This window comes from Trichocoleus sp. FACHB-46, from assembly GCF_014695385.1.
Lineage (GTDB): Bacteria > Cyanobacteriota > Cyanobacteriia > FACHB-46 > FACHB-46 > Trichocoleus.
In genome coordinates, this window is the sequence record NZ_JACJOD010000006.1 from 286344 (window position 1) to 344014 (window position 57671).

The 57671-nt window shown below is 49.6% G+C and carries 43 protein-coding genes and 1 pseudogene (2 of these 44 cut by a window edge); 29 read left to right on the plus strand and 15 right to left on the minus strand.

Annotation, left to right across the window (positions count from 1 at the left end; genetic code table 11):
• The 4 genes from H6F72_RS01620 to H6F72_RS01635 all read right to left on the minus strand — a co-directional run.
• Window positions 1-1224, minus strand: partial view of a protein kinase gene (locus H6F72_RS01620; RefSeq protein WP_190431281.1) — the 5' portion only. The gene continues 9 nt to the left of window position 1, outside the view; the window shows 1224 of its 1233 coding nt (coding positions 1-1224); its start codon is at window positions 1222-1224; its stop codon lies beyond the left edge, outside the window.
• A gap of 77 nt (window positions 1225-1301) precedes the next feature.
• Entirely contained in the window at window positions 1302-3410 is a 2109-nt protein-coding gene (locus H6F72_RS01625) for a serine/threonine phosphatase (RefSeq protein ID WP_190431282.1), read from the minus strand.
• A gap of 284 nt (window positions 3411-3694) precedes the next feature.
• Window positions 3695-4381 carry an FHA domain-containing protein gene (locus H6F72_RS01630; protein ID WP_190431283.1) on the minus strand — a complete coding sequence of 229 codons (687 nt, stop codon included), beginning with the start codon at window positions 4379-4381 and terminating at the stop codon, window positions 3695-3697.
• A gap of 444 nt (window positions 4382-4825) precedes the next feature.
• Window positions 4826-6247, minus strand: a complete 1422-nt coding sequence (locus H6F72_RS01635; RefSeq protein ID WP_190431284.1) for an amidohydrolase family protein — start codon at window positions 6245-6247, stop codon at window positions 4826-4828.
• A gap of 214 nt (window positions 6248-6461) precedes the next feature.
• Between H6F72_RS01635 and H6F72_RS01640 the strand changes: the two genes are divergently transcribed.
• From H6F72_RS01640 to H6F72_RS01650, 3 genes are read left to right on the plus strand one after another with little or no spacing between them, the layout of a single operon-like run.
• The gene (locus H6F72_RS01640; protein WP_190431285.1) at window positions 6462-7250 is read left to right on the plus strand and encodes a cysteine hydrolase family protein; all 789 of its coding nucleotides are present in this window, start codon (window positions 6462-6464) and stop codon (window positions 7248-7250) included.
• Window positions 7251-7290: 40 nt separating this feature from the next.
• A complete protein-coding gene (locus H6F72_RS01645; protein WP_190431286.1) occupies window positions 7291-7740 on the plus strand; it encodes a cupin domain-containing protein in 450 nt (149 codons plus the stop codon).
• 7 nt (window positions 7741-7747) lie between these two features.
• On the plus strand, window positions 7748-9376 hold the full coding sequence (locus H6F72_RS01650) for a CocE/NonD family hydrolase (protein WP_190431287.1): 1629 nt from the start codon (window positions 7748-7750) through the stop codon (window positions 9374-9376).
• A gap of 10 nt (window positions 9377-9386) precedes the next feature.
• Here the strand turns inward: H6F72_RS01650 and H6F72_RS01655 are convergent.
• A pseudogene (locus H6F72_RS01655) lies at window positions 9387-9965 on the minus strand (Uma2 family endonuclease).
• 288 nt (window positions 9966-10253) lie between these two features.
• Here H6F72_RS01655 and H6F72_RS01660 point away from each other — a divergent pair.
• The 3 genes from H6F72_RS01660 (at window position 10254) to H6F72_RS01670 (ending at window position 11407) form a co-directional block, all read left to right on the plus strand.
• Window positions 10254-10754, plus strand: a complete 501-nt coding sequence (locus tag H6F72_RS01660; protein WP_190431288.1) for a hypothetical protein — start codon at window positions 10254-10256, stop codon at window positions 10752-10754.
• A gap of 95 nt (window positions 10755-10849) precedes the next feature.
• A complete protein-coding gene (locus H6F72_RS01665; protein WP_190431289.1) occupies window positions 10850-11023 on the plus strand; it encodes a hypothetical protein in 174 nt (57 codons plus the stop codon).
• A gap of 36 nt (window positions 11024-11059) precedes the next feature.
• On the plus strand, window positions 11060-11407 hold the full coding sequence (locus H6F72_RS01670) for a DUF952 domain-containing protein (RefSeq protein WP_190431290.1): 348 nt from the start codon (window positions 11060-11062) through the stop codon (window positions 11405-11407).
• A 69-nt stretch (window positions 11408-11476) separates the two neighbouring features.
• Here the strand turns inward: H6F72_RS01670 and sbcC are convergent, their stop codons facing one another.
• Window positions 11477-14524: an exonuclease subunit SbcC gene (gene sbcC / locus H6F72_RS01675; RefSeq protein WP_190431291.1), complete on the minus strand. Its 3048-nt coding sequence runs from the start codon at window positions 14522-14524 to the stop codon at window positions 11477-11479.
• Between the two features lie 167 nt (window positions 14525-14691).
• Here sbcC and H6F72_RS01680 point away from each other — a divergent pair, with 167 nt between their 5' ends.
• The 3 genes from H6F72_RS01680 (at window position 14692) to H6F72_RS01690 (ending at window position 17705) form a co-directional block, all read left to right on the plus strand.
• A complete protein-coding gene (locus H6F72_RS01680; RefSeq protein ID WP_190431292.1) occupies window positions 14692-15525 on the plus strand; it encodes an MBL fold metallo-hydrolase in 834 nt (277 codons plus the stop codon).
• A 266-nt stretch (window positions 15526-15791) separates the two neighbouring features.
• A complete protein-coding gene (gene tatC, locus H6F72_RS01685) occupies window positions 15792-16631 on the plus strand; it encodes a twin-arginine translocase subunit TatC (protein ID WP_190431293.1) in 840 nt (279 codons plus the stop codon).
• A 117-nt stretch (window positions 16632-16748) separates the two neighbouring features.
• On the plus strand, window positions 16749-17705 hold the full coding sequence (locus H6F72_RS01690; protein WP_190431294.1) for a polysaccharide lyase: 957 nt from the start codon (window positions 16749-16751) through the stop codon (window positions 17703-17705).
• 144 nt (window positions 17706-17849) lie between these two features.
• On the opposite strand, the gene H6F72_RS01695 is transcribed toward H6F72_RS01690, so the two are convergent.
• From H6F72_RS01695 to H6F72_RS01705, 3 genes are all read right to left on the minus strand, one after another.
• Window positions 17850-20060, minus strand: a complete 2211-nt coding sequence (locus tag H6F72_RS01695; protein WP_190431295.1) for a glycosyltransferase — start codon at window positions 20058-20060, stop codon at window positions 17850-17852.
• Between the two features lie 135 nt (window positions 20061-20195).
• Window positions 20196-21500, minus strand: a complete 1305-nt coding sequence (locus H6F72_RS01700; protein ID WP_190431296.1) for an HlyD family secretion protein — start codon at window positions 21498-21500, stop codon at window positions 20196-20198.
• Window positions 21501-22351: 851 nt separating this feature from the next.
• A complete protein-coding gene (locus H6F72_RS01705; protein ID WP_190431297.1) occupies window positions 22352-22669 on the minus strand; it encodes a DUF3067 family protein in 318 nt (105 codons plus the stop codon).
• A 294-nt stretch (window positions 22670-22963) separates the two neighbouring features.
• Between H6F72_RS01705 and petC the strand changes: the two genes are divergently transcribed.
• Together petC and petA are read left to right on the plus strand one after the other, a co-directional pair.
• Window positions 22964-23503, plus strand: a complete 540-nt coding sequence (petC, locus tag H6F72_RS01710; RefSeq protein ID WP_190431298.1) for a cytochrome b6-f complex iron-sulfur subunit — start codon at window positions 22964-22966, stop codon at window positions 23501-23503.
• Window positions 23504-23591: 88 nt separating this feature from the next.
• The gene (petA, locus tag H6F72_RS01715; RefSeq protein WP_190431299.1) at window positions 23592-24572 is read left to right on the plus strand and encodes a cytochrome f; all 981 of its coding nucleotides are present in this window, start codon (window positions 23592-23594) and stop codon (window positions 24570-24572) included.
• 93 nt (window positions 24573-24665) lie between these two features.
• Here the strand turns inward: petA and H6F72_RS01720 are convergent, their stop codons facing one another.
• Window positions 24666-26879 (minus strand): transglycosylase SLT domain-containing protein, encoded by a 2214-nt coding sequence (locus H6F72_RS01720; protein WP_190431300.1) that lies wholly within the window; start codon window positions 26877-26879, stop codon window positions 24666-24668.
• Between the two features lie 275 nt (window positions 26880-27154).
• On the opposite strand from H6F72_RS01720, the gene H6F72_RS01725 reads away from it, so the two are divergent.
• From H6F72_RS01725 to H6F72_RS30675, 5 genes are all read left to right on the plus strand, one after another.
• Entirely contained in the window at window positions 27155-28627 is a 1473-nt protein-coding gene (locus tag H6F72_RS01725) for a leucyl aminopeptidase (RefSeq protein WP_190431301.1), read from the plus strand.
• A gap of 582 nt (window positions 28628-29209) precedes the next feature.
• On the plus strand, window positions 29210-30199 hold the full coding sequence (hpsE, locus tag H6F72_RS01730; RefSeq protein ID WP_190431302.1) for a hormogonium polysaccharide biosynthesis glycosyltransferase HpsE: 990 nt from the start codon (window positions 29210-29212) through the stop codon (window positions 30197-30199).
• Window positions 30200-30466: 267 nt separating this feature from the next.
• Complete coding sequence (locus H6F72_RS01735) at window positions 30467-31669, plus strand: glycosyltransferase (protein ID WP_190431303.1); 1203 nt, start codon at window positions 30467-30469, stop codon at window positions 31667-31669.
• 33 nt (window positions 31670-31702) lie between these two features.
• On the plus strand, window positions 31703-32716 hold the full coding sequence (locus H6F72_RS01740) for a glycosyltransferase family 2 protein (protein ID WP_190431304.1): 1014 nt from the start codon (window positions 31703-31705) through the stop codon (window positions 32714-32716).
• A gap of 13 nt (window positions 32717-32729) precedes the next feature.
• On the plus strand, window positions 32730-33431 hold the full coding sequence (locus H6F72_RS30675) for an acyltransferase (RefSeq protein ID WP_190431305.1): 702 nt from the start codon (window positions 32730-32732) through the stop codon (window positions 33429-33431).
• A gap of 131 nt (window positions 33432-33562) precedes the next feature.
• Here the strand turns inward: H6F72_RS30675 and H6F72_RS30935 are convergent, their stop codons facing one another.
• Window positions 33563-36190 (minus strand): carbohydrate-binding domain-containing protein, encoded by a 2628-nt coding sequence (locus H6F72_RS30935; RefSeq protein WP_190431306.1) that lies wholly within the window; start codon window positions 36188-36190, stop codon window positions 33563-33565.
• Between the two features lie 146 nt (window positions 36191-36336).
• A complete protein-coding gene (locus H6F72_RS01755; protein ID WP_190431307.1) occupies window positions 36337-38871 on the minus strand; it encodes a GDSL-type esterase/lipase family protein in 2535 nt (844 codons plus the stop codon).
• Window positions 38872-39663: 792 nt separating this feature from the next.
• On the opposite strand from H6F72_RS01755, the gene rfbF reads away from it, so the two are divergent.
• From rfbF to H6F72_RS01805, 10 genes are all read left to right on the plus strand, one after another.
• Window positions 39664-40437 (plus strand): glucose-1-phosphate cytidylyltransferase, encoded by a 774-nt coding sequence (gene rfbF / locus H6F72_RS01760; protein WP_190431308.1) that lies wholly within the window; start codon window positions 39664-39666, stop codon window positions 40435-40437.
• A 58-nt stretch (window positions 40438-40495) separates the two neighbouring features.
• Window positions 40496-41710, plus strand: a complete 1215-nt coding sequence (gene lhgO / locus H6F72_RS01765; protein WP_190431309.1) for an L-2-hydroxyglutarate oxidase — start codon at window positions 40496-40498, stop codon at window positions 41708-41710.
• Between the two features lie 13 nt (window positions 41711-41723).
• Window positions 41724-42749 (plus strand): NAD(P)-dependent oxidoreductase, encoded by a 1026-nt coding sequence (locus H6F72_RS01770; RefSeq protein WP_190431310.1) that lies wholly within the window; start codon window positions 41724-41726, stop codon window positions 42747-42749.
• On the plus strand, window positions 42749-43300 hold the full coding sequence (gene rfbC, locus H6F72_RS01775; RefSeq protein WP_190431311.1) for a dTDP-4-dehydrorhamnose 3,5-epimerase: 552 nt from the start codon (window positions 42749-42751) through the stop codon (window positions 43298-43300). The genes H6F72_RS01770 and rfbC overlap by 1 nt, the downstream gene beginning before the upstream one ends.
• On the plus strand, window positions 43297-44613 hold the full coding sequence (locus H6F72_RS01780; protein ID WP_190431312.1) for an NAD(P)H-dependent oxidoreductase: 1317 nt from the start codon (window positions 43297-43299) through the stop codon (window positions 44611-44613). Before rfbC ends, H6F72_RS01780 begins: the two co-directional genes overlap by 4 nt.
• Window positions 44614-44899: 286 nt before the next feature.
• Window positions 44900-45832 carry a glycosyltransferase family 2 protein gene (locus H6F72_RS01785; protein WP_242016727.1) on the plus strand — a complete coding sequence of 311 codons (933 nt, stop codon included), beginning with the start codon at window positions 44900-44902 and terminating at the stop codon, window positions 45830-45832.
• A gap of 292 nt (window positions 45833-46124) precedes the next feature.
• The gene (locus tag H6F72_RS01790; RefSeq protein WP_190431313.1) at window positions 46125-47117 is read left to right on the plus strand and encodes a glycosyltransferase family A protein; all 993 of its coding nucleotides are present in this window, start codon (window positions 46125-46127) and stop codon (window positions 47115-47117) included.
• A gap of 817 nt (window positions 47118-47934) precedes the next feature.
• On the plus strand, window positions 47935-48570 hold the full coding sequence (locus H6F72_RS01795) for a rhomboid family intramembrane serine protease (protein WP_190431314.1): 636 nt from the start codon (window positions 47935-47937) through the stop codon (window positions 48568-48570).
• Window positions 48571-48819: 249 nt separating this feature from the next.
• Window positions 48820-48978 carry a hypothetical protein gene (locus H6F72_RS01800; RefSeq protein ID WP_190431315.1) on the plus strand — a complete coding sequence of 53 codons (159 nt, stop codon included), beginning with the start codon at window positions 48820-48822 and terminating at the stop codon, window positions 48976-48978.
• Window positions 48979-49356: 378 nt separating this feature from the next.
• Window positions 49357-49842, plus strand: coding sequence for a hypothetical protein (locus tag H6F72_RS01805; RefSeq protein ID WP_190431316.1), 486 nt, complete (start codon window positions 49357-49359; stop codon window positions 49840-49842).
• 2 nt (window positions 49843-49844) lie between these two features.
• On the opposite strand, the gene H6F72_RS01810 is transcribed toward H6F72_RS01805, so the two are convergent.
• Complete coding sequence (locus H6F72_RS01810) at window positions 49845-51656, minus strand: ABC transporter ATP-binding protein (protein WP_190431317.1); 1812 nt, start codon at window positions 51654-51656, stop codon at window positions 49845-49847.
• Between the two features lie 98 nt (window positions 51657-51754).
• Window positions 51755-52399, minus strand: coding sequence for an ATP phosphoribosyltransferase (gene hisG, locus H6F72_RS01815; protein ID WP_190431318.1), 645 nt, complete (start codon window positions 52397-52399; stop codon window positions 51755-51757).
• 74 nt (window positions 52400-52473) lie between these two features.
• Here hisG and rppA point away from each other — a divergent pair, with 74 nt between their 5' ends.
• Window positions 52474-53169, plus strand: coding sequence for a two-component system response regulator RppA (gene rppA / locus H6F72_RS01820; RefSeq protein ID WP_190431319.1), 696 nt, complete (start codon window positions 52474-52476; stop codon window positions 53167-53169).
• Between the two features lie 143 nt (window positions 53170-53312).
• Here rppA and H6F72_RS01825 read toward each other — a convergent pair whose 3' ends face one another.
• A complete protein-coding gene (locus H6F72_RS01825; RefSeq protein WP_190431320.1) occupies window positions 53313-53927 on the minus strand; it encodes a GDSL-type esterase/lipase family protein in 615 nt (204 codons plus the stop codon).
• Window positions 53928-54087: 160 nt separating this feature from the next.
• Between H6F72_RS01825 and H6F72_RS01830 the strand changes: the two genes are divergently transcribed.
• On the plus strand, window positions 54088-56910 hold the full coding sequence (locus tag H6F72_RS01830; RefSeq protein ID WP_190431321.1) for a hybrid sensor histidine kinase/response regulator: 2823 nt from the start codon (window positions 54088-54090) through the stop codon (window positions 56908-56910).
• A gap of 74 nt (window positions 56911-56984) precedes the next feature.
• On the plus strand, window positions 56985-57671 hold the 5' portion of the coding sequence (locus H6F72_RS01835; protein WP_190431322.1) for a response regulator. Its footprint extends 642 nt past the window's final position; only the first 687 of its 1329 coding nucleotides appear in the window; its start codon is at window positions 56985-56987; its stop codon lies beyond the right edge, outside the window.

Here is a 57671-nt window from a genome sequence, read left to right on the forward strand (position 1 = left end):
ACTAGCCAACGCTTGGGCTAATTCTTGGGCTGTTCGGTAGCGATCGCCCACTTGCGGATGGGTAACTCGCTCTAGCACCGCTTGTAACCTTGGTGTAATGGTGGGAATTCCTTCTGGGCGAAAGCGATACTCAGCCCCCCGCTTTCGATAGAACTTATAAGGAGTTTCCCCAGTCACGAGAAATACTAAAGTAGGGGCGATCGCATATAAATCAGACTGCGTCACAGGTTGACCTTGCTCTTGCTCAGGAGCGCTGTATCCTTCTGCCCCAATGCGGGTGCCCAAGGGAGTACCAAATTCCTTGACTGCTCCAAAGTCCAATACCACAATTTGCTGATTGCGGTGGCGCACCATCAAGTTTGCAGGTTTAATGTCTCGGTGAATCACCGGAGGGTGTTGTCTGTGCATGTAATCTAGCACCTGACAAGCTTGAACCATCCATTCCAGAGCTAGTTTAAGTTTCACAGGGCCTTGCTGGTAAATCCGCTTTTCCAAGTCCTGACCCTGGATCATTTCCATCACCAGGTACTTCTTGCCGTCCTCAACGAAATAGTCAAAGAACTGAGGAATGCCAGGGTGCTGCAAAGTCTGTAAAATTCGAGCTTCCCGCTCAAATAATTCTTGCGCCTTTGCCACTGTAGCCATATCAGCATTCATTTCTTTCAACACCCGGAGTGGCGACCTTCCTAGCTGCTGCGGAGCGGTTTGTGCTGTTGAGGCGTTGGCCGCATCCCAAGCCAAATAAGTTGTGCCCATGCCACCTTGCCCCAAAGCCCGGAGAATTTGGTACTGACGGATCTGCCGCTCCACTCTTAAGGGTTGACCACAATGAAGGCAAAAGAGATTGTCTGGTGGATTGCCCAGATGTGGGCATCCCGCCACCGGAAGTTGATAACTCTGAACTATGGTGGTTTGAACTTGGAACTTGAGCGTAGGACCACCTTGAGCTAACTGCAACAAGGCTCCGTCCAACAGCAACCCTTGGGTAACCAAGATCCCATTGAGAAACGTACCGTTTCTACCTTGGTTCACCATCTCCCAAGGACTTTCGAGATCGGTCGCATCGGTCTGTCGCAGTTCTACATGGTAGCGAGAGACGAGGGTGCTATTAAGCACTATGTGGTTGTCAGGAGAGCGACCAATGCGAATAATTGGCTCGTTCTCAAAACACCAACGCTGAGGGGGAATCAGGGCTTGAGGGTCTAATAAGGTCAAGGTAACCACATCGGGAAATCCTTGCCACGATAGGTATCAATCTAGCCTCTTATTGTAAGGGAGTGACTGGGCTTTCGGCTTGCCACTTAAGCAGCAGATTGGCGTAGTTGGGCTAAATTGGGCCGTACTCTGACTCGAATTGCGATCGCCGTAATGTTGTCATGCCCGTTGTATTGGTTTGCCAAATCAATCAGTTGATTAACGCCCCGCTCTAAGTTGGATTGAGAACTCAGTAAGGGTTCTAAGTGAGTACGCCAATGGGTTTCTAGCAAGTCATGATCTGATAGGCCATCGGAGCAAAGTAGCAGCAGCGTATCCTCAGTCAAATCGATAAATTGCACGTCGGGATTAATAAAGTTTTCGTCCCGTGGCCCTAGCGCTTGGGTGAGTTGATAAGCATCTGGGCGAGCATAAGCAATTTCGGGTTCAACGCCTCGTTGAATTTCTCGTTGGCCGACTTCATGATCAACCGTCACTTGCTCTAAACCTTGACGACGGCTGAGACGATACAGGCGGCTGTCACCCACATGGGCCACGACAGCAGTGGTGCCTTGAATTAAGACCAAGACTAAGGTGGTTCCCATTCGTCCACTACCAGAACGAGCATCTTCTTGATTGATGTCGTAAATGGCTAGATTGGCTAGACGGACGGCCTCCCGAATCTCTGCTTCTGAAGGGAGAGGCGGTTCGCGCCGCTCTGAGTTGTCTGAGTTCTGCGGTTCTAGCCAACGAGTTTGAAAATAATGCCGTAGCGTATCTACAGCCATCGCACTAGCCACTTCACCGCCTGCATGACCCCCCATGCCATCGCAGAGAATATATAGACCTTTCCCCTGCATCGTTCGTCCCTGAGGGCTTTCAATCTTCTTGAGTTCGGTGTGAATGCCAAAATAGTCTTCGTTGTGCTCGCGTTGTCGTCCAATGTCGGTGCGGCCCGCATCTTCAAGATTGACTAACTGCATTGGTAGGACAACCGTAGGTGCATCGTCGGCACTACTGTCATCTGTATCTGACAGAGTGGATAGCTGGATAAGAGGATTGTTAGAACTCTCTGACGAGCTATTGGTGGCTACAGTTGTAGTCTCGGCTGGGGCGTGACTCACTGGACCCACTTTGCCAGCGTCCATGAAGTTAGGGTCAGAGAATTCAGGATTCATCATAGGGGCTGTGAAAGTGCTTTGAAGTTCCTGGGCGATCGCTTGCAGACGAGAACGGAGCTGATCCGTCGTCTGAATACTACCTTCCTGTAAGTCGCGAATTAGCAGGGCCAGTGCAGCGATCTGGGTCCGTTGTGACTGCTCGAATAACCCTTGCCAGAGTTTGCCTAAATCCTGCAAGGTAGGCAATGAGCCTTCAATGTCTCCATACAAGCGTTGCAAACAAAAGACTTGGTCTTCATCGACCCGTAAGTTGCTTATCTCTAACAAGCTTTGACAGCAGTTCCAAGCAGCTAAGACATCCCAAATCTCGGAGATTTCTCGGAGCCAATACAAAATCTGCAATGGCGAAATTGCACTATCCCGCCATAAATCAGCCAGCAGTGGCAAGTGAGAGCGGTCCTCTAGTAGTAAGACTGATTGGTGGTCTTGTTGCCAAGCATCATGAACTCCTGGCAGCGTATGGTAAAACTCTGCTTGCAAAGCTAAATAAGGCTCCGCGATCGCTGGAATGGCTAGTGCCGTTGTGTCCTCTGAGGGCATCGCATTGCTTGCCGTGCTAGTTGCGATCGCCTCTGGATCTACCATTTCCTCAGGAGTGGTCTCAGAAGTTGCTTCAGAAGTGATTGGAGACGAGGCTGTCGTCTCTGAAGGAGGCTGGGCATCACTGCCGCTATAGACTTGATAGAAGAGAGTCTCCAAAAGCGACATCTGAAACGGCTGGCAATCTAACACTTTAATCGCTACGCCCTGCTGAGCACCGTTTTGGGTTGGCCAAGGCTCTAGCAATTGGTAACGCTGGTTGGAGTCTAAGTAGCCCCAAGTCGAAACGCTATCTACTTTAATCGCTGTTTGCCCACAAACAATCGCTTGCCACACGGTTGCCGTCGTCGCGCCGCAGGTTTGGCATTGCTTAAGCTCAAATGGCACCGAACTACCACAGTCTGGACAAGTTTTCTGGGTCAGAGAAGTGCCACACTTCTGACAAAAATTATTGGTATCTGAATTTTCGAATTGACATTGGGGACAAACAAGCATGATCAAACTGCCTCAAATTCCCGTCATTGCTGCCAAGCCCTAGGATGGCGTGATTGTAATTGCGAACTCAGTGGTCTAAGTCAAGTTTCCGTTGGCTCTATCAATATTCCTATCAATATCCAGACCTGCTATCAGTGATCCTCAAAGGTTGAAGGAAAAAGTTGTTCAGGAACCAAACTTGGAGCTAAGGCGGGTGACGAATTCTTAGCAAGTTGACTTGTGTATAGGGTACCTAAAATTTCTAACCCTTCCTACCTGGGTTACAACCCCTATGGTTAGAAATATTACGCTTGAAAGTGGAAAGTAACTTTATCTCCTTTACCTAGTGAGATGCGATCGCCGGGACGTAACCGATGGCGATCGCCGGGACGCAAGGGCAGATTGTTAACATAAGTACCGTTGGAACTGCCTACATCTTCTATATAGTAGGCACCCGCTTCAGCTCGGATATCCGCATGAATACGGGACACAATATCAGAATCTGCAAAACCTGACACATCCAGATCCGGAGGCACGCGATCATTGGGTTTACCGATATGAATCACATCCAAATGCGGGGGTAGTTCCAGAACCGTATTGCTTTGCACATGCAGTAGGCGAGCCGTAAATTGCTGTAACTGCGTTTTAGCTGCGGTTGGCGATGATGGTAGCGGGGCGGGTGCTACGGTTGCATCAGGCATGACGGCGATCGGTGGCGGTGGCGTTATGGCAGGCCCAATAGGGCTGGACTGCACTTCGGCTTGGAGGTTGGAGGCTGGGGTAGGAGGATTCACGATGGTTTGGGGTACAGGGCTATGGACAGGCTTAACACTTTGCATGGCATAGCCACACTGGCCACAATATTCAGCTCCAGCCGAAACAGCAGCATTACAGTTGGGACAGGCTACGATTTCAGGTAAGGGTGTGTAGCAAGCCTCGCACTGGGTGGCTCCCTCTGGATTAGGATGAGCACAATTTGGACAAGTAAGCATAAGTTGCAGGAGCAAATTAAAAGTAATGATTAATAGGATTTACAGAAAGGTTCGTGGAGGAGCCTGAAATTGAGAGAAGTTACAGCTGGGCTGATCTGTAATTTTGCCAGATTTAGAATGCCTTAGGATACTTTACGAAGACACCTACACGCAGAGAGATTCGATTCCTAAAGTGCCATCGGCATGCTTGTAGTTCCTTGTCTCTAGTGTTTAGCAGTCTTAAGGGGACTCAGCTAAACAGATTTGGTCCCAACTGAATTTCGGTTCCAGCCTAGTTATAGATACACACTTTTAGGGAGTGACTTCCGGAGAGAGCTAACTCGAAACTGTACGCGAAAATACGGAATTAGTTGTACTAAACGACTCTTAGATAACTTAATTGCACGGTTGTTGACACCACCAAAAGGTAGAGTTTGCTGAAAACTTATGAAGTCATTCGTTAAGTTATGAGTAGCCTGAAGACGATTCTGGTAATCCCATGACAGAGCGATAACGAGCTTCAACCTGCCGCAATTCCTGCGATCGCCGTTGAGTAACCCATTCGCTATGCTGGAACAACTGCTGCCGTAGATTGTTCACATCAATGGTGTTGACTTGGCCGGCTGCCACAATGCGATCGCCTCTCACCCAAACGCTATCCACTGCATTGGTGGGTCGTCCCAAAATCAATAAACCGATGGGATCAGTGCGGGGTAGTAAAGACAAACTGGTGAGGTCATACATCACTAAGTCTGCTTGTTTGCCAACAGTCAGAGAACCCAGTTCCTCGCTGACATTCAAGCCTTTGGCACCTCCCAGGGAAGCCATTTCCACTGCTTGACGAGGGGTAGTCCAGTGTTGGTAGTCCAGATCGGTGACGTTGTGTAGAAGTGAACCAATTTTGATTGCTTCTAACAAATCTTGCGAGTCGTTGCTGGCTGCACCGTCGCAACCAAACGTGACGTTGACCCCAGCCTGACGGTATTTCAGCAGGGGCGCAATGCCGCTACCTAAACGTAAGTTGCTCAAAGGGTTGTGCACCACAGTCGATCGCGTCTCAGCCAGAATTTCAATATCGGCATCGTCTAGCCAGACACAGTGGGCCAGAGAAGTGCGATCGCTGAGATAACCAATCTGCTGCAAATGTTCGACCGCACTACAGCCGTATTTTTCTTGGGCTAATAGCTTTTGGGCTTTGGTTTCGAGTAGGTGAGCATGGCGGCAGAGGTTATAGCGATCGCTCAGGTCAATACAGCCCTTAAACAAGGCATCCGAACAAAGCTGGATTCCGGTTGGTGCCACCAAAATATTGATCCCTTCAGCAGGACGGTGAAATTGCTGCACCATCTCCTCAACTAGGTTCAGAGTAGCTGTGGTTGAGCGCAGGTAAGGGTCATGGTCGATGGCTGCACCACCAGAAGGCACCCCAGCGCTGAGAGCTTCATCTTGAATCAGAGGCGCGACAAAGGCGCGAATGCCAATCTCTTGATAGGCTCGCACCGCCGCAGCTACGGTTTCTAGTTCTTGGCCCGGAATTAAAACTAGGTGGTCAACCACACTAGTACCGCCAGAAAGTAGGGTTTCTACCGCAGTGCCCAACGCACTGAGATAAATTTGCTCCGGGTTGAGCGGCGAAAACTCGTACAGTTCAGCAATCCACAGCTCTAAGGGAACGGGCGGAATGATGCCGCGCTGCCACATTTCCGAGGAGTGGGTATGAGCATTGAAAAAACCTGGTAACAGCAGCTTATTCTGACCGTCTACTGCTGTCCCAACCACTTCTAGCTGAGAACCGACCGCTGCAATTTGTCCTGCGTTAATTTGGACATCAACCGTCTCGTAAGCTTGGTCAACTGGGATTAAAACATTCTGAATTGTAAAGCTCACAAACCTGACCCAAGTGATGTTTTGAGGGGGCTCGACTCTGCCTTGATCTTAGGGAATGAGGGGTGGGAATGTATCGTTCTCACTGCTGATTGAGGCTTTGAAGCTGTATTAAAAAGTGCTGTCTCAACTGCAAAAGCCGTTTAAGGTGAAGCTGTAAACACTTGGTTCATCCTAGGTTGCTTAGACTGTTGGCAAACTATTTTGATAGCTTTTTATGAATCATCCCTCGTTGCGATCGCTCGGAGTCCCACCCAATGCTTGGTACGTAGACGCTGCGATCGCCGATCTCACCCGTCCACCCCTTGATCCCCAACTCATTACACTAGCCACCGAAACCAAAACTTTACGGCTAGACCTGGCTAAAGCGGCGATCTTGGTGATCGACATGCAAAATGACTTTTGTCATCCAGACGGTTGGCTGGCCTCCATTGGGGTAGACGTTAGCCCAGCCCGTCAGCCGATCGCACCTTTGCAAGGGTTGTTGCCTGTGCTCCGCAATGCTCAGGTTCCAGTCATTTGGCTCAACTGGGGCAATCGACCTGACTTGATGAACATCAGTCCTGCGACTCGACACGTCTATAACCCTACGGGTGACGGGGTGGGATTGGGCGATCGCCTGCCAAATGGTGCCCCAGTGCTGAGAAAAGATAGTTGGGCGGCAGCAGTCGTTGATGAACTAGAACTCAAGCCAGAAGATATTGCCGTTGATAAGTACCGCATGAGTGGCTTTTGGGATACCCCGCTCGATAGTATCTTGCGAAACTTGAGTCGAACTACTCTATTTTTTACTGGCGTCAATGCTGACCAATGTGTCATGGCAACGCTGCAAGATGCCAACTTCCTCGGCTACGATTGCATCTTGCTGCAAGACTGTACCGCGACTACCTCTCCAGAATTTTGCTGGCAAGCCACACTCTATAACGTCAAGCAGTGCTTTGGTTTTGTCAGTAATTCCCATGCCCTGATTGATGGCATTAAAACCATTAGCCCTACCAGCAACTAGTCAATAGCTACCTTCCCCCTCAACCTTGGAGTCTAATGTCATGAATGCTTGTGTGATTCCGGTTGCTAAAACTCCCAACGATTATCAAGCTTTTCGCATCAGCCCTCAAGATACCAATCGTTTGGCGATCGTATTTGATCCCAATATTGCCAACGCATCGGTCACTATGTGTGTCGAGATTTTTGATATTGGTGGCAAAACCCCACCTAACCGACATCAATTTGCCGTGGAAATGTTTTTTATCTTAAAAGGGGAAGGGCTGGCCCATTGTGATGGCAAAGTTGTAGCGATTCGGACGGGTGATAGTATTTTAGTCCCACCGACAGGCACCCACGCCATTGAAAATATAGGCATGGGTCGTCTGTACGCCCTCTGTGTCATGGTGCCCAACGAAGACTTTGCCGAACTGATCCGTAGCGGTACCTCGGTTGAATTGGACGAGGAGGATTTAGCCGTTTTGCAGCGATCGGATGGGTGGGGGGCACGTTAGGCTTTCTATGTTTTCTGTGCGTCCTAAAGAAACCGTTTCAATGCTGACTCGCGATCGCGTCCGTTTAGATGCGGATGTGTATCGACCCGATGCGGTGGGTGAGTTTCCGGTTTTATTGATGCGGCAACCGTATGGGCGGGCGATCGCTTCGACGGTGGTGTATGCCCATCCCACTTGGTATGCGGCCCACGGGTACATCGTGGTGATTCAGGATGTGCGGGGACGTGGCACTTCTGAAGGCGAGTTTGATTTATTTGCCCACGAAATCGAGGATGGCTTTGACGCCGTCAATTGGGCGGCGGAATTGCCTGCCAGCAACGGCCAAGTCGGGATGTATGGCTTTTCCTATCAAGGGATGACCCAGCTGTATGCCGCGATCGCTCGTCCCCCTGCCCTGAAAGCGTTGTGCCCCAGCATGGTTGGCTACGACCTCTACAGCGATTGGGCCTATGAAAATGGGGCGTTTTGCTTGCAGGCCAATTTGGGCTGGGCAATTCAACTTGCTGCCGAAACTGCCCGATTGCGAGGAGATGAAGTAGCGTTCCAAAAGCTTTATGCGGCGGCTCGCAACTTGCCTTTGCATGATCCCATCCCTGCTCGCCCCCATATTCTGAAAGACTTAGCGCCCGATTCTTTCTACCACGATTGGTTAGAGCACCCCACACCAGACGATTATTGGGCCAAGGTGTCGCCGAAAAACTATATGCAAAATCAGAATATTGATTTGCCGATGTTGCATATCGGTGGCTGGTTTGACCCCTATCTGCGCGGAACCCTCCACCTCTATCAAGATTTAGCGGCTCGCAGTCAATATCCTCAGTATTTGGTCGTGGGGCCGTGGGCACATTTGCCTTGGGGCCGCAAGTTGGGCGCGATCGATTATGGCCTAGAAGCCAATAGCCCGATTGACACACTACAAATTCGCTGGTTCGACCAATTCCTCAAAGGCATCGATACAGGATTACAGGACGAACTACCCGTCCGCCTCTTTGAGATGGGCAGCAACGAATGGAGCTTTTTTGAGCAATGGCCTGAAGGCAAACCCAAAGCCTATTTTCTCGCTAGCAATGGTCTTGCCAGCCTAGATGACCAAACAGGAACTCTGGTAGAAACTTCTCCAGAAGCGATCGCCCCCGATGTCTTTGTGCATGATCCTTGGCGACCTGTCCCAGCATTAGGGGGTCATGCCTCGTTGCCTGCGGGTTCGTGCGATCGCTCTGCTCTTGATTGCCGTACCGATATCGTCACCTACACCTCTGCCCTTCTAACCGAAGATTTGCAGATTGTGGGTGAGGCGATCGCAGAAATCCATTGCACCGCTGACCAACCTAGTTTTGATCTGTGTGTCGTGCTCTCGGAAATCAAACCGAATGGCCGTATCTACAACCTGACTCAAGGCTACATCCGGGTAAATCAGGGCCAAACGACTTCCCCCCTCACAATTCCGCTGCAAGCGACTTGTGTGCAAATCGCTCAAGGCAATGCTCTCCGCCTCAGCATTAGTGCAGCTTGCTTCCCCGCCTATCCGGTCAATCCTGGTACAGGTGCCTTTCCTGCCAAAACCCGTTTGATTGATTCGCAAATTATTACAGTGGCGATCGCATCAGGCAAACTCATCCTCCCTACCACTGAATAAAATCCTGCGCTTAATCGCTATTGCCCATCAACGCCACGTCCTCATAGAGAGTTGCGATCGCACTTTGGAAAGCAACGCTAGCCATTTGAATTTCGGCGCTATTAGTATAAGGAGTTAGCACCCACTGATCGGCTTGGTTGCGACGAAACACATCCACACTCATCCGTTTTTGGCTCACCAAAACATATTCCTGAAGGCTCTCAAGCTGGCGGTAATCGGCAAATTTATCACCTCGATCAAAAGCTTCAGTCGTATCTGATAAAACTTCCACAATCAAGCAAGGGTAGCGGACAAAGTTGCTGAAGCTGCGATCGCGCTCATCGCAAGTAACGATTACATCTGGGTAATGGTACGTGTTGATTGCCTAGATATGCACTTTGGTATCCGAAGCAAAGGTGAGGCAGCCTTTGCCACGCAAATGCGTTCTTAAAGCTGTGGCGAGGTTAATAGCAATCAGGACATGAGCATTACTCGCTCCTGCCATTCTGTAGATTTGACCATCCCTGTACTCGTGTTTCACAGGGCTATTGTCTTCCCCTACCAAATAGGCTTCTGGGGAAACATAGCTACCCCTAGAATTTGTAACCACTTCTCATATTCCATTTCAGTACTTTCAGTTTAAGCAGGTTCACTTTTGAAAGCTGGAGGGCTGACTTTATTCTGCCTTGAGGGGAAGGAAATCAAGCTCTGCCAACGGATTTGCGCAATCGCCGCAGCCTACCGATCTGGTGCAGAAGGCGATCGCTATACTCTGTTTTCGAGCCTGCCTACTCCCTTCTGATAGGGCTAATTTCGTGCGTGCGGTTTGGCTAATTGTTCGCAGAAGAGATAGAACAGAACTAACCAACCTATCGACCTACGAGTGTGGGCCAAAACTATGGTGCAGGAACCACAGCCGATCCCAACTTCTGAGTTTGCTGATGTTGAGTCCGTGGACAGCATCATTAGCGCACTTTACAATTCGATTTCTTTTGGTGCTGGAGAGCAGCCTGACTCGAATCGGCTACGCTCTCTGTTTATGCCTGGAGCCCACCTGATTCACGTCAAAACGGATGCTGCGGACACGATGGATGTGGAAACCTTTATCGATCGCTTGGTTCAGCAGATTCAAGCTGGCATCTTAACTGAGTTTATCGAAGCAGAGCTAGCTCGTCACACTAAAAGCTTTGGCAATATTGCTCAAGTATTCAGTACGTTTGAAACCCGCTTGGTCACCGATTACCGCTCGTCCTCGGCTCGTGGCATCCATAGCATTCAACTAATGCGCTATGGCGATCGCTGGTGGATTACGAACCTGCTTTGGGACGATGAGCAGAGCGACAAACCCATTCCAGCCAAGTATCTACCAGAGCAGCAATTTCCAGAATCATCTGAGTGATTCCCCCATTCAGATGAAGGCGTTAGCACTTACGAATTTCTAGGATCAGAGATAGTTCTCTCTCCAGCATTGTTCGCTGGTATGGAATTCGAGTCATGGTGTATTTCACATTTCTCATGGAACTGGTGGTCCTGTTCGTGCTGACTTGCTTGCTATGTTGGCTGGTGAATGCCTTGTGGATCTTTAATCCCTTGTTCACCCTGGTGTTGTTGCTGGTGGGAGTTTTGGGTTTGGGTTACGGCGCTTTAGTTGTGGTGGATAATATTTAGGCCAATTGTTTAGGAAAGCGTTTAACCGCGATCGCAATGCCATTCATTTTCCACATCACCTCAGCGCCCCAGTGGGAGCAAGACCAACTGGCGGGAATTTACCAAGGCGACACCTTAGCATCAGAAGGATTTATCCACTGCTCTACACTTCAGCAGGTTGAGGGAGTGGCGAATCGTTACTTTACAGGACAAACTGATTTACTACTGCTCTGCATTAATTCTGATCAAGTTCAAGCCGAAATTAAATACAAAGCGCTGGTCGGCGATGAAGAATACCCTCACATTTACGGCCCTCTCAATTTAGATGCCGTCACTGAAGTTGCTCCCTGGGCACCTCAACCAGATGGCACCTTTGCGCTACCCGCCGCGATCGCCAACTCATAGAACCACATTTACTGAGGCTGCCTACGCAGCCTTTGTTGCAATAGCCGCACCCTTGAGGGTGTCGGTTCCTTAGAGCGACAAGTGGAGTTGGGAGCCTGACTCGGTTTTGTGGACTTCAATTCGAGCTTGGAAGGCTTCCTTAAAGTGGGGCATGTGGGTAACGGTCAAGATGCAAGAAAAGTCAGAGGCGATCGCATTAATCGCGGCAATTAAGCGATCGCAACCTTCACTGTCCTGAGTACCAAAGCCTTCATCCACAATCAACATCTGCAAAGCCGTGCCAGAGCGTTGCGCCAGCAGTTTTGCGAGGGCGAGGCGAATCGCAAAGTTAACCCGGAAGGCTTCGCCCCCCGAATAAGTTTCGTAGGGACGCGTACCTCGAATATCAGCAATCAAAATATCCAGGGTATCGATCAGCCTAGAGCTAGCCTTCGTGCCTTTACCGCGTCCTGCCCGCTGGGTGACAAACTGCACGTGTAACTGATTGGCGCTGAGGCGAGCCAGAATTTGGTTGGTTTCTGCTTCCAACTGGGGCAAAACATTCTCAATCATCAACGCCTGAATGCCGTTCTTGCCAAAAGCTTGGGATAGCTCGTGATAGACCCGATATTGCCGTCGCGCGGTTTGAAGCTGCTGCTGTTGCGCTTCTGCCTGAACTTGCAGCGTTTCTAAGTGCTGCTGTTGTTGTTGCAAGCGGCCCAAACGAGCTAATTGACCGTTGAGTTGGGCTTGCTGCTGTTGAATCTGTTGCTCCAAACTACGAATTTGCTCTGCTGGATCAGCCATTTGCTCTAGCTGCTGGATCAGTTGCTCCAGTTGAGTAGTGGCTTGCTGGAGATGTTGCGATCGCACTTCTAGCAATTCGCTCAATTCAGCAATGCGTTGTTGCACTTGGGGATACTGCTGCTGCGCTTGGCACAGAGATTGATAGCGAAACTGCCACGCTTGAGCTTGGCGCACCTGAGTCCGCAAAGCGTTGTGATGATCCAAGTTGTAATCGATTTCCGCGATCGCTTGATCCAGCGCGTTAATTGACTGTTGCAGTGGTGAGTCGGTTTGCTGTTGCTCTAGTTGCTGTTGTATGGCCGCAATTTGGGCTTCTAGCTCTGGTTGGCGAGCCGCTAAGTTAGCCTGTCGTCGTTGGGCTTGTTTAATCTCGGCTTGTTTGATTTCCGCCCAACGCCAGCGTTCTGCCTCTCCCTTGGCTAAAGCATGGTTGCGATCGTCATAGTTAAGCTGCTGTAAGCTCTGCTCCAATGCCGTTAATTCTTCCTGAAGTTCCGTGGCGTAGTAGCCTGTGCTGAGGGCTTGTTGCAGCTTTTCCTGCTCCGCGAGCACCTGTTGCAGCTTTTCCTGCATCTCTAAGCTGACCTGCAATTGCTCTTGCAATTGGCCCCGCCGCTCTAGCAAACCCTTGTGCCCCGCTAATTCTCGGTCTAAGTCGCGATATTCTTGCCGTAGCACGTGAATTTCACGGTCTGAGACGGCGAGCTGCTCCCGCACCACCCAAAGCTGATCAATAATTTCCTGGTGCTCTGCTTCGTTTTTCTGTTGCACCAACTGCCAGTGATGCTTATCCAAAGGGCGATCGCAGAGAGGGCAAGCCGCATTAGGTTGCTGCAACAATTGAACTTTGTTTTCGAGTTCTGCCAGTTGCGCTTCGTAGTCGCGCTGATGCACCTGTAACCGCTCCAAAAAACTGCGCCGTTCCAGTCCCTTTTCCCGCACCCGTTGCTGGTAAACTTGCCGTTTCTCCAGATGCTCAATCTGCTCTGCTACTTCCAGCGCTGCCTGTTGTAACTTGGGTTGACGAGCTTGCTGCGCTTGCAATTGTCGCACTGTGGTTCGCAACTCTTCCAAGCGAGCGGTGAGGCGATCTTGGGCCCGCTCAATTTGGCTTTGTAGCTGGTGTTGGCGCTGAAGTAGCGGTGCCACTTGAGTTTGCAGCTGATCCAGTTCTGTCAACCGAGCACGAGCTTGCTGTAAGCGCTCCATCGCAGTTTCCACCTCAGCCGCCTTATTCAAGGTATGCTGCACATCTTGCTCTTGTTGCCGCAACGCCTCTAGCTGAGCTTCCAGGTGGCGCAATTGGTCTTTAATTTCACCAATCTGCTGCGCTTGCTGTTGCTGCAACCGTTGCCGTTGAGTCTGAGCCGACTGGTGCGCTTGGAACTTAGCCGATTGCTCCTCCTCTTGCACCTGCAAACTTTGGAATTGGGCGTAACCTGCTGCGATCGCCTCTTCTTGCCCTAGAAGCGCCGCCAACTCCTGCTCCTGATGCTGAGCACTGGCGAGGTCTTGTTGGAGCCGCCGATAATCCTGGTTGAGGCTGCGCTGTTGCTGCTGCTGCCAAGTCAGTTGTTGCTCCCACGTGCGACGCTGGTGTTGCATCGCCTGCAATTGCTGCAACTGCTCCTGGTTCGCCGTTTGTGTCGCTTGCATCGCCACTAAATCTGTTTCCAGAACCGCTTGTTCCTGAGCGATCGCCTCTCGTTGCTGCAACTGCTCCTGAATGGACTCCAAACTGCGCTCTAGCAGGTCAATTTGCCCTTTCGCCTGCCGCGATAAATCCTTTGATTGCTCCGCTAACTCATCATACTGATCCAGCTTCAGCAAGTCCGCCAAAATCTGCTTGCGTTCACTGGGCCGTTTCAGCATAAATTCATCAGCTCGACCCTGACGTAAATAAGCCGAATTCACAAACGTCTCATAGTCCAGCTTCAGATGATCCAAAATCAACTGTTGCGTCGCCCGCATCCCCCGCTCCGTCAGAGGCCGAAACGTCGGTGTGACACTGCCAGCATTCAACCCCGCGATCGCCACCTGAAACTCCAGAGAACTCGCCTGTCCCCGCGATCGCGTCCGAATCACCCGATAGATCTGCTGATGACTCTGAAACGTAAAGTCCACCTGAGCTTCCTTCGCGCCCAAGTGAATAATGTCATCCTCCGAGCTAGCACGACTCTGCCCCCACAGCGACCAAGCGATTGCCTCCAATAGCGACGATTTCCCCGACCCATTCGGGCCGCAGACACAAGCCGTATGCAGACCCCGAAAATCCAGAGTCGCTTCGCGGTAACTGAGAAAGTTTTTGAGGCTAAGTTGTAGCGGAATCATTCAAACGGCAGTGCAACACTCATTTACTGGAGAGTCAGAGTACATTTGCACTGTCTCATAGTCTAGCGGTTGCCCAAGCCATTCTGTCTACTCAACACCAGAATCGTGACTACCCGCCATCCTTATAAACCTGAACCGACCTATCAACAAAACGCTAGGTTAAAAGTATGAAAATCCATCACCTCAACTGTGCCACGCAGTGCATCCTAGGTGGAAGATTAGTCGGTGGCAAAGGCGGTTTATTCCACCGAGTTCCTATTGTGAGCCACTGCCTCTTGATTGAAACCGAAGCTGGCTTAGTTTTAGTCGATACTGGCTTGGGCTTACAAGACATTGCCCAACCTCAACAGCGACTGAGCAGTGGTTTCCTTTTTCTAGCGTGCCCACAGCTCATCCCAGAAGAAACAGCAGTCCATCAAGTAGAGCAACTAGGTTTCTCCCGCCATGACGTGCGGCATATTATCCTCACCCATTTAGACCTCGACCATGCAGGTGGCATCGCAGACTTTCCTCAAGCCAAAGTGCATTTATTGGATGCCGAATATTGCGCCGCCACCCAACCCAAAACCAGACGCGATCGCTATCGTTACCGCCCCTTGCAATGGCAACATGAGCCAGACTGGGTGCGTTATCAAATCCAAGGCGATCGCTGGTTCGGCTTCGAGTGCATCCAACAACTCACCGGATTACCCCCAGAAATTCTCCTTGTGCCTCTCCTCGGCCACACCCACGGCCATACAGGAGTAGCCATCCAAACCCCCACAGGTTGGCTATTACATGCAGGCGACGCTTACTACTTCCACCAAGAAATGCACCCCACCCATCCTCATTGCCCATTCGGCCTAGCCGTAGTGCAGCGAGTCGGTGCAGTCGATAACCCAACCCGCCTCCACAACCAAGAGCGCCTACGACAACTGAAACAGCAACAAGCAGGAACAGTAGAAATTATTTGTGCTCACGATCCAATGGAGTTGAGGGGAAGGAGGAAAGATGAGCGATGAAAAGGGAGGAATCAGAGAGTGAGGGGAGAGGAGTGAAGAGTGAGAAGCCAAAAGCTAATAGCCAACTACCCACCCCAAAACTTGAAACACCCACACTTAAACTCGTTTGGAGGGGGTCTGGGGGACGCAACCGTCCCTCAGCGGGGGTTTGGGGGCGAGTGCCCCCAAGGCTCGGATTTCAGCAAATTCAACACCTAGCACGCCAAAGTTCCACCCTGCAAATCCCCAGATACAATAGTCAACAAACCCTGAACTGACGCAAACCCATGACGGCTCCCTCAGAACTAGAGACTGCATCCGAGCAGCGTTTGGACCTTAATTCAGACCCCGCAGCCTCACAGGATCTGAGCGTTGCACCCAAAACTCCTATTAGTGAAGACGAAACCGAATATTTCGACGAGTTACCCGATGAAGTCGAAATGTCCTTGTTCGATCATTTAGAAGAGTTGCGGCAACGGATCTTTTACTCCTTAATTGCAGCAGTTATCGGGATTATTGGTTGCTTCGTCTTCGTTAAACCCATCGTCCAGCTACTAGAAGTCCCCGCCCAAGGCGTTAAATTTTTGCAACTGGCCCCAGGTGAATACTTTTTTGTCTCCATCAAAGTCGCGGGTTATAGCGGGCTACTGGTTGCGAGTCCCTTCATCCTCTACCAAATCATCCAGTTTGTTCTGCCCGGTCTAACGCGGCGTGAACGACGGTTCATTGGGCCAATCGTCTTGGGTTCCAGTGTCCTATTTGCTGCGGGTTTGGCTTTTGCGTATGTTGCTCTCATCCCTGCTGCTCTCAACTTCTTCATTACCTACGGCGAAGATGTAGTCGAGCAGCTTTGGTCCATCGATCGCTACTTCGAGTTTGTCCTGCTGCTTCTGTTTAGCACTGGCCTAGCCTTTCAGATTCCCGTAATTCAATTGCTGCTGGGTCTAATCGGCATCGTCTCCTCAGCTCAAATGCTCTCCGGTTGGCGATATGTCATTCTAGGCGCTGCCATTCTAGGTGCAGTGCTGACCCCCTCCACCGATCCTTTGACTCAAAGCCTCTTAGGAGGAGCAGTTGTGGGGCTTTACTTTGGTGGCATCGGTTGCGTAAAACTGCTTGGTCGTTAGGGATGGATTTGTGAAGCTTGAGTAAGTGCGATCGCCCCTAAAGCAGCGGCATTACCCTTGACTAACCTGGAATTGATGAGTTAGCACTGTGCCGTCGATTCTATTGGTGCGATCGTTTTGAATTCAAAATTATCTCAGCTTCATAAATTAGAGCAGCTAGCTCAGCGACTACACCGACAATTGACATTTCTGTGCCTTTCCCAACGACCCATTACCCTCGGTACAGTCTTAGCCATTTCCGTACTGAGCGGTTGTGCCATCCTCGACCCCATCCAAGTAGACTCCTCACCCGTACCAACCGATATTGCTCAAACCAGACCAGAGCAGGTTGCCACAAACTCTAGCAATCTTCTTTGGTCTAGTAGCTTTGACGAAGCTGACTGGCAGCAGCATTGGGGCACCAGCAAGCGCAAAGATTGGGGACTTGAAAACGTCGAAATTATTCCAGACCCAACCGGAAAGTTTAGCAAAGTGCTGCGCGTGAACTATCCTGCTCGTTCTGCCAGCCCCACCGTCGCCCGCAAATACAAAGCTCCGTTGGGTGGTTGCCAGTTTCTCGCCGACCTCAACTTGCAACCTAGAGACACCTTGCGGCTCAGCTACTACGTCCGCTTCTCAGAAAATTTCGATTACATTCGGGGAGGCAAACTTCCCGGCTTATTTGGGGGTGACAGCAACAGCGGTGGCGATACTCCCAATGGTACTGATGGCTTTTCCACCCGCTTCATGTGGCGCAAAAACGGAGCGGGAGAACTGTACGCCTACCTCCCAACCAGCGACGAATATGGCACCTCCATCGGGCGCGGCCAATGGCGCTTTAAGCCAGGAGTTTGGTATCGCCTAGAGCAAGAAGTGGTGCTCAATCAACCTGGTCAACAAGATGGGCGAGTCCGGGTGTGGCTCGATGGTCAACAAGTGCTTGACCAGGAAGGGCTTACCTTCCGCTCCACCGACAAACTCAAAATTGACGGCATCTTCTTCTCCACCTTCTTCGGCGGCAACGATCCCTCCTGGGCTACCCGCAAAGACGTATACGTAGACTTCGCCGACTTTGCAGTCGCAGCCGTCAACTAACCTTCGCTCTTGAAGCAGTGGGCGAAGCGATCGCTAACCTACTGGACTAAACCTACTTTTGGAGGAAGTCTGAGGGACGCAACCGTCCCTCAGCGGGGGTTTGGGGGCAAGCGCCCTCAAGGACTTGGTTTTAGCAAATGAAATCTAAGCCCCCTGAGATAACGAAGTCGGCAAAGTCACCCCTTTCGTTTGGGTATTGACCGCATCCTCCATCACAATCTCACCCCGATTCAAACTGCCATCTACCGCCACATATTCCACCGTTACATCTTGCGTTGAGTTCAGCACTAGGGGATTGCGACCACTCCGCTCCAGATGCAGATTCTTCACAGTGGCTTGCTCAACTTGGCGTAAGTAAATACTATCGATCGCATATTCGGCAACAACCGCAGACTTGGGCAAAATCTGCCGCATCGTAAAGCCACTTAACTCCACATTTCTTAGCTTGTCTACAACGGCCTTAGCGGTGTGAGAGACGGGCTGAGCTGTAGATTTCGTGACGCGATCGCCCTCTCCCTTAGGTTGAATAGAAAGCACCGCTTCTCCAGCTTCGCGAGCGAAATGAGCCTGCAAAATCGTCCGTGACATGCCTTGTCCCTTGAGCTTGATGTCGCTGCGATTAATTTCTACAGGTTGAAATAAATCAATTTCACCAATGGGCAAATTAATCTGTACCTGACTGGATTGCGGCAAGCGAGCAATTAATGCCTGTAAAGCAGCAGAATCATCTCGATTATCGTTAGGAATCACCCCGCGATCGATCGCCTCGACAATTTCCAACGGCATTTGCTGCGCTACCACTTGGCGGTTGAGCCACCAGCCCTCCAAATCCCAAATGGGGCTAAGGGAGCCAGATAGCCATAAGAGGAAAATCACGAAACTAAAGGCTTGAGCCCCCAACAAAAATCGAGAAGTGCCCAGCTTGGCGGCTCTTTCCAAACCAGAGCCTTCTGCCGAAATGCTCTGATTGCCCCGGTTAGACCAATTCTGCTTGGCCAAATTCATCAGTGTCCACACCTTGACTAAAGCCGATGCCCACTGCGACAGCAGCAAAATGGGGAAGTGAATTGGGCGCAGCTCAGAACTCCGACCCCAGAAAATCAGCAGCAACATCAGTGGACGGCTAAAGCAAATCCAGGACGAAATGATCCCAACCGCAACCCAATTGCCTTGCAGAAACGAAATGACTAGTAGACCAGGCGTAATCAGAGAAGTCCAAATACTAATGCGTTGGTCGAGCAAGCTGTACCAAGCAGTCCAACCGATGCGATGAGGGCCAAGCGCGATCGCGCGGTTGTTGTTCCGCAGCATGTTGCCGTACCAGCGCCGCATGTTCTGGTAAGCGCGATCGACAAAGGAACCCGAAATTGTCTCAATCGAGTAGACAACTACATCGGGGATGTAGAGCATTTCATAGCCACGTTGCAGCAGCCAAAACCAAGTACTCTTATCATCTCCAGACAGAAACTTGAATTGTCCCCAGAGCCAATCATCCAGTGTGTCGTTTTCCAGCTGCATGGCAAAGGTAGGATGTAACGCTGCCTCTGCCCGAAACAGAGAGAAGCGGCCTGTCAAGCACATCACCTTGCGCGAGAGCGAGTCCGAGCACATTTGGCTGTGGCGTTGGGCAAACCGCAGGTGAAACCATTCAGAAAACAGATAAGAACCTTGAACCACTGGTAACTCGTCAGTGGTTAAAGCTCCCATTTTGGGGAACATGAGGAAAAAGGGTAGACACTGGCGCAGCGTGCCGGGAGCTAGTTCTGAGTCACCATCCATCAACGCCACAATCGTATCCGCAGGCAAATTCAGTTGTGCGAGTTCTCTCAGACCATCGGCCATCGCTTTGCGCTTACCGTCTTTCTGCGTCATTAAAACCAGACGAACGGTTTTGAGTTCTGGATCTTCGGCTTTGAGGATCTCTACAATCGAGGCATTTTCTTCGTCACTGCTGCTACTGACTAGAACAGTAATCGGGTGCACTAAATCTCTAGCTTCTCGCGCGATCGCCCGAAAGACTCGCTCGGTAATCCAGGGTTTCTCTTTATAAGTTGGGACGAGCAAACAAACGTGAGGCAGATGCTCAACCGGAACTTTATTGGCCCAGCGCCGCCACTTAGGAAAGACCCAGTGCAGGTAAATCCGCGATCGCAACAGGCGTAAGAGAAACCAAGCCCAGCGCCATACACCCACTACGCCCAAGCTAATCAGGCCAAACACATCCCAAATGGCTAGGTTGCCAGGGTTTTGTAAGACGTAGAGACCTGTCAAGCCCAAGACTGGAAAAAACAGGAATGCCAACAAGTTAAGTTGGGCGCTCAGGGGTTTAGAAGAGGCTGATGCAGTAGATTTCATAATGACTCAAATAATTCCTGAGTAAGCAGCACAAAGCATGAGAGAGACTGGCTCGTTGCACCCTGATGCCTGGACGGAAGGAATTGAAAGTTGCGACAGCAGGCGATCGCCATTGCAACCCGAAGCAACCCAAAACTATTTACCTGCCAACAGTTTGGTGCCAAAGGTCATGCGAGCTGATTGGCCGACGCCACAAAACTGGTTGGTCTGAGACTGCTGAGGCGCAGGAGGAATGCGTACAGTCACCTTGGCTAAGGGTTGGCCAACTAAATTAGAGGCGACCGCAGGCACTAAAGCCTGGGCCTGGTCTTTTGCCAATTCAGCGCGGTTCACTGCCTCAATCAGCTCCACTTCGCCGACGAAGGTGTCTTCAGCTCCAGCAAGTTGCACTCGCACTGGCTTAGTACTATCAATTTGGTTTGCTTGTTGGGTAGAGACCAAAGTTTCTACCCAGAGGTCATTACAGTCCAACAAGGTAATCAGGGTGTCGGGGCGGTTCACTTGCTCGCCTTGGTCGTGCTCGGTACTGTAGACCACGCCTGTAAAGGGAGCTGAAATTTCAATGTCTTGGCGATCGCTAAACTCTGCCTGGGCTTTTTTCAATTGTTTTTGGCTGCTGTCTAGCTCAGCTTCGAGGGTCTCAATTTGAGCCGCTTGGCCTTGAACGCTCCGCATCAAGTTCATGCGTTGGTCGGCCAAGGTTGCACCAGGAGTCAGCGCCACACCGTCTTGTAAAGCACCTAAGGAAGCTTGAGCTGAAGACAACTCGGCTTGGGCTTGCTTGACTTCTGCTTCAGCTGATTTCCAGATGAACTCTAGTTGGTCCACCTTCTGACGAGAAATCGCACCTTCCTGCAATAACTGCTGGTAGCGCTGGTAATCCAGTCGAGCCGCTTTTTCCTTAGCCATTGCTGCCTCAACGGCTGCTTGCTGGTGCGTAACCTCCTTCGCAGAGAGACCTGTATTGACTCTTTGTAAGGTCTTATCTTGAATTTCTAAGCTGCTTAGCTGTTGCTGCAGAAAGACTAGGGATTGTTTGGCTGCGACCAACTGTGCCGTCTTGGTTTGCACTTCACCCTGCAACTGCAACAAGTTTTGCTCTACCTGGGCTGTGCTTTCCAGCCGAGCCAGAATCTGGCCTGATTTAACTGGGGCACCGGGACGGGCGTAAAAAGCTTTCAGTTTGCCATCAATGGGAGCGCGTAACCGCACAGTTCGACCACTGATTAGCCCACCATCTACAGTGGCATGGGTCAGTCGATAGGTAACGGAGGACAGGCCAAAGGCGATCGCCGCCCCTCCTAACCCCAGACAAGTCATCCCGACAAGTAATCTTTGCCAAATCTGCTTTTTCTTAAAATCGGGCAACCGATAGTCAGCTTCAGGGGGAACTGCAACAAACTCTTGGAAGCCGAGGGGCTTAGTTGGGGTCTTTACCATGGAGGCTATTTGAGTGACGAAAGGGCAGGACTGGGTGAGCAAACGGCTACCAAGGGGTCCTGAGTGTAAGGATTCAGGTTGTCCATAAGTAGCTCGAAATACAAATCAACAGGAGCTTTTGTTGGTTCTGAAGTGAGCTAGATAGCACCATTGGGCAGCAGAAACAGGCAGCTAAACCTGAAGAGGTTTGCTGAAATTGGGTCAAGTTTTGATCTCAGAAAGATGGTGGCTGATTAGCCTGGATTGCTTAGTTTTGAAAATCTAGACTTTAGGGTTATTTGCTGAAGAGAAGATTTACTATTTACAAACTCTAATGGCAATGCCTGTAAATTTTCGTATAGAGCCGATAAAGTGTAGAGCCTAATCTTTAAAGGAAGTGTGAATTTACGAATATGAAATCGAGCCTGAAGTGATTGTGATGCAAATAGAACCATTCCCTGAAATGACTGCTGACAAGCAGTTTCAGAGTGCCTCCAAGTCTTTTACGCGAATTAAAATAATACAGCTATGTAAGAATTGGTACTCTACTAATACCGAGGTTCTTATTAGCACTAGTTGTAATTTAAATAACTATAAGAACGGCTAAAAAGAAGTTGTGTTTTACTGAAACCAACTGAAATGTTTGGCAGCCTAAAGCTTTAAGTTCCAAGCCCAGAACCTGCCTCGATACCTAGAATGTTGGTTTTAGAAAAACTCTAGAAACTTCCAACACTTAGCCCTTAGTAATTGAGAATACAAACCAATATTCATCAACTACTATTTGCTTATAGTGTTTCGCGATCGCCTAAATCAGCCATCTGTCCAGAGAGCGATCGAATATCACCCAAAAGAGGGAGATTAAACCAGTAACCTTAAAACTCTTCTAGCAACCACTCGGAAGCGCGATCGCCCAGATCCAGCGGGATGCTCACAGCCTTACCCAAGCGAGGCCGTTCCTTAGTCTGCTCAACAAACTGCTGCACTTGGCTGAAGCCACCCCAAGCCTCTAAGTAGCTGCTGATGGTTTCTAGATGGGCGAAATATTCGGCTTCCGTGAGGGGAAAAGAAGCCTGCTCCAAATACTTCCACATGACCTGAACAAAGATTTTGCCCTGGGTCCGTCGCACTTGAACATCGTAGGAACGGCCCCATTTGCGGAGAATGAGTTGATGTAAGTCTCGTCCTGTCATGACTCACTCTGGATCAACCGATTTAGAATCAAGCATTTTGTTTACATTTCGTATAGCTATCAGGCTCCCCGACTCAGATATGATGCTAGCGTCAAGAAATGTAATAATACCCATGAGGCGCTAAAAACCGCTTCTTTCAAGGGACTGTAACGCCCTGCCTGTTGCATTAGACTCACTTTAGCTATGGTTGCTGTCTAGGCGTACAGACTTAAATATGCGGGGTTAACAGGGTTCTAAGATTAGCCCAAACTGTTGGCTAAGACACATAACTTAACACATACGTAAGCATAGGTCATGGCTCAAGTCTCTGGATCTGCAGACGTACCTAGCATGGGTCGTCGCCAATTTATGAATTTCCTCACGTTTGGTGCGGTCACAGGCACAGCCTTGGGCGCACTATATCCTGTGGTCAAATACTTTATCCCGCCGTCTAGTGGAAGCGGTAGCGGTGGGGTTACTGCGAAGGATGCGCTCGGTAATGACATCCTCGTGAGTGACTTCCTTGCCAGTCACAAAACTGGCGAGCGCTCTTTGGCTCAGGGGCTCAAAGGCGACCCCACCTACATCGTGGTAGAAGGCGAGCAAGCCCTTGCCAGCTACGGCATTAATGCGGTCTGCACCCACTTGGGCTGTGTCGTGCCCTGGAATAGTGGCGAGAATAAGTTCATCTGTCCCTGTCATGGTTCGCAGTATGACAACACTGGCAAGGTAGTCCGGGGTCCAGCACCGCTGTCCCTCGCCCTAGTTCACGCAACTGTCCAAGAGGACAAAGTCTCCTTTACACCTTGGACTGAAACTGACTTCCGCACAGGTGATGACCCTTGGTGGTCCTAGGAATTGATCATTTTTACCAATCGTGAGACGTTGCATCCTGTCTTGTGTATTGACTGCCTGATCCTTTGCTATTGAAGACTCATTACAGATGAAGAAAACTTTTTTGTCAGCGATATTCGCTCCGCGATACCTCTGGCGCGTTACGCTTGCCGCTATCAGCGCGATCGCCATTTTGCTCGGTAGCGATCTAATGCTGCCTCACTCTGCTGCTGCTTATCCGGTCTATGCTCAGCAAGCTTACGAGAATCCTCGTGAGGCCACAGGTCGGATTGTTTGCGCCAACTGTCACTTAGGCGCTAAGCGGACTGAAGTAGAAGTACCTCAAGCCGTTCTTCCAGATACGGTGTTTGAAGCAGTCGTCAAGATTCCTTACGACACCAACGTACAGCAGGTGTTGGGCAATGGTGAAAAAGGTCCTCTGAACGTTGGTGCGGTCCTGATCCTGCCTAAGGGCTTTAAGATCGCTCCTGAGGACAGAATTCCTGAAGAAATGAAGGAAAAAATTGGCGGTCTGTATTTCCAACCCTACAGTGCCGACAAGGACAATATCGTGGTAGTGGGTCCGTTACCTGGAGAGCAGTATCAAGAGCTGACCTTCCCAGTCCTCTCCCCCGACCCTAACGCCGATAAGTCTGTGAAATTTGGTAAATACCCAATCAACGTGGGTGGTAATCGTGGTCGTGGCCAGGTTTATCCTACTGGTGACAAGAGCAACAACACGATTTACAACGCTTCTGCTGCTGGGAAAATTACCCAAATTACTAAAGCCGAAAGTGGTGGTTATGCTGTCACCATTCAATCTGCTGACGGTGGCACCGCTGTAGACAACATTCCAGCGGGTCCTGAGCTAGTAGTCGCGGAAGGCCAAGAAGTGAAAGCGGGTGAAGCGCTCACGACTGATCCTAACGTGGGTGGCTTCGGTCAGGTTGATACAGAAATCGTGCTGCAAAGCCCTGCTCGCATCCAAGGCTTGGTTGCCTTCTTCGCTGCAATCACTCTCTCTCAAATTATGCTTGTCCTGAAGAAGAAGCAGGTTGAGAAAGTGCAAGCTGCTGAAATGAACTTCTAAAACAGCCCTCGTCCATCATGGCTGTAAGACACCTTTGTTGAGTATTTCAACAGAGGTGTCTTTTTTATGTTAGGTATCCCAATTAGAACTTAATTAAAACTTGAAGGCGGATTGGTAACTGTCGGAAGCTTGGGCGACCTGTTCGACCTGTTGGGAAACTTCTGGATTGTAGAGGCGTAGATAGTTCCAGTAGTTTTCAAACACCGACTTCACGTAGCCTTTGGTTTCGCCGTAGGGGATTGCTTCCACAAATTGATCAAGATCGCTGAAAGTGTTTTTATCTACCCAACCCGCTACAGCCCCGGGACCCGCATTGTAACTGGCAACCGCGAAGAGAGAGTTATTGTCGTACTCGCGGTGGGTGTAGGCTAAATACCAGGTACCTAGTTTGATGTTGTCTTCCGGTTTGTCCAGTTTGTACTGCTTCAGCTTAATTTGCGAGGCGATCCAAGAAGCTGTCTCGGGCATGACTTGCATCAGTCCAGTTGCTCCCACAACAGAGCGAATTTGCGGCTGAAACCGGGATTCCTGGCGGATTAAGGCTGTGACAAGCAGGGGATTGAGTTGCCGTTCTTGCGACCAAGCCTCGATGGGTTGCAGAAAGGGAAAAGGATACAGTGCTTGCCAGAAAGCAGGCTGTTGCTTAAGGGTTTGGTATTGCGATCGCTCCTCAGTTTTTTCGCGCCAAGCCAAGCTCGACAACATAAAAATGCCATCGAGATGATCGCCCACTCCTACTCGCAACACCCCATCGGTAAACTGCTCCGCTACCGTTGGCTTAGTGGGATTTTTGAATTCTACTTGCCAGAGCGCCCAAGCATCTTGGCTTTGCCCCAACTGATACAGCTCTTGCAAGGTGGCAGAACCCGTGGGTAATGGGCTGGAGTGACCAGAGCGCACAACTTGAGGCTGGAGTTGACGGACGCTATCAAAATCGCCTACGTTCCAGCCTAGCTGTACAGCCGATCGCCAAGCATAATAAGACTCTGGATATTTCGCCAAGACATACTCAAAGGCACTTGTGGCATCTTGCTCACGCCCAATTTGGTTCGCCCACTTACCCACCCAATAAGCGGCTTCTGGGGCGAATTCACTCTCAGAGTTTTGCTTGGTAATCGGTTCAGCCCACTGCCAAGCAGCCAAAAAGTTTCCGGTGTTGGCTTGGCGCTGGGCTTGTTTCCAGCGAATTTCGGCGGCAGCATCTGATTTTGGATACTGGCTCAAAACCGATTGGCGAGATTGCGCGGCTGATTTGCCACTACCTAAGCCTTCTAGAATGTCAGCCTTGACCATCAGGGCTTCTGCTGCCTGGTCGGGGAATTGGCTAATGACTCGATCTAGATAGGGAATGCCATTAATCGGTTTAGGCGTAAGCTGAGCCATGCGAATTAGAGCTGTGGCCGTTTCCTCAGCTTGGGGGAAAGCGGTGGCTAACAGTTGGTAAGCTCGGTAGGCTTGAGAGTTTAAGCCGCTGAGTTGCAACCCGCGCCCAATCCGATATGTGTTGAGGGAATTACGAGGGGCACGGGCATAAGCTTCTGCGGCTTTGCCATATTCCTGGTGCTCCCAGTAGTTAAAGGCGATCGCTTCCCAATCTTCGGGCTGGAGTGTAGCGGTAAAGCTGGCGTTTTCGGTTAGCCGATTCAGCACCGGGACAATGCCTGGAGCATTAATGCCATACTTAGCCAAAATTAAGAGCAATTTTGGCTGATTTGGGTTCTGGCGCAGGCGTTGCCGAATGATGTCTTGAGTGCGAGGATAAGTTGGAAACTTGGCAATCGCTTGGTCCCAATACTGCCGATCTTGGCGGCCTAGCACGAATAAAGCTTCGGCAGCGACGGGGTGATCCGGATATTGTCGCAGCAGACTTTTCCAAGCGGCGGCTGCCTCGGCTGTTTTGCCACTAACCGTATAAGCTTGGGCCTGCTTAAAAGCAACGTAGGCAGCAAGCTCCGGGTAATCTGACTCTAAACCCTTGAGCCACTGGAGCGCTTTTTCTCCTTGGCGTTGCCGAATTGCATCACTTGCTAGCAAATAGCGAGCGCGGTTGCGGTCTGCTCCTTGTTTGCCTTGGGCGATCGCTGCTAGTTTGGCGGCTCGTTGCTCGGGAGATAGGTCGGCTAAAGCCGCAACGGCAGAGTCAGCAGCTTGGCTTTGGCTGGGCAGAGATGACGGCTGTGGTTGAATCCAGCTTTGCCATTTGCGAGTGAAACCGCTGGTTGTAACCGACAACGTTGCCCCTAAGAGTAAGGCGCACAGCCCTGCTCCAATGGCCAAAGAAACTTGCGTGCCTCGTCGCTTCAGCATGCGTCCTCGCTCGAAGATTTGGACCGAATCCCATGAGACTCTAGCATTTTTAATTCCGTTTCCGCCCTAGGTCTTGCTCCTTTAAACAGGGAATTCTACCTAGATCCGACAATAGTTGAAAAGTGATCAGGCTGGTACTTCCATTTGGTGCGCTAGTTCGTAGGAGAGAATCAGGGAAAAATCGTCACTTTTTTGGAGTTAATCCGAAAAATTTTCTCTTGCAACTAGTAGCCTGAAGAAATAGAGAAGTCTTTGATTTAGAAGGACAAGAAGGGATGGATGTTCGCGCGACAGATACCTCATGCCTAAACTGGGCGGGAGACATTTTAGCTCTAGGGTTGTTTGAAGATGGGGTGGAACTGACGGGTGATCTAGCGACCTTGGATGAGAAACTCGCAGGCACCTTAAAAGAGTTAATGGCTGAGGCTGATTTTAAGGGGAAAGAAGGCAGCAGTGCTCTTGCCCGTGTAGGCGGTGGCAGTGCCATTCGCAAAGTGCTTTTAGTTGGTTTAGGCAAACCCGACTCGCTAAAACTAGAAAGTTTAAGACGGGCCGCAGCTTTGAGTATGCGACAAGCGAAAAAAGAAAAAGGCAAGACCTTGGCTATTCAGTTCCCGGTATGGAATAGTCAGACTGAAGCTACTGTGCAAGCGATCGCCGAAGGGGCAGAGTTAGCCGCCTATCAGGACACCCGCTTCAAGTCAGAATCGGAAGACAAAAACTCCCAGATAGAACAAATTGAGATTTTAGGTGTCGGTGACCAAAGCGCTGCCATTCAGCGGGCGCGGCAGATTTGTTCGGGAGTAATTTTGGCGCGAGAACTGGTTGCTGCTCCTCCCAACGTGGTCACTTCACTGACGATGGCAGAAACGGCTGAAGCGATCGCCCAAGAACACGGCTTAGAAATTGAGATTCTGGAGCAAGAAGACTGCGAAAAGCTGGGCATGGGAGCTTTCTTGGGCGTGGCTAGAGCTTCTGATATTCCGCCTAAGTTTATTCACATCACTTACAAGCCCAACGGCACTCCTCGACGCAAAGTTGCGATCGTGGGGAAAGGACTCACCTTTGACTCTGGTGGCCTCAACATCAAAGGGGCAGGCAGCGGCATCGAGATGATGAAAACCGACATGGGGGGTGCCGCTGCAACCTTGGGTGCTGCTAAGGCGATCGCGCAAATTAAACCCGATGTAGAAGTGCATTTCATCAGCGCCGCAACTGAGAACATGATCAGCGGTCGAGCCTTGCGTCCTGGCGATGTACTGACTGCTTCCAACGGCAAAACCATCGAAGTGAATAACACCGACGCAGAAGGCCGTCTTACCTTGGCCGACGCCCTGGTGTTTACCGAAAAACTCGGTGTCGATGCAATCGTAGATTTAGCCACCCTCACTGGAGCCTGTGTCGTTGCCTTAGGTGATGATATTGCGGGTCTCTGGAGTAGTGACGATACCTTGGCTGCGGAGTTACTAAATGCGGCTGAATCCGCAGGTGAAAAGCTCTGGCAAATGCCAATGGAAGAAAAATACTTTGACGGTCTGAAATCGATGATCGCAGACATGAAAAATACTGGTCCTCGTCCTGGTGGCTCCATTACTGCGGCTCTCTTCTTAAAACAGTTTGTGAAAGAAACGCCGTGGGCTCATCTCGATGTCGCTGGCCCAGTTTGGGCAGACAAGGAAAATGGCTATAACAGTGCTGGAGCCACGGGCTACGGGGTCCGCACCTTGGTCAACTGGGTCGTTGCTTAACCTGGCTACCTTAGTCGCAGTCTGGAATGCCGAGTGCTATTCAAACCCCCGCTAAACTCCAGTTAATCTCAGTAGTCCTGATGAGAGTTTTTTAGATCACGTCTAAAGAACTCTCACCCACTCGGGGTAGGCTCTGTACGGCTAGCAACCTGCCTCAGAGGAGCATTCATCAACCATATTCACGAACGGAAATTTGCTGGAAACTGGTTATTATAAGAACCAATAATGCGCGTCAAGCTAAGGAATTTTACTTAAGCTTTATATGGGTGCTGGAACCCTGCACCTAGTTTAAAGTTGGCATGAAGATGCCAGCCTAGGAATAGCAGCGCTTAAGACATCCGGAATATAGTGCAGTTATGCTCCGCAAATTTACATAAGCTCGACTTTACTTTTAGAGGAACCTTGAGTAATTTAAACAGATCTAGAATCTGTTTAGCCGAATGGACCATCCAACTGTAAACCTTAGCTTCGTGTTTCCCGCAAATTGGTATTTAATTACACAAGCTTAATTCACTCTTACTTCGGCTCGCGGTTTTGGGGAGCAACGTCCAAGACAGGAATACTGAGAGCGATCGCAAACATATGATTGACTTTACTGTCGCCATACGTACTTATAACGGGGAAAAGCGTCTACCTGCTGTTTTGGATCGGTTGCGATCGCAGGTGGGAACGGAGGGGTTCTCTTGGGAAGTGCTGATTGTCGATAACAAAAGCACTGATAACACCAAAAAGGTCGTTGAAGCTTACCAAACCAACTGGCCCCAAGCTTATCCCATCCGATACACCTTTGAAGGGGAGCAAGGGGCAGCGTTTGCCAGACAGCGGGCGATTCGCGAGGCCCAAGGTACCTTCATTGGGTTTTTAGATGACGATAATTTGCCCACCCCAGATTGGGTTGCGAAAGCCTGTGCCTTTGGCCAACAGCATCCCGAAGCAGGGGCTTATGGTAGTCAGATTCGGGGAAACTTTGAAGTTGCACCCCCTCAGAACTTTGAGCGAATTGCTGCATTCCTAGCAATTATTGATCGCGGTCAGCAGGTATTCCGGTATGACACCAAGGTACTGCCTCCTGGTGCAGGCCTGGTGGTCCGTAAGCAAGCTTGGTTGGAGAATGTGCCTTCTCGCCTTCTGTTACGGGGTCCTGTCGGAACGTCCCTATCTGCCAAAAGCGAAGATATTGAAGCTTTGGCTTACCTCAAGCGTGGAGGCTGGGAAATTTGGCATAACCCAGCCATGTGTATTTATCACGAAATTCCCAAGTCCCGTCTAGAAAAAGCTTATTTGCTCAACTTGTGTCGAGGCGCGGGGCTAGGTCGTCACCACATTCGGATGATTGGCTTCAAGCCGTGGCAAAGACCCTTCGCCTTTCCAATCTACCTAGCCAATGATGTTCGCAAGGTGCTGCTGCACTTCATCAAGTACTACTCAGTGATTAAAACTGATGTGGTTGCCGCTTGCGAAATGGAGCTACTGCTAGGAATTCTGATTAGTCCTTTCTTCCTTTGGCGGGAAAAGTACTTAGAGGTGAAAGCAGCAAGTAGATACCCTAACTCTCTTTCTACCTCGGTCTAACTGAAGCCACACTTCAAAGTGAAGGGGGTTAATCTGCTTCAACGGAGTTCTGTGAAGCGGTAAAGTGGTGCTGCTTAGCCTAAGCTAACAACTTGGCGATCGCTTTAGGCAGATTTGAAGTGGCGATCGCTAACTCGCTTCACACAAACCTGACAGAGAAGAGCTGTTTTGTTAAAAATTGTCAGGTTGACGGGTCGAGTCATAGCTACTTGCTCAAGGTTGCCGATTTAATTGCAGAGGAGGAGTCTGCGACTTGGAGCCCACGTAATGCAGAGAAGAGTAATCATCTATCGGGATCTGTTACTTCCCTACTCGGAAACCTTTATTCCTGCTCAAGTGGAAAGTTTGACTGCTTATACAGGGTTATACGTAGGCACCTCGCGTACCGCTAATGCCACATCTTTAATTCCCGCTGATAGAAGTCTCACCTTGAGCGACTTTGTTCAATCAGCGGGTGTCTGGAAAATGGCCTTTAAGCTAGGCGGTGTAGTTCACCCTCAATGGTTACAGAGCCTACAAGCGTTATCGCCCAACTTGATCCATGCTCATTTTGGACTAGATGGAATCTGGGGAATGCGGTTGGCGCGGCGGCTACAGTTGCCCCTAGTTGTGACATTTCGCGGCAATGACATCACAGGCATGGATCTGAAGCCGGGACAAAGGGCACCGTCAGTCCTTGATTTTTGGCATCGCCGTGGACAGTTCTTCCGAGACTATTACGTACAGCGACGGCCCGAACTCTTTCAAACGGCTCGTTATTGCATTGGTGTGTCCGATTTTATTCGCCACAAGGTGGTAGAAAAGGGTTGCCCACCTGAGAAGGCGGTGGTCATCTATAACGGCGTGAATCTCGACAAGTTCAGCTTTGACCCAACTTTAACCCGTGAGCCAGTAGTCTTGTTTGTCGGGCGGTTGGTTGAGAAAAAAGGCTGTGAATACTTGATCCGGGCAATGGCTGCGGTACAAGCAGCCCGACCTGACGTAGAACTGGTGTTGATTGGGGATGGACCGCAAAGAGCTGAGTTAGAGAGCTTAGCTCGGAGTGTCTTGAAGCAATATCGTTTTTTGGGGCCCCAGCCTCATCCCACCGTGAAAGAGTGGATGAATCGGGCCAATGTGCTTTGTGCCCCTAGCATCACTGCGGCCACGGGCGATTCTGAAGGCTTACCAAATGTGGTCACAGAAGCACTGGCTATGCAACTACCTGTGATAGGGTCAATTCATGCGGGAATTCCCGAAGCGGTGGTTCATGGAGAGACAGGTTTCTTGACGGCAGAACGAGATTGGGAGGCGATCGCAGAGCATTTGCTGGTTATTTTCAACAATCCTGAAATGCGAAATCAAATGGCGATCGCGGGCCGTCAGAGGATTGAGCAACAGTTTGATCAAAAACACAGTATCGCCAAGCTTGAAGCGCTGTATAGCGAGATTTTGGCTGAACCTAGTGTAGTCACGAAACATCCCCTTTAAGCGCCCGCTTGAGATTAATGCAGGAATGAGGACATGACGGATTGGCAACTCAAAACCCCAGTCGCTCTATTGATTTTTAGGCGACCCGATACAACCGAGAAAGTCTTTGAAGCGATTCGTCAGGCTAAACCTCCCAAGCTCTTAGTAGTTTCGAATATGGGTCGCCCCACCCACCCAGAAGAAGTTGCGAAATGCAAGGCTGCCCGCTCCATCATTGAGCGAGTTGACTGGGATTGTGAGGTTTTAACGAACTACGCAGATACTTATTTGGGTTGCAAGGAGCGGATTTACAGCGGCTTGGATTGGGTGTTCCAAAATGTTGAAGAGGCAATAATTTTTGAGGACGACTGTGTGCCTCATCCCAGCTTTTTTCGCTTCTGTGAAGAAATGCTCGAGCGCTATCGGCAAGATGACCGAATCATGGCTGTGACGGGAGATAACTTCCAAACTGATCACCAACGCAATGACGCGAGTTATTACTTTTCTCGCTACACTCATTTTTGGGGTTGGGCGACTTGGCGACGGGCTTGGCAGCACTACGATGTGAATATGAAGGTGTGGCCTGAAATTCGTGACAATGGCTGGCTGCTAGATTGGCTAGGTGACCCCAAAATGGTTGATTGGTGGGCAGCCCGGTTTGAAGAGGTGTACAGCGATCGCAAAGATACTTGGGACTACCAGTGGATTTTTTCTTGCTGGGTGCAAAGTGGTCTGTGCATTGTGCCTAAAGTCAATATGGTTTCAAACCTTGGTTTTGGCTCCGAATCAACCCATACCCGTGATAGCTACGATTGGCGGGCAGGGCTACCTGTGAACGAGTTGTCATTTCCTCTCATTCATCCTCGATTTATCTTGCAAGATGAGCAAGCCGATGCCTTCACTCAAGATAGATACTATTACTTCATCACTAACCAACGTACTTTGACTCAACGGGCCAAACGTAAGATTTATCGCGCCAAAAAGCTGTTGCAAGAGTTTCAGTCGGGCGATCGCAGTGGCAGTGTTTGGAGCCTAGTCAATCAAATCCTGAAGGAAAAAAATAATTGAAGCAGAGATCACAATGAGTTCTGAAACTGTCACGCCGTCCAGCCGCTCCTCTCAGCGTCTAGAAGCGCTACTGTTAGTTTTGGCAGGTTGGGTTCCTCTCTCGCCCGGTTTTGCCCTCCGCAGAATTCTGTATCGCTTTGTATTTCAGCAACTGGGCTCATCAGTTCAGCTTCAGCCAGGGGTAGAATTTTTAGGCGCTCATCAGATTGAACTCGGAAATCAGGTGACGATCAATCGAGGTGCTCGCCTGAACGCCAGTGGGTCTCATAGCAAAATCACTCTAGGCGATCGCGTGCAAATTGATATTGGCGTTGATATTCGCGTTAGTCGAGGTGATTGCCTGATTGAGATTGGCCCACGCACCTCGATTGGCCCCTACACCTGTATTGCTGGTCCCGGAAACATTAAAATTGGTCAGGATTGCCTAATTGCAGCGCATGTTGGCATTTTTGCTAATAATCATGAATTTGCTGAGCGCGATCGTAAAATTCGTGAGCAGGGTGTCAGCCGCAAAGGAATTACGATCGGAGATGACTGCTGGCTTGGTAGTGGCGTGAAGGTGCTAGATGGCGTCACTATTGGCGAAGGCAGCGTCATTGGTGCTGGAGCAGTAGTCACCAAAGATATCCCACCCTATTCTGTCGCGGTGGGTGTTCCTGCCCGGATTGTGGCTCAGCGGGGCACTGTTGAACTCGCCAAAGATCTAATCTCTTAGAAGTTCAAGCACCCGAGATTGAGGAAAGTAAATCTAGGGTCAACAAGACAATTCATAAACTAAATTTACATCAGGCAGTTGGCCACACGTACGAGGTATACTGCCTGATGGTGAAAAGAGAATGATTCGAGCTAGGCCGTAATCATAAACTGATTCGCCGATAGAGAGGGGAGTGTGTTGAACGTGGCGATCGCGACAGCCGTACCGCTTCCTACGCCGTCTTGGTCAAAGCTCAGAACCCCATTCGTTGCGTTGTAGAGGAAGTTAGCACTGCTACCGATCGCAGTTGGATTACTTCCACTGACAAAGACACCAGTTGCAGCCTCCGCCGCACTCAAAGCTACACCTGCCACTAACCCGCCGCCAAAGCCCGCCGCAGAAACTTGTAGTAGATCATTCGCTGCAAAGTCAGTAATTATGTCCCCAGCCTCCAAAAGGTTTCGGTAGGCAAAGGTATCCGCACCACTCATACCTGTGAGCTGATCTTTGCCACTGCTACCTTCCAGAACATTGGCCTCATTGTTGCCGACAAGGATATCGTCAAAGTCACTGCCAGTCAGATTTTCGATGCTGTTGAAGGAATCGCGATCGATCGTGACATTCTTGAAGATGGCGTCATACCAGGTGTTGGCAATCTTGTTATAGCCGCTCTCATTGGGATGTAAGCCGTCTGAGACCAAATCGCTCACCACTAAGTCGTCAGCCGTTCCACTCTGCCCATCATTGCCCTTAATTGTGTCCACCAGCGCTACCTTCTTGCCCGCAGCCGCTTTGGTGCTGATGATTGTCGGCAAACTGTTGTTAAAGGCGATCGCTTTTTGAGCTGCGGTAGAACTGCGACTTGGGTTAATCGGGGGAATAGTAGAAACCAACAACTGCACATCAGGACGCTGGCTTGTAATTTGGTCAATGAGCTTGCCCAGATCGCTCTTCATCTGATCAACCGAACGTGTAGACATGGCGTCATTCGTTCCGATCGTCAGCAAAATTACATTTGGCTTCAGCTCTTGTAAGCGTGGATTCAGATTGACCTGGGTGGACGTGGCAATCTCACTAATTTTCTTTCCAGGGTATCCTTCATGGTCTTGGTCAAAGCCATCAGGACTATCAGGGTTTTCGCTCAGACTGCCATTGCGCTGAGACCCAACGAAATCCAGAGGAATCGAGTCTGTCTTGAATCGCTCCCATAAAGGAATTCGGTAAGCCCCTGGATAAGCGAGTGGGTTAGAAGGAGGCATCCCGTGAGTAATGGAGTCGCCTAGAGGCATAATCCGCAGAATGGCACTAGCCAGCCCGGTCGCCAAATTGGCGCTAACACCGCTACTGGATTGAGCATAACTGGCTGTGTCGTTTCCCAAACCGCCATCTAGCGCATCACTACCGAAACCACCATTCAGCAGATCGTTGCCCTCACCGCCATTGAGAATGTCATTGCCCCCAAAAGCACTGATGATATTGTCAAGAGCATCCCCATTGAGGGTTTCTGCCGAGTTAGTACCATTGATGCGTCCCACGGGAACTGGGGTAAAGTCGATGTAATTGAGGTTAAGGCTATCGGTTAGCATCTCAACCCGCAATTGGTGACGACCAGCCGTCAAATTGACATTTGCTTTAGTAATGTTCTGCCAAGACTGCCACCCAGACGCATCTGTAAGACTCAGTGTCCCCATATCCTGCCCATCAATTTTGATGCGAAGAGATTTGGTCCCTACAGCCGCAGAAGCGACACGAGCAGTGAGGTCATAAAATCCAGTTTGAGCCACATTAATGTCGTAGGTCAGCCACTCTCCAGCCTTGACCCAGCCAATGTTATAACCACCACCGATATCTACCGTTGCTTCAATGTCTACGTTGTCGTTGCGGTAAACTGCCCCTGAGTTACCAGTTGTGGTATCAGAAGAGCTGATATAGTCTTCGGCTTGGACTCGACCTGGTAGCGCAATCCCACCGGTCTGAGCGGCTACAGTCGCTTGAAAGCTGCCTAAGTTGCTGGCAATTACAGCGTTGCCGCTGGTATCGCGGACCTGATTACTTTGAATCGCGATCGCGTAGGTGCCATTGTCAGCGTCATCCCAGGAACCGCCTGGAGCAGTAATTCGATAGGTGGCAGTGCGGGGACTCCCATTCCCTGTGGTATTGACGCTGACGAGAGTCGATGCTTGCTGAAATCCGTTGGGTCCCGTAACAATGACATCGCCATCACTCAAGCTAGCCAGGTCGATCGCTTGGTTATCTTGATAAGTAACCGTAAAGGTGTAATCAGCAGCTCCCGCCGTAGTGACGTTGGTTGCAGTCAAACTGGCAGTTGGAGCGATCGCATCGGTAACACTAACAGCAGGGGTAAGTTCGATGTAGTTGAAATTAAGATTACCAGTCACCATTTCAACTCGCATTTCGTGCTGACCAGCACTCAAGTTCAGCCCCTGCTTGGTGAGGTCACGCCAAGATTGCCAGCCAGAGGCATCTGTAAAACTGAGGCTGCCAGTTACGTCTACACCGTCAATGAGAATTCGTAATGTTTTGGTGCCGCTTGTACCAGAGGCAACCCGAGTCGTCAGATCATAGAACCCAGCTTCTGTTAGCTCAAAGTTATAGGTCAGCCATTCGCCAGATTTAGTCCAACCAACGTTGTAACCACCTCCCACATCAGTGGTAGCTTGAATATCAACATTGTCAGTGCGATAGACACTACCGGAGTTGCCAGTTGTGGTGTCGTAATAACCCGTGTAGTTTTCAGCTTCAATTCGAATGGGTGGCATGTGGAAATCTCCGAAATAATGGTTGTCAGTTAGCCTAAGTCTCAGTATTTTTAGTGGCTCTCAGGTCAGCGATCGCCTTTGATATCTGAGACTGCAAGCAGAGACTAAAAGAGGGATGAGTTGGCTCTCTTAGCCTTGATTCGTCTTTATGCGGTTGTGAAGTCAGTAGTCGTAATATTGGTAGCCTGCACACCCATTAAGGAAGCTAACAATTGGCCGTTTGAAGTCAGGCTAATCAGGGTGTGATTAGCGTTATCCCCTAGGCCCTGCGCGATCGTGAGTTGACTGAACTGGAGGCCATTTGTTAAGCCCAGCAAGTCTTGATCATTCTGGAAATCGAGAATGGTCGGTTTGCCATCTATCCCAACACCATATACATCGCTCCCTGCACCGCCGATAAAGGTGTCATCACCACCCCCGCCCAGAATCTTGTCGTTGCCCGCTCCTCCGTTGAGCACATTGGTACCAGAACTGCCGACCAAGACATCATCAAAGTCACTACCGAGGAGATTCTCGACACTTTTGAAGGTGTCGCGATCGATCGTGATGTTGTCGGAAAGTGCTTCATACCAAGTATTGGCGGTTTTGTTGTAGCCTCCCTCATTAGGATGGAGGCCATCCGCGACAATGTCAGAGAGTTTCAAGTCATCTGAGGTGCCACTGCGACCATCGACACCCTTAACGGTGTCTACAAAAAGGACATTTTTGCCAGCAGCAGCTTTAGCACTGATTAAACTCGGAAGATCTCTGTTAAAGGCGATCGCTTTTTCTGCCGCAGTTGGGCTGCGCTCCGGATTGATAGGCGGAATCGTTGCGACAAACAACTGAGCATTGGGCTGCTGGGTGGTAATCTGATCAATCAAATTACTCAAGTCACTTTTCATTTGATTGACGCTGCGATTAGACATGGCGTCATTCGTTCCGATCGTCAGCAAGATTACATTTGGCTTCAGCTCTTGTAAGCGTGGATTCAGATTGACCTGGGTGGACGTGGCAATCTCATTAATTTTCTTTCCAGGGTAGCCTTCGTGGTCTTGGTCAAAGCCTGTGGGACTATCTGAGTTCTCACTCTTGCCCCCATTCTTTTGAGAGCCCACAAAATCTATCAAGATGGAGTCTGCTTGAAACTTTCTCCAGAGCGGAATTCGGTAAGCCCCTGGGTAAGCCAAAGGGTTAGAAGTCGGCATCCCGTGAGTGATGGAATCACCCAACGGCATAATCCGCAGAATCGTAGTGGCAGTTCCCTGCCGCAGGTTGGCACTAATGCCGCTGGTTGATAGGGCATAGCTGACGGTATCAATGCCGTCGCCACCGTCGAATGTGTCACTACCAGCGCCGCCATCGAGCAAATCATCGCCCTTATTCCCATTAAGGATGTCGTCCCCTGCCAAACCATTGATGATGTTGTTGAAAATATTTCCGTTGAGCGTGTTGTTGGCTGGGGTGCCATTGATCGGGCCATTATCAATCGCGATCGCTGCTAGCCCAGCAGGTTGAACAAAATTACCGTTGATATCAGCAACTTGACCGGGTTGAACGCTAAAGCTGTAGATACCACTATCAGCAGCATCCCAGATGCCTCCGGGGGTCATAAATTGATAAGTAGCCCTCGCAGAACTATCATTATCCGCAGCATCAACACTTACCAGCGTTGCCAATTGTTCGAAACCGTTGGGGCCAACAACTCGAATGTCACTTCCATCAATGCTGGCTACATCGATTGCGACATTATCGGTATAGGTGACTGTAAAAGTATTAGTAAGATTAATGGTGATATCGTCAGATGATAGATTGGCCGTCGGAGCAGTGACCTCAATAGGGTTCCTTGGTTGAGTACCCAGTCGATTCTCTTCAAAACCGAATATGACAAAGTGATCTAAGGCACTACCAATCTCGCCGTTTTCAACTGCTGCCTTAACATCAGGGTTTTGTTCTAAATAGAAGGTGGGGTCAAACAAGGTGCTGGGAGCCCGCTCCTCGTACTGGCCGAACGAGACGAAGTGGTGCCAGGCGCTTGTGAATATGTTGTTTTCAACTGCTGCCTTAACATCAAGGTTTTGTTCTAGATAGAAGGTGGGGTCAAACAAGGTGCTGGGAGCCCGCTCCTCGTACTGGCCGAACGAGACGAAGTGGTGCCAGGCGCTTGTGAATATGTTGTTTTCAACTGCTGCCTTAACATCAAGGTTTTGTTCTAGATAGAAGGTGGGGTCAAACAAGGTGCTGGGAGCCCGCTCCTCGTACTGGCCGAACGAGACGAAGTGGTGCCAGGCGCTTGTGAATATGTTGTTTTCAACTGCTGCCTTAACATCAAGGTTTTGTTCTAGATAGAAGGTGGGGTCAAATAAGGCGCTGGCATTGCGGTTTTCATACTGACCAAAATTCACAAAATGGTCCCAAGCGCTTTTTATAGCACCGCTGGCAATGGCTGCCTTAACATCAAGGTTTTGTTCTAGATAGAAGGTGGGGTCAAATAAGGCGCTGGCATTGCGGTTTTCATACTGACCAAAATTCACAAAATGGTCCCAAGCGCTTTTTATAGCACCGCTGGCAATGGCTGCTCTAACATCTGCATTTTGCTTAAGGTAAAAAAACGAATCGAATAAGAGGTTAGAAAGGGGCGGTTCACCCTGACTTGCTTGAGTCGTTTCCTCGTTCGTAATGTTCCAAGAATCAGATGCCATAAGTTCGGAATTCCCCCTGTTAACCCACCACAGATGGACACGTTTAAACGTGTTTAACTGACTGCATTAAAGATGTCTCAATCACGTGTAAGAGCAGTGCAACGTTGCGCTTCTAGGTTTTAGTAGCGCTAGCTCTATAAATGTGAAGCTGTGTTTATATGTGTACGGACTAGCACCCAGACTTATAGCCAAGTTCATAAAATTCATATGGATGCTTCAGTAGATTTTTGAAGCATTCCGCTCATCCAATCTCTAGACTTATGCCGCTTCTGAAATATATGTCTTCGTCCTTGGGTTTGCTCGCTGTGCGGTTTACCTGCTATATGCTAGTTTTATCTACGCGATTATAACTAGTGCAAATCGTATAAATTTATTCTTTCTTTGCGATCGCCTAATACTTTTTACTGAGCCTTCATACTTTTAGCGTAAGGTTACGCAAAACTGGCAAGGCTAACTGGCTAATCTGAAAAATACAAATTGCCCTTCTCTATTGGATTCTTTGAGGAGAGGTGTGATCAACCACCTGCAATCCTCGCCTGGGAACAGAGTTGCAAGGTTGGCCAACCTATAGGTTCTCTAACAGGGCGAACCTGTGTAAATGGTTTCTTTGAGTTTTCACACAAAACCCTAATGAATTCACCAGATTTTTACAGTAGATCGCTTCACCTTTGGCTAGTATTACTACGCAGAGGTATAGTGCTTCGGTTTGTGTTCCCGTCTCAACGCTTATCGGTCTACGTGAAAGCACAAAAACGCACCAACTGGTCTTCTTGAAAACTACGGGGTTACCCTATGAAAGCCGTGATCTTGGCTGGCGGACTCGGAACTCGTCTCAGCGAGGAAACGACCATTAAGCCTAAACCAATGGTGGAAATTGGCGGTCGGCCGATCCTTTGGCACATTATGAAGACTTACTCGGCTCATGGCATCACCGACTTCATTATTTGCTGCGGTTACAAAGGCTACGTCATTAAAGAATATTTTGCTAACTACTTTTTGCACATGTCTGATGTCACGTTTGACATGCGCTTTAACCAAATGAACGTGCATTGTGGTTATGCCGAGCCTTGGCGGGTGACCCTAGTAGATACCGGAGAAGACACCCTTACGGGCGGTCGGCTGAAACGGGTGAGAGAGCATATTGGCAACGAAACCTTTTGCTTTACCTATGGCGACGGCGTTAGTAATGTTAATGTTCAGGAGTTAGTAGAGTTTCATAAATCTCAGAAAACTCTGGCGACTCTAACCGCAACCCAACCACCTGGACGTTTTGGTGCTATTTGCTTGGGCTCAGAGCAAAACAAAATCGAAAATTTTCAAGAAAAGCCGGAAGGGGATGGCGCTTGGATCAACGGTGGCTACTTTGTTTTGGAGCCGGAAGTGATTGACTACATCGCAGGCGACTCGACAATTTGGGAAAAAGAGCCGCTTCAGAAGTTAGCTTCCGATGGCGAGCTTTCGGCCTATAGACACAATGGCTTTTGGCAGCCGATGGATACGTTGCGAGACAAGCAATATCTAGAAGAGCTGTGGAAGAGTGGTAAGGCTCCTTGGAAAGTGTGGTAGCCACTCCTTACCTTACAGATGCAAACGTTAAAGGCTCAGCTCAGGGGCAAATAGCTTTATGTATGATTTCGCGATAATTGGCGGCGGTATTGCTGGCCTTTCCACTGGGATGGCGTTAGGCCGCAAATATCCAGATGCCAAGATTTTGGTCCTAGAGAAGGAAAGTAATTGGGCCTTTCACCAAACGGGCAATAACAGTGGTGTGATCCACTCCGGGATTTATTACAAACCAGGCAGCTTCAAGGCGAAGTTCTGTCGCGATGGCAGTCGCTCAATGGTGGAATTTTGCCAAGAGCACGGCATCGCTCACGAAGTCTGTGGCAAGGTCATTGTTGCAACAGACGAGAGCGAACTATCCCGCCTGGAAAATCTTTATCAGCGCGGTTTAGAGAACGGCTTGAACGTTACCAAAATCAGCGCTGAAGAAGTCCGGGAAGTTGAGCCTCACGTGAGCTGCATCGCTGGGATTCGCGTTTCCACGACGGGGATTGTCAACTACAAACAGGTTTGCCTCAAGTATGTCGATCTAATTCGGCTTCAGGGCGGTGACTTGCGGCTGAATACGAAAGTCACCAAGATTGTCCAGAAAGGCGATCGCCAGGTGCTCGAAACCAATCAAGGCGAATTTGAAACGCGGTTTGTAGTGAATTGTGCGGGGTTGCACAGCGATCGCGTGGCTAAAATGGGCCAAGCCGACCCCAAAGCTAAGATTGTGCCCTTCCGGGGTGAATACTACGAACTGGTGCCCGAAAAGCGCTACTTGGTTAAAACGCTGATCTATCCTGTGCCCAACCCTGCCTTTCCCTTCTTGGGCGTTCACTTCACCAAGATGATCGACGGTACGGTGCATGCGGGTCCTAACGCGGTTCTCAGCCTCAAGCGCGAAGGATACAAGAAAACCGATTTTGACTTGCGAGACTTTGCCGAAGTCATGACTTATCCTGCTTTCTGGAAGCTCGCCGCTAAACATGCGGACGAAGGCATCCAGGAGATTATTCGCTCCTTTAGTAAAGCTGCCTTTGTTCGCAGTTTGCAAAAGCTAATTCCGGAAGTGCGCTCTGAGGATTTGATTCCTACCCATGCAGGCGTGCGGGCACAAGCTTTAATGAATGACGGAAAACTAGTGGATGATTTTCTGATTGTCCCTGGCCCCAATTCCATCCATGTTTGCAATGCTCCCTCTCCAGCGGCCACCTCTTCTTTAGAGATTGGTAAGGCGATCGCCGCTCAAATTCCCCAACCGCAACATCTTCAGGCAGCTTTAAGCGTATAGGATTTTGACACCCATGAAAGTATTGGTTACTGGCACAGAAGGATATCTCGGCTCTCTGTTTGCGCCGCTGTTAATGAAGCACGGTCACGAGGTGATTGGGGTAGACACTGGATATTACAAAGTTGGCTGGCTCTACAATGCCACCGACCTTACCGCTAAAACCCTCAACAAAGATATTCGTCACATCACCGCTGAAGATTTGCAAGGCGTCGATGCGATCGTTCACATGGCGGAACTGTCTAACGACCCCACCGGACAGCTCTCCCCCAACATCACCTACGACATCAACCACAAAGGCTCCGTCCGCTTAGCAGAATTGGCGAAAGCTGCTGGCGTGCGCCGCTTTGTCTATATGTCTTCTTGCAGCGTCTACGGCGTAGCGACGGGACAAGATGTCACGGAGGAGTCAGAAGTCAATCCTCAGACCGCTTATGCCATCTGTAAAACCTTGGTAGAGCGCGACTTGCAGCCAATGGCGGACGACAATTTTTCCCCCACCTTCATGCGGAACGCTACCGCTTTTGGGGCTTCGCCTCGGATGCGCTTCGACATCGTGCTGAACAACCTAGCGGGTCTGGCTTGGACAACCAAAGAAATCAAGATGATCAGCGATGGGACTCCTTGGCGGCCTTTGGTTCACGCCTTGGACATTGCTAAAGCTCTTCTCTGCGTCCTGGAAGCTCCCCGCGATATTATCCACAACCAAATCTTCAACGTTGGGGATACGGCGCATAACTATCGCGTCAAAGAGATTGCGGAAATCGTCGCGGATATCTTCACCGGATGTCAGCTCAGCTTTGGTGCCAATGTTGCGGATAATCGCAGCTATCGCGTTTCTTTCGAGAAGATCAACACCATCCTGCCTGGCTTTAAGTGTGAGTGGGATGCCCGACGCGGTGCTCAACAATTGTTTGATTTGTTTAACCAAATCGACATGGATGAAGCCACCTTCCTATCTAGAGGCTTCACCCGCCTAAAACAGTTGGAATATCTCCTGCGGACGCAGCAAATTGACCAAGATTTCTTCTGGAGACAGTAATGCTATTCACCGAAACGCCACTCAAGGGTGCCTTTGTCATTGACCTAGAACACCGCAACGACCATCGCGGTTTCTTTGCTCGTACCTTCTGTGCCAAAGAGTTTGAAGACCACGGTCTCAAGCCCACTGTGGCACAGTGCAATCTCTCCTACAACCATAAGCAGGGGACGTTGCGCGGGATGCATTATCAAACTCCTCCCGCTGCTGAAACCAAACTGATTCGCTGCACCCAGGGGGGAATCTATGACGTGATCATTGATATGCGTCCAGACTCTCCCACCTATTTAGTACACTTTGGCATTGAGCTGACCGCAGAAAACCGTCGGGCGCTGTATGTGCCTGAAATGTTTGCTCACGGCTATCAAGCGCTGACCGATGGAGCAGAAGTGATTTACCAAGTAGGGGAATTCTACACCCCTGGCTACGAGCGGGGTTTGCGGTATAACGACCCATTTTTCAAAATTGAATGGCCTTTGCCCGTCACAGAAATTTCGGAAAAAGACCAATCTTGGCCCTTGTTTGAAACGGTAATGGTAGGAGCACAGGCATGATTATTGTCGATCGCGCGTTACAAGCCCGCGCTGAAGCAGGCAACCCCGTCCGAGTCGGCATGATCGGTGCTGGATTCATGGGCCGAGGCATTGCCAACCAAATTGCTAACTCGGTGCCAGGGATGGAGTTAGTCGCCATCTTCAACCGCAACCTGGACGGAGCCAAACGCGCTTATACCGAAGCAGGTATCACCGATGTTCGCGTGGTGAATACGGTCACTGATCTAGAATCTGCGATCGCCCAAGGTCAGTATGCGGTTACCGATGACGCGATGCTGTTGTGCCAAGCCGAAGGCATTGACGCACTCATCGAAGTTACAGGCACGATCGAATTTGGCGCTCAAGTGGTGCTGGAAGCGATCGCCCACCACAAGCATGTGATCTTGATGAATGCCGAGCTTGACGGCACCATCGGCCCCATCCTCAAAGTCTATGCTGACCGAGAAGGTGTGATTCTCTCCGCCTGTGATGGCGACCAACCAGGTGTGCAGATGAACCTGTACCGCTTCGTCAAGAGCATTGGCTTAACTCCCCTGCTGTGCGGCAACATCAAAGGTTTGCAAGACCCCTACCGCAACCCCACCACTCAAGAAGGCTTTGCCAAACGCTGGGGCCAAAAAGCCCACATGGTCACCAGTTTTGCCGATGGTAGCAAGATCTCCTTTGAGCAGGCGATCGTGGCAAACGCAACGGGTATGAAAGTTGCTAAGCGCGGCATGTTGGGCTACGACTACACAGGTCATGTAGACGAAATGACCAACATGTACGATGTAGATCAACTCAAAGAATTGGGTGGCATTGTGGACTATGTGGTTGGTACTAAACCAGGTCCAGGGGTGTTTGTCTTCGGCACCCACGATGACCCCAAACAGCAGCACTACCTCAACCTGTACAAGTTGGGTGAAGGCCCTCTCTACAGTTTTTACACGCCCTACCACCTCTGCCACTTTGAAGTTCCTCTCTCAGTAGCTCGCGCCGTGCTGTTCCAAGATCCCGTCATGGCTCCTTTGGGTAGTCCTGTCGTGGATGTAGTCACCACTGCCAAAATTGACCTGAAAGCAGGAGAAACCCTGGATGGCATCGGCTTCTACATGACCTACGGCCAGTGCGAAAATTCTGATGTCACTCAGGCTCAAAACCTGCTGCCAATGGGCTTGGCCGAAGGCTGCCGTTTGAAGCGGGATGTGCTCAAAGACCAAGTGCTCACCTACGATGACGTAGAACTGCCCGAAGGTCGCCTCTCTGACAAGCTCCGAGCCGAACAGAATGCTTACTTTGGGGTTGCTGCAAAGGTACCTGCAACAGTTTCGTAAACCAAATCGGCAAAACCCTGCATGCCTCAAGACCTGAAATCTAGAGGCATGCGCTCAAAAATAGGTGTACTTGCGGGCGATCGCGATTCACTAACTTCTCCAACAACTACACCACCGATAGTCTTTGCCTAGACACTAATCCTACTGATGCTTGTAGGATGTGATTTGCAACAGCAACTACATAAGCCCAGTTCACCTTGAGCTAAAGCGATAGTAAAATAACTCAAATCCCCAGAAAAATTTGGTGTTGTAATTTAGCATTAAAGGTCTGTGGAAGCCGCTGAGTATGAGTTGTGAAAGTTGCTACATTGCTTTAGCAGCTCATCTTCTGATTATTTCCTTAAAAGATTTTTCTATGAAGCTGAGTGTAATTGTTCCTTGCTTCAATGCGGCTGACACGATCGGAGTGCAATTAGAGGCACTGGCAAAGCAGGAGTGGTCCGAACAGTGGGAAGTAATTGTTGTAGATAACGGTTCAACCGATAACTCACTAGCGATCGCCAAACAATTCAAAGATCGTGTTCCAAATCTGCGAATTGTTGATGCATCTGATCAACCTGGTGCTGCTCATGCTCGCAACACAGGAGCCAAAGTGGCTCAAGGAGAGTTTCTTGCCTTCTGTGATGCGGATGACGAAGTTGCCGAAAGTTGGGTGGCGGCAATGGGGCAGGCCTTGGCTGAGCACGACTTTGTTGCCGGTCGCCATGAATTTGACAAGCTTAATGAACCTTGGCTTCTCAAATCTCGTACTCTTTTGCAGCAAAAAGGCTTGCAGGACTATAAGTATCCTCCGTTCTTACCTCATGCTGCTAGCAGCAATTTGGGCATTAAACGTGCCATTCACGAAGCTGTTGGTGGGTATGACGAAACAATGCTACGCCTGCAAGACACTGATTACTGCTGGCGAGTCCAACTAGCAGGAACTGAGCTGAAGTTTGTGGATACGGTGGTGATTCAGTACCGTCTCCGTGATTCTTTAGCCAAACGGTTTCAGCAAGCTCGGCTCTGGGGAGTCTACAACGTCTTGCTCTACAAGAAATACCGACCTTTGGGTATGCCTGCGTTACCTTGGCAATCTGGTCTTTTAGAATGGGTCCGTTTGTTGAAACGCTCTCGTCAGCTTTCTCAAAAAGGTTCACGAGTGCGCTGGTTGGGTGATCTAGCTAGGTGCATTGGTAGAATTGAAGGCTCGATTAAATATCGGGTTTGGGCTTTATAAAACGATGTATCTAAGTCAGTAAGGATTTTGTAAAATATCTGAGCTTTCATAGCCTGGTGTTTGAGAAGTACTGTATAAGGAACACAAGGCTCTAGATTAAACGTGGTCTATTGAGTCCTTAGACCACTGTTAAGTGAAGCCTATACTTAGCAGCTTTTCGATTGGAAACTCTAGAGTTTTGCAAAAACTCTATGGGGATATTTCAACGTTCTAATCGGAGGCCAAATTAGTCGTAGTTACAATCCCTAATTAAGTCTTTTACTTACCTACCTCAAGCTTTAAAGTTTGTTCAATGTCTCAATCAGTAGCCAAATTAGTTACGGTTGCAATCCCTGTTTATAAGTCTCTTGCATATTTGTCTGAAGCCTTAAAGTCAGTCAATTTACAAGACTATCCTTATATCGAATTAATTGTTTCTGACAATGGCATGAATGGTTCAAAGGTTCGTGACCTGGTCTGTCAGCACTACTTCAAGCCTTATAAATTTCGGCAGAATCCTACCAGCGTGCCTGTTGTAGAACACTTTAACCAATTAATACAAGCCGCTTCTGGAGAGTATTTTGTTTTGCTCTGTGATGATGATGAAATTAGCCCGAATTATGTCTCAGAGTTGGTCAGTGCTTTAGAAGCTCATCCTAGTGCATCGGTAGCCATTTCCCACCAAGAGGTGATCGATCGCGCTAGCCAAGTGATTTCAACATCCACCAATAAACTGCTGGGATTAATGACAGGGCAAGATTTTATCCGTCGCTGGAACTTAGGCCAGCATGGCTTTAAGTGCTTCGTCACTAATTTGGCCCGAACCAGTGAAATTCGCACCCTCGGTGGTTATCCTGACTTCCCTCGGGGATTTCATAGCGACAGTGGTTTGTTGATGAAATTGTGTTTAGGGCGTGATGTGATTGTGAGCAAGGCATGTACGTTTCGCTGGCGAGTGCATGGAACGAGTAATGGAGACACTACCAATGTGCAGGATTTAACTGTAGCCACTCAGCAATTTATGCGCTTTTTGTTAGAAGACCACCATTTTCAATCCTTTGCCAAAGCTCATGCTCAAAAATGGTGCTTCTTACAAGATGACTTAGTATCTCTAGAGTGGAACATTTACGTTCGCAAGTGGCAGTCTGCTCTGGGACGTGAACTATCTGTTCAAGAAAAACTCAAAGCAGCTCTGTCTATGCCATTGGTTTTACGATATTACAGACGCCATCCCCGCCTGTGGATTAAAGAATTTCTGCCGATGTTTCACAAAATGTATCGTCAAGCTAGGTATAGAGGGGCATAGCAAGCATAGAGACTAGCCTAATTTCAACAGATGAGGCAAACCCTATTTTACAGAGTTGATTTTAGACGATGAGCTTCCAAGCGATCGCCTTTCCCTTAATTTTTCCTTAACTAAAGAAGTTTTAGGTTAAGAGTATCCATAGCTATAGCGTCCTTCACCTTAGCCGGTTAAGCATCAACAGTTTCAATGGTAAAAAAGCCCCCAGACCTGTAGGCTGAACCGGGGGTCAATAAATTCTTCATCTTCCTTATGAAGATTCGATTTGTAGGTGGGCTAATCCGGATGAAGTTAGCACAAAAAGACAATCAAGCTTTACTAAGCCGAGCTTCCAATCTGCCTATTTCTGATGCTAGAGCCATTACCCTAAAACTAGAGAAATCTTCCAGGAATTGGCCAACCTGAGCTTGTATCAATGAATAAAGTATTTAACATTTCGGATTTTTCTCCTCTCTAAAACCTCGGCAGGGACCGGGGTTTTTCTTTTGATGCAGTCGGGCCGTTGCAAAAGAAATGGGCAAAAAATAACCTCTAGATTGGCGTCTAGAGGCTAATAAGTTTTGTATTGGAGAAATCTGGCTAACTGAGTATCTAGTAAGAGGAGGACTGGGCTCGCTTCCCGTTCCCTTGTTGAATACACTGTAGCTTGGCTGGTTTCTGTTTTCTTCCACCTAAGGAAATTGGTCGATAGGCGGAGTTCCCTAGCCCTGAACCAGATTAAGTTTGCAGGGCTACATTGCGCACAGCAGCCCTAGCAACGAAATTAGCGTGGCGGGATATTAAGTAGAAGCTATGGAAAGGTAGAGTGGCAGCGGATGGCATGGAATTAAAACTGAATTTAAGCACTACTAGTAGCAGTCTCCCAGCCTGGACGCAGGAGATTAATCGAATCTCAGAACAACTGCCTGACTTAGAACAGAACTTTGAAACTCAAGCCACCATTCTAGGAGGGCTACTGCTGTCAATTTGGGCCTTGGAAATCATTGACTTTTTGATTTTTCAAGGAGCCTTGAATCGGTTTGGCATTCGACCTCGCAGCCTCAGAGGACTAAGTGGCATTATTCTAGCTCCGTTCCTGCATGGCAGTTTTAAGCACTTAGCGGCTAACAGCATGCCCCTTGTGACTCTAGGTTGGCTGGTGATGCTCCAAGATATTCACTACTTCTTTGTGGTGAGTGCCGTAACCGTTCTCGTCAGTGGGTTGGGAGTTTGGCTGTTTGGTGCCCCCCGCTCGGTGCATCTAGGAGCGAGTGGCTTAATCTTTGGTTACTTGGGGTTTTTACTTTTATACGGCTACTTTGAGCGCAGTCTTTGGACTGGCATGATTTCGCTCTTTGTGGGCCTGTTTTATGGTGGCTTGATTTGGGGCATTTTGCCCTCACGCCGTGGTGTGTCTTGGCTGGGGCATTTGTTTGGTTTTGTGGGCGGAATTCTGGCAGCCCGTTTGTTGTCTTAATTAAGGGCTTCGCTATCCAAGGTATTTCAGTAATAGCGATCGCCTTTGGTATTTTTCTTGAGTGAAGGCTGCGGAGAATACGGCTCGTGATTTTACTGGAGCTAATTTGGGGGAGACCAAGATTTCAGTAAAGGCTCGCATTTAACCCAGAGCTGGAATTTTTACTATGAACCCAACTTGATGCAGATAACAATCTTCTCAAGCCTGCTCTCCTCCCACCCACTCTAACCCCCAGAAGGTAGGTAGGCCATGGAATTGCAACGTAAGCATTGGAAACGGCTATTTGTGGAGTTAATCCTAGAAGCAGTCATGCTAGTTGCACCCGTCAGCCTAGACTTTTTGGGTGTTGCAGGCGAATACCTGTTAGAGGCAGGTCGAGAAAAGACTGAGGCAGTTAACTTTGCTTAACGATGAGTAGCAGGCTTACAGACATTACTGCAATGAGCGATCATTCTCTCCGAAACTTAAACTCTAGGAAAATCTTATGGACTTCGCATTTAATTCGACCAACTGGCTCTTGTTGATTACCTTCTTTGCTACCACTTCCTATGGTTACTGGCTCATCGGTGAAGCAGAAAAGCAGAGCCGGAAACACCGAGGTTAGATGACTGCTGACCTTTGCTCCGTCAGGGTTTGGGTTATCCCTCGGCGAGTGAAAAAACATTGTAACGCAGGCGCGATCGCTAGACTGGCAAAAACTTTACAAAATTAAGGCGTTTGAATACAGAATTCTCGGATCGGGTGTTGTATCTACAATAGATATCAACCTGCGATTGGGAAGTCAGAATGAACATGAAATTGGAGCAGTGGTTAACAGTCGGAGCTTGTCTCGGCTGCACCGTTTCAATCACTGCCATGCTCGCGATCGCTCTCCAATCTGATATTGCCCCTCAGCGTATTTCGCTTTCGTTGGGGTTGCCTGTAGTAGACGTAGGGGCAGTCACTCAGCTTGAGACCGCTACGGTAGCGCTAGAACCTTTGCAAATTGACGATTTGGTTGATGTGGATTGGCTTCAGTCCTTAGAGCCGACCGCAGTTAGCCAAAGCTCAACTGGCCTAGAAGACCTATCTCTGCCAGAAAAGACCTGGGAAGCGGAACTGGTAGCCTGTTCTAGCACTTATAACTCCAGGCTGATGCTTTTTGCGGCCTGTGAGTTGGAGTTTCTCGCTCCCCCAGCGCGATCGATCGCCGCCGCATCGGCCGACTTCCCTACACCGTCTCAACTTTTAGGGAACACATTACTCAGACAAAATCTTCAAGAGTATCAATAGTGTTAGGACTCCAGCATTTGGAGTCGGTAGAGACTAGCGTATAAACCGCTGAGTTCGAGTAATTCGTCATGACTACCGGATTCTACTAGCTGACCGCGTTTGAGTACAAAGATGCGATCGACGTTGCGAATGGTGGAGAGTCGGTGAGCGATGATAATGGCGGTACGGCCTACGAGCAAACGGTCTAGTGCTTCTTGAATCAAAGCTTCGGTACTGACATCTAAACTAGCAGTCGCTTCGTCTAGCACCAAGATTTGAGGGCTCCGAATAGCCACGCGGGCAAAGGCTAGGAGCTGTTTCTGGCCTCCCGATAAGTTGGTGCCCCGTTCTCTCAAAATGGTGTCGTAGCCTTGAGGCAATTGCTCAATTAGTTTGGCGACATTGGTTCGCTCGGCGGCATCTTGGATATCTGCAAAAGGATAATCTTCGCCCAGAGAAATGTTGCCTTTGACATCTCCGGCGAAGAGGAAGCCGTCTTGCAGAATCACGCCAATGTGCTGACGCAACTCGTGTTGAGGCAAATTCCGAACGTCAATGCCATCGACCAAAATGCGGCCTTGAGTGGGTTCGTACAAGCGGCACAGCAGCCGAATAATCGAGCTTTTTCCGGCTCCAGTTGGGCCGACTAGAGCAATTTTCTCTCCAGGACGAATCGTGAAGTCCAGGTCTTTGAGCACGTACTCATCGTTTTTGTAAGCAAACCAGACGTGCTCGAAACGAATTTCCCCTCTAGTGGCAGCATCGGGGAGTTTGGGTGTGACTCCGACAGGATCACGAATCTCGATGGGTTCGTTCAAGATGTCGCTAATCCGTTCAACTGCGGTAAAACCCGATTGAATCGCTGTGAATTTTTCGGCAAATTGTCGCAGTGGATCAAAGAGGCGCTGGGCAAAGATCACGAAAGCCGAAAGTGTACCTAGGGCTAAATTGCCTTGGAGAATCAAGGTGCCACCCAACCAAAGCACTGCCGCGATCGCCACGAGTGAGACCCATTCCAAGGTGGCCGAAACTGCCGAGTCGTAAAAAATGGTGCGATCTACTTCTTTGACATATCGCTGGTTAATATTTCGGAACAATTCCGAGTTGAATTTTTCCCGGCGAAACAGTTGCACCACGCCGATGCCGACAATATTTTCTTGCAGCGTGGAGTTGAGGGCTGAGAGTTCTTCTCGTGCTTTGTAGTTGGCTTGGCGATACTCTTTCTGGAAGTAAATAATTAGCCCGGTGACAGGCAACAGCATCACCACCAAAATTGCTGCTAGTTGCCATTGCAAACTGAACATGGCGATCGCGATCGCGACCATATTGAACAGATCGCTGACAATGCCGACGGCTCCAGTGGCAAACACGTCACCCAAGGCTTCCACGTCGCTAGTAAGACGGGTGATTAAGCGACCTACGGGAGTGCGATCAAAGAAGCGCACCGCTAACGATGTGACATGATCGAACAGGTCATTCCGGATATCAGCCGTAATCTGCTGGCCCAAGTTCTGCACTAAATAGCCTTGGATCGAGTCCAAAACCAGGCGCACCACAATCGTCAGGAGCAGCAAACCCGCCAGGATATTGATGCCATCCAGAAGTGGCTGGTTTTGCAGAAAATCAAAAGTTGCTGGTTCTTGCTTAATAAAGGAAATCGCCTGCCCAATAATGATGGGTTGAATGGCTCCCGCGATCGCCAGCGGCACCAAAAGCACCGTAGAGGTGGCAAGCAAGCGACCACTGCGCCGAGCATAAGGCACTAATCTGAGAAACAGCCGCCAGTCATTTTCGCGCGATCGCCGCTGTTCCGTTCGAGGCAATGAACCAGCCATGCTAAGACCTAAACGTTAAGTTCCAGAAAAGGGCAAGTCCCTCCAATGTAGCGCGGTCGAGCCTGCCACAAATTTAGCTGAGGCAATGAACTCAAAGGCTAAGCGCTAACTAAGCTGGCAGCCCGCAACTTCTCAATCCAATCGTGGAGGTTGCCTGTATTGGTGCGGTAGCTGAGAGGATGGGCGATCAGCCGGGCGGTACTCTCAAACAAAATATCAGTTTCAATTAAGCCGTTTTCGCGCAGCGTCTTGCCACTAGAAACCAAATCTACGATCGCCTCAGACATGCCTGTAATCGGTCCTAGCTCTACCGAACCGTAGAGCGGAATGATTTCTACGGGCAAATCTAAACTTTGGAAATAATCGTGGGCGCAGTGGACAAACTTAGACGCAACCCGGCTGTTAGGTGACAATTCCAAAGCCGAACGGTAAGGACTCGATGCTTTCACCGCTACCGAGAGGCGGCAATAGCCAAACTTCAAGTCAATTAGTTGAGCCACCTGCGGCTTTTTCTCACGTAGCACGTCATAACCCACAATGCCTAAGTGTGCCTGCCCATACTCCACATACACCGGAACATCCTGCGCCCGGACCAATAATGCTTTGGCGGTGTTTGTTGGGTCTGAAATTTGCAATTGGCGATTGGCCGAGTCCAGAAAAGCACTAAAGTCGAGTCCAACCGATTGCAGCAGACGGATAGCATCCTTGAGCAGGGCACCTTTGGGTAATGCGACGGTAATCATAGAAACGTTCAGCGTGCAGCGGTCAGCAGGATAATAATAGCTGAAAGCTGATCGCGAATTGCTGTTGGTTGCTCATGCGAATTCTATTAGTAGATGATGAAGTAGAACTTACCGATCCGCTGAGCCATGTTTTGCGACGAGAAGGATACGGTGTTGATGTAGCCTATGACGGAGCCGCAGGGGGAAATTTGGCAACGCAGGGGCACTACGATTTGCTGATTCTGGACTGGATGTTGCCACAGCAAACGGGCTTAGAGATTTGCCAGAAGTTGCGATCGCAAGGCGACACCACCCCAGTTTTGTTTCTCACCGCCAAAGACACCCTAGACGATCGCGTCCAAGGCTTAGATGCAGGAGCCGATGACTATCTCATCAAACCCTTTGAACTGCGAGAACTGCTAGCTCGCGTACGGGCTCTACTCCGTCGCCCCGCCACCCTAGAACCCACCACCGCACCCTCCCGCCTGCGAGTCGAAGATTTAGAACTCGATCGCGAAAACCAGTTAGCGTACCGCCAAGGTCGCTCGATCGATCTCTCCGAAAAGGAAAGCCAATTGTTGGAATACCTGATGCGGCATCCAGGCCAATTGCTCACCCACCAACAAATCCACGAATATCTCTGGGGTGACACCGACCAAAAACCAGGCAGCAACGTCCTAGCCGCTCAGATTCGCCTCCTCCGCCGCAAAATCGAAGCCGAAAACGAACCCCCCCTCATCCACACCGTCTACGGTCGAGGCTACCGCTTCGGCTCAAGCTCAGAGAACTAAGTCTAGCTTGAGACAGCCTTGCACTCTGGAGGGGGTTTGGGGGACGCAGCTGTCCCTCAATTGGGGGTTTGGGGGAGAATCTCCCAAGGGTCGGTTTCAGAGATCCTGAGCGTGTCACAGAGAATCGTGTCATAAACCAATGTTTAGCCCCGATCAGGAAACCAACCCCGCCAAGCCGACCAACTCTGCACCAACTCCGCCAACTCCGCATAACCCGCCGCTCTCGGATGTGCCCCATCATTGACGATCGCCTCTGAAATCCAAACCTCAGAATTTCGCAGTGGACCCGCAATTTCCAAAAACGGCACCTCAAGCCCCTGACAAAGCGCACCTAACTGCCCTGACAGATCAATAATTCTTTGATTTTGCTCAGCATCAGCTATCGGGGGTGGCCCTACCATCAACACAGGCAACGATCGCCGTGCTTCAGTCAAAATCTGACGCGCATTTTTGATCGAGTCACTGGGATCAACGCGCGGCTTACCATTTTCGATCGTGGTATCGTTCACCCCAAACGAAAAGACCACTCGGCGATCGCAACTTGCTGGAAGACGACGCTCTACTTCTTGCTGCCAGCGATCGCGAATATCCGCACTAGTCTCACGCCGAATGCCTAGGTTGTAGTAAGTGACGTTGTAGTTATTATGACTAGCCGCAGCGCAGATTCTACCCGTCCAACCTAGGCATTCTGGGTCGCCAGTGCCATTGACGAAGGAGTCTCCGACAAAACAAATTCGGATATCAGCTTGATCGGCCATGGTTATGAAAGGAAGTCTAAGCTTTGGGTAAAACGGTCAGGCCACAGGTTTTCTCAAAACTAGAAAGTAACAATAAATACAGATTTTCTTAATTGTGAGGATGTTTTTTGACAGGGTGGGAACCATAGAAACACATCCTGACTTCAGTGGTCGCTGAGCTATGTTGTCTGATTCTATACCGAACGCCGTAGTTAAGGCCTCTGGAAAAGTTCCGCTCAGGACAGTTCTGGTAGTTCCATTCATCCTGCAGATTTTTGTAGCGGTGGGGCTGACAGGGTACTTATCACTGCGAAACGGACAAAAAGCGGTGAATGAGTTGGCAACCCGATTAGAAACAGAGGTGAGTAATCGCGTCAATCAGCACCTCGATAATTATGCGGCCACCACTCGGTATCTGACTCAAATCGATGGCGAACAAATTGATTTAGGTCTACTGAATCCAGCAGACGCTGACCGCTTGGCGCAATTTTTCTCTAAACAGGTAAAAATTTATAACGTTGGCTACATTCTGTACGGTTCTAAAACAGGAGAATTCATCGCCTCTGGGTACTATCGCGAGTCTTCAATTCCGAAGCATGGCAACCCCGATATCAGTCTAGTATTGCCAAAGCGCTACGGCAGCACAGACCTGTATAACTATGCGACGAATGACCAAGGTCAACCAGTCCAATCCTTTCCAGGCACCAAAGATTACCAATATCAAAAAGAAGGCTGGTATGCCAAAGGCGTTGAAACGGGTAAGCCAGGATGGAGTGAAATTTACCAATGGGAAACTAACTCGTATCCCCTGTCGATCGCGACCAGTCGTCCGATTTATGACAAAACGGGCCAGCTGATTGGTAGTGTTGGCGTAGAGCAGCGGTTATCTCAAATTGGAGATTTCCTACGACAAATCCAAGTCAGCCAGTCCAGCAAAATTTTCATTTTGGAAACTAATGGTTTCTTGGTCGCAAGCTCCAGCGATCGCCCTGTCTTCTCCGTGGTAAATGAGAAGCCGCAAAGACTGCGAGGTGTAGAAAGCCCAGACACTCTCATCCAAGCCACCTCTAAATATTTAGGCGATCGCTTTGGTGACCTGAAAACAATTCAAAATCAGCATCAGCTAGACTTCCGACTAAACGGCCAGCGTCAGTTTGTCCAGGTGAACCGTTGGCAGGATGAGTGGGGCTTAGATTGGCTCGTCGTAGTTGCCATGCCCGAATCAGATTTCATGGGCCAAATCAATGCCAATACTATCAACACGATTTGGCTTTGCCTTGGTGCGTTGGGGTTGGCTACGCTCCTGGGGATCTACACCTCTCGGTGGATCACCCGACCGATTTTGCGACTCAGTCAAGCTTCAGAGGCGATCGCCCAGGGTGAACTTGACCAAAAAATCGAGGTTTCTGGAGTCAAAGAACTTACTGTTCTGGCTCAATCTTTCAATCGCATGGCCCAACAACTACGAGACTCCTTTAAAGCGCTAGAAAATACCAACCAAGCCTTAGAACAGCGAGTGGAAGAGCGCACCGCAGAACTCAAGAATGCCAAAGAAGTCGCCGACAGCGCCAACAAAGCCAAGAGCGAGTTCCTCACCAACATGAGCCACGAGCTACGCACTCCCCTCAATGGTATTCTCGGCTACACCCAAATCCTCCAGCGCACCGAATCCATGACCGATAAGGGGCGCAAAGGCATCAGCATTATTCATCAGTGTGGCTCTCACTTGTTGATGCTAATCAACGACATCCTCGATTTAGCCAAAATTGAAGCTCGAAAAATGGATTTGAGTCATAGCAAATTCCATTTTCCGTCCTTCCTCCAAGGCATTGCCGAAATTTGTCGAATTCGGGCAGAGCAGAAACAAATCGCCTTTGTTTATCAGCCAGATGCAGAGTTGCCAACTGGGATTCGAGCTGATGAAAAGCGACTACGCCAAGTACTGATCAACCTGCTGGGAAATGCCATCAAGTTTACTGATAGCGGCAAGGTGACTTTTCGGGTGGAAGTGCAAGCCATACCAGGAGCTAACAGCCACGCGGCAAAACTCAAGACCGATGCCTCTCCTTGGCGAATTCGCTTCCTCGTAGAAGACACAGGCGTAGGGATGACGCCAGAGCAAGTGAAGAAAATCTTCCTACCCTTCGAGCAAGTGGGAGATGTCAGAAAGCAATCTGAAGGCACTGGGCTGGGCTTGGCAATCAGCCAAAAAATTGTGGGATTGATGGGTAGTAGCCTGGAAGTACAAAGCAACTTTGGCCGAGGCAGCAAATTTTGGTTTGATGCAGATCTGCCCGAAGCCAAAAATTGGGCCGCTGCTGCTAGGACAGCTCAGCAAGGCACGATTGTAGGTTATCAGGGAGCCAGACGCAAAATCCTAGTCATTGACGATCGCTGGGAAAATCGTTCTGTTTTAGCGAGCCTACTAGAACCAATCGGTTTCGAGGTGATTGAAGCAAACAATGGCCAAGAAGGATTAGATACAGCAGTTGCTATACGTCCTGACCTGATCGTCACCGACTTAGTTATGCCAGTCATGGATGGCTTTGAAATGCTTAGACATTTACGGCAGCTCTCTCAGTTCAGAAATATAGCTGTGATTGCTTCTTCCGCGAGTGCTTTTGAGACGGATGAATATAGGAGCGTGACAGCGGGTGCGAATGAATTTTTACCCAAGCCGATTCAGACTGAAACCTTATTGCAATGGATACAACACTATCTAGAACTGGAATGGATTTATGACCATAAGCTGGATCAGCTAGGTGCAACCGTCGATCCAGCTGAGAGTATAGATTCAACCTGGAAACCCCCAGCCGCAGAAGGATTGCAACACCTACACCAACTGTTAGCGATGGGAGATCTGGACGGCATTGTAGAGACAGCTCAGCGACTAGAACAGGCCGATCCTCAACTGGTTCCCTTTGCCCGCAAAGTAGCGGAGCTAGCTGAAGGCTGCGAACTAAACGCACTCACGACTTTGCTCAAGCAGTCCATGCCAGAGTGATGCCCCAGACTGCTGACTTAAATTCATATTGCCGCTTTAACAGCTTCACTTTTAACAAACACTGCTTATCAGCTATGTATGACCAATCGACCGGATTCATTTTGATTGTGGATGACAACTCCACCAACTTGTCGGTGTTGTCTCAAGCACTCAAACAAGTAGGTCTAAAAGTGCGGGTAGCAATGGATGGAGTCAGCGCCATTAATATTGCTCAGCAACAATTACCCGAACTCATTTTGTTAGATATTCAAATGCCAGGAATAGATGGCTTTGAAACTTGTACTCGCTTGAAAGCTGATCCGTCTACCCAAGCGATTCCCGTGATTTTTATGACGGCTCTGGCGGATAGTGAAAGTAAGGTGAAGGGCCTGTCACTAGGGGCAGTAGACTACATCACCAAACCCTTTGAAGAGCAGGAGGTGATGGCTAGGGTCAATATTCATTTACAACTGCGGCAACTGACGAAAGCTTTAGAAGAGAAAAATGCTCAACTTCAGCACTCAACAGAAGTGCTAGAGGAGCGGGTAACAGAGCGAACTGCTGAACTCTCTAATGCTTTACAAGATTTGCAACGCTCCCAAGTGCAACTGGTGCAGAGTGAAAAAATGTCTGCCTTGGGGCAACTAGTCGCGGGTATTGCTCACGAACTGAACAATCCCATCGGCTGTATTGTCAGCAACTTGGCACCAGCGTTTGAGTATGTCACTGAGATCACGAAGGTTATTGAGTTTTATCAGCAGGCTTGTCCTGAAGCGGCTTTG

Excerpts from the sequence above, each read along its gene's own strand:
- H6F72_RS01625 (WP_190431282.1), bottom strand. The coding sequence starts at position 3,410 with ATGCTTGTTTGTCCCCAATGTCAATTCGAAAATTCAGATACCAATAAT.
- H6F72_RS01630 (WP_190431283.1), bottom strand. The coding sequence starts at position 4,381 with ATGCTTACTTGTCCAAATTGTGCTCATCCTAATCCAGAGGGAGCCACC.
- H6F72_RS01640 (WP_190431285.1), top strand. The coding sequence starts at position 6,462 with ATGAATCATCCCTCGTTGCGATCGCTCGGAGTCCCACCCAATGCTTGG.
- H6F72_RS01645 (WP_190431286.1), top strand. The coding sequence starts at position 7,291 with ATGAATGCTTGTGTGATTCCGGTTGCTAAAACTCCCAACGATTATCAA.
- H6F72_RS01650 (WP_190431287.1), top strand. The coding sequence starts at position 7,748 with ATGTTTTCTGTGCGTCCTAAAGAAACCGTTTCAATGCTGACTCGCGAT.
- H6F72_RS01660 (WP_190431288.1), top strand. The coding sequence starts at position 10,254 with ATGGTGCAGGAACCACAGCCGATCCCAACTTCTGAGTTTGCTGATGTT.
- H6F72_RS01665 (WP_190431289.1), top strand. The coding sequence starts at position 10,850 with ATGGTGTATTTCACATTTCTCATGGAACTGGTGGTCCTGTTCGTGCTG.
- H6F72_RS01670 (WP_190431290.1), top strand. The coding sequence starts at position 11,060 with ATGCCATTCATTTTCCACATCACCTCAGCGCCCCAGTGGGAGCAAGAC.
- sbcC (WP_190431291.1), bottom strand. The coding sequence starts at position 14,524 with ATGATTCCGCTACAACTTAGCCTCAAAAACTTTCTCAGTTACCGCGAA.
- H6F72_RS01680 (WP_190431292.1), top strand. The coding sequence starts at position 14,692 with ATGAAAATCCATCACCTCAACTGTGCCACGCAGTGCATCCTAGGTGGA.
- tatC (WP_190431293.1), top strand. The coding sequence starts at position 15,792 with ATGACGGCTCCCTCAGAACTAGAGACTGCATCCGAGCAGCGTTTGGAC.
- H6F72_RS01695 (WP_190431295.1), bottom strand. The coding sequence starts at position 20,060 with ATGAAATCTACTGCATCAGCCTCTTCTAAACCCCTGAGCGCCCAACTT.
- H6F72_RS01700 (WP_190431296.1), bottom strand. The coding sequence starts at position 21,500 with ATGGTAAAGACCCCAACTAAGCCCCTCGGCTTCCAAGAGTTTGTTGCA.
- H6F72_RS01705 (WP_190431297.1), bottom strand. The coding sequence starts at position 22,669 with ATGACAGGACGAGACTTACATCAACTCATTCTCCGCAAATGGGGCCGT.
- petC (WP_190431298.1), top strand. The coding sequence starts at position 22,964 with ATGGCTCAAGTCTCTGGATCTGCAGACGTACCTAGCATGGGTCGTCGC.
- petA (WP_190431299.1), top strand. The coding sequence starts at position 23,592 with ATGAAGAAAACTTTTTTGTCAGCGATATTCGCTCCGCGATACCTCTGG.
- H6F72_RS01720 (WP_190431300.1), bottom strand. The coding sequence starts at position 26,879 with ATGCTGAAGCGACGAGGCACGCAAGTTTCTTTGGCCATTGGAGCAGGG.
- H6F72_RS01725 (WP_190431301.1), top strand. The coding sequence starts at position 27,155 with ATGGATGTTCGCGCGACAGATACCTCATGCCTAAACTGGGCGGGAGAC.
- hpsE (WP_190431302.1), top strand. The coding sequence starts at position 29,210 with ATGATTGACTTTACTGTCGCCATACGTACTTATAACGGGGAAAAGCGT.
- H6F72_RS01735 (WP_190431303.1), top strand. The coding sequence starts at position 30,467 with ATGCAGAGAAGAGTAATCATCTATCGGGATCTGTTACTTCCCTACTCG.
- H6F72_RS01740 (WP_190431304.1), top strand. The coding sequence starts at position 31,703 with ATGACGGATTGGCAACTCAAAACCCCAGTCGCTCTATTGATTTTTAGG.
- H6F72_RS30675 (WP_190431305.1), top strand. The coding sequence starts at position 32,730 with ATGAGTTCTGAAACTGTCACGCCGTCCAGCCGCTCCTCTCAGCGTCTA.
- H6F72_RS30935 (WP_190431306.1), bottom strand. The coding sequence starts at position 36,190 with ATGCCACCCATTCGAATTGAAGCTGAAAACTACACGGGTTATTACGAC.
- H6F72_RS01755 (WP_190431307.1), bottom strand. The coding sequence starts at position 38,871 with ATGGCATCTGATTCTTGGAACATTACGAACGAGGAAACGACTCAAGCA.
- rfbF (WP_190431308.1), top strand. The coding sequence starts at position 39,664 with ATGAAAGCCGTGATCTTGGCTGGCGGACTCGGAACTCGTCTCAGCGAG.
- lhgO (WP_190431309.1), top strand. The coding sequence starts at position 40,496 with ATGTATGATTTCGCGATAATTGGCGGCGGTATTGCTGGCCTTTCCACT.
- H6F72_RS01770 (WP_190431310.1), top strand. The coding sequence starts at position 41,724 with ATGAAAGTATTGGTTACTGGCACAGAAGGATATCTCGGCTCTCTGTTT.
- rfbC (WP_190431311.1), top strand. The coding sequence starts at position 42,749 with ATGCTATTCACCGAAACGCCACTCAAGGGTGCCTTTGTCATTGACCTA.
- H6F72_RS01780 (WP_190431312.1), top strand. The coding sequence starts at position 43,297 with ATGATTATTGTCGATCGCGCGTTACAAGCCCGCGCTGAAGCAGGCAAC.
- H6F72_RS01785 (WP_242016727.1), top strand. The coding sequence starts at position 44,900 with ATGAGTTGTGAAAGTTGCTACATTGCTTTAGCAGCTCATCTTCTGATT.
- H6F72_RS01790 (WP_190431313.1), top strand. The coding sequence starts at position 46,125 with ATGTCTCAATCAGTAGCCAAATTAGTTACGGTTGCAATCCCTGTTTAT.
- H6F72_RS01795 (WP_190431314.1), top strand. The coding sequence starts at position 47,935 with ATGGAATTAAAACTGAATTTAAGCACTACTAGTAGCAGTCTCCCAGCC.
- H6F72_RS01800 (WP_190431315.1), top strand. The coding sequence starts at position 48,820 with ATGGAATTGCAACGTAAGCATTGGAAACGGCTATTTGTGGAGTTAATC.
- H6F72_RS01805 (WP_190431316.1), top strand. The coding sequence starts at position 49,357 with ATGAACATGAAATTGGAGCAGTGGTTAACAGTCGGAGCTTGTCTCGGC.
- H6F72_RS01810 (WP_190431317.1), bottom strand. The coding sequence starts at position 51,656 with ATGGCTGGTTCATTGCCTCGAACGGAACAGCGGCGATCGCGCGAAAAT.
- hisG (WP_190431318.1), bottom strand. The coding sequence starts at position 52,399 with ATGATTACCGTCGCATTACCCAAAGGTGCCCTGCTCAAGGATGCTATC.
- rppA (WP_190431319.1), top strand. The coding sequence starts at position 52,474 with ATGCGAATTCTATTAGTAGATGATGAAGTAGAACTTACCGATCCGCTG.
- H6F72_RS01825 (WP_190431320.1), bottom strand. The coding sequence starts at position 53,927 with ATGGCCGATCAAGCTGATATCCGAATTTGTTTTGTCGGAGACTCCTTC.
- H6F72_RS01830 (WP_190431321.1), top strand. The coding sequence starts at position 54,088 with ATGTTGTCTGATTCTATACCGAACGCCGTAGTTAAGGCCTCTGGAAAA.